This window comes from Pseudomonas avellanae BPIC 631 (assembly GCF_000444135.1).
Lineage (GTDB): Bacteria > Pseudomonadota > Gammaproteobacteria > Pseudomonadales > Pseudomonadaceae > Aquipseudomonas > Aquipseudomonas avellanae.
In genome coordinates this window covers 1-45,049 of sequence record NZ_ATDK01000567.1, presented here as the reverse complement: position 1 = coordinate 45,049, position 45,049 = coordinate 1, and the positions used below count along the sequence as shown (strand labels likewise).

Below are 45,049 nucleotides of genomic sequence, written 5' to 3'. Positions count from 1 at the left end.
ACGGCATTCCCACGCTGGAGCGTGAGGAACGATGACCTCGACTATCGTGCGACGCTCTGTGTCGCATGCCGTTCTGGACGCTCTGCGTCCGGTCTTGCTGGCCCTGCGCGGAAGTGAACGGGTGGTGTGCAGGTGCAATAAAAAAGGGCCGATAAATCGGCCCAAGTAACCCCACGCTTGGTAAATCGAAAATCAGCGGTTTGGCTGTGGCGTCAGTCGCAGGTAGGGCGTGACGGCCTTGTAGCCTTTGGGAAAGCGTTCTTTGATCTCGGCTTCGTCCTTGATCGACGGCACGATCACTACATCATCACCATCCACCCAGTTGGCAGGCGTGGCGACTTTGTAGTTGTCGGTCAGTTGCAGGGAGTCGATGACCCGCAGAATCTCGTGGAAATTGCGTCCGGTGCTGGCCGGATAGGTGATGGTCAGGCGCACTTTCTTGTTCGGGTCGATCACGAACAGCGAGCGCACGGTCAGTGTGTCGTTGGCATTGGCGTGGATCAGGTCATACAGGTCGGAAACCTTGCGGTCGGCATCGGCCAGAATCGGAAAGTTGACCTGGGTGTTTTGCGTGGTGTTGATGTCGTCGATCCACTTGATGTGCGAATCAACCGGGTCAACGGATAGCGCGATGGCCTTGACGCCGCGCTTGGCGAACTCATCTTTCAATTTGGCAGTGAAGCCCAGCTCTGTGGTGCAGACAGGCGTGAAGTCTGCCGGATGAGAAAACAACACACCCCAGCTGTTGCCGAGCCATTCATGGAAACGGATACGACCTTCGCTGGATTCCTGCTCGAAGTCAGGGGCGATGTCGCCAAGTCGCAGTGTCATGGTGTTGCTCCTCGTCATAGTCGGTAGGCATGGGTATAGCCTGACTGTGTGCCCTGCGAAAGGAAACTAAAAAGAATAAATAACGACTTGCATATACCCATAGGGAATATGAAAAAAACAGGTAAAAGAAACCCCGCACTTGGCGGGGTTTCTTCACGCTTCAGTACACTTACATGAAGTTGTAGGTGTAGTTGAAGATCAGGCGGGTTTGATCGGTGTTGGTCGAGTTGTTCAGGTCGCCATCGGCACGGTAGGTACCGTGACGCAGGGTAGTACCGAAGCCTTTCATCGGACCGCTCTGAATCACGTAGTCAACGCGCATGTCGGTTTCCCACTCGGAATAACTGTTATTGCGAGTAGCCGCAGTATTGCCGCGGATGTCATCAGCATTCAGGTAAGCAATTGCTGCTTTCAGGCCTGGAACACCGACCTTGGCGAAGTCATACGAGTACTGACCGAAGGTGGTGTTCTCACCCGCGCGGTTGAAGCCGTTGATCATCGAGTCAGTGAACAGGTAGAAGCTCGAACCGCCGTTGCCTTCAAGGCTCGAACGTGTGGTGCCGTCTTTGGTGACGCTACCCTGGCCCAGGAAAACCATACCGCCGTTGTCGCCCACTTGTTGATGACCAACCATCAACGCATGACCACCCAACGAATAGGTGAACATGGCAGACCAGGTGGAGTTATCCACTTCGCCGGTGTTCTTGGCATAACCGTTGTTGTTGAAACGGTAGCCAGTCGCCGCGTCGCTGTTTTTGCCGTCAGAGCTGCTGTTGAAATAACGCAGGTCAGTCTTGAAGGACTGGTTGTCGCTGATCGGGTAGACGTGAACCAGACCCAGGAAGTGTTGCTTGTAGAAGTCTTCCAGGTTGGCGTAGTAGTACTGCAACGTCAGGTCTTTGGTGACTTTCCAGTCAGCACCGGCGAAGCGGAATTGGTCGCTGGTCTGCGAAGCGCCAGCAACGGACAGATCGGTCCAGTTGCTCGACGCACGGCCGATCGACTTGTTCAGTTGACCAGCAGTGAAAGTTACGGTGTCCAGATCCTTGGAGGTCAGGATGCCGCCCTGGAAAGCCTGAGGAAGAAGACGACCGTCGTTGCTGACCAGAATTGGCAGGTTAGGAGCCAAGGCGTTACCGACTTTCAGCTCGGTCTTCGAGAAGCGTACCTTGCCGTTGGCGCCCAGACGACTCCACTCATTAACAGCAGAACCGTCACTGTCGGTAGGCAGAACGCCGCCGTTCAATGCACCTGAGTGGGCGCCACGGCCGCCGTCAAGGTGAACACCAACCAGACCTTGCAGGTCCAGACCGAAACCGACAGTGCCTTGAGTGAAGCCCGACAGGTAGTCGAATTTCAGGCCAGTGGCCGTCTCACGGCTGTTGTGGGTAGTGCCTTCGCGGTAATCGTTGTCAAAATACAGGGTACGAGAACTGACGGACGCTTTGCTGTCTTCAAGGAAACCAGCTGCACCGGCCTGCTGAGCCAATGCCGCGACGGTTACGGCCAAGGCCAGGGTGGACTTCTTCATTACTACGCTCCTCGTGAATCTAATTTTTTATGTCCCTGGTGCCGAGCTTTGCCCTGACCCAAGGATTTCGCGAAAGGTGACAGTCCCGACCTGGAGGTCAATGGATTCTGTACACCCCGACTTTTGACTAGACCGCGTATGTCGATGGCCGCACGGGAGTGTGTTTTCTTCATGCTCAAAAATAACCATCCCACAGCTATCAAGAACATTCAGTTATATGTCACAACTCGTGTCAACCAGGACGTCACGGAGTGTATCGACCTAATTGTGTAATTCCCAAAATTTATTTTGGGACCATTCGTCAGATCGTTTGGTTTTGTGCACCAGACTGCCCAAATTGAGATTGAACAGTCGCAGCCCCCCACGGCACTGCGTTACTGGCAAGCCAGCAAAAGCCTTGTAAAACGGGCACTTCGAAGAGATTAAGCGGTTAATGTGACAGTTGTCATCACTTTGACGGCAGGCGTTGTGCTATCGCAAAATAATTTCGAAAATCCGCTCCAAACAGGCTTTTTGGGCACTTTTTGCCGTTCAAAACACGTCTTCGACTGTAGTCCAGATGAACAAAAAAGCAATTTCAGTGTCGTGCGCCACTTGCGCGGGCCGATTGGCCGATGCGAAACCTGGCGTTCATGTGCATGCATGCAGCAGAACACCTCATAAGCTAATGCTTAAAAGTTATTTATTTGAGGATTCTTAGATCACTTAGTCTCCATTTCCAGCTTGTCCCCGGCCCGCCTGATTCGGAGCTTCATCATGAAACTGCATTTTTCCCTGCGCTTGCTGACGGCGCTGTCGTTGACTGGCGCAACCTTCCTCGCACAAGCAGCCGATTTTACGGTTGCCTACCAGACCACTGTCGATCCGGCCAAGGTGGCGCAGGCCGACAACGCCTACGAGAAAGCCACTGACTCGAAAATCGCCTGGCGCAAATTCGACAACGGGGCCGACGTCATCACCGCTATCGCGTCGGGCGACGTACAGATCGGGTATCTCGGCTCAAGCCCTTTCACTGCAGCCGCCACGCGCAAACTGCCGGTAGAGACTTTCCTGATCGCCACTCAGATCGGCGCTGCCGAGGCACTGGTTGCGCGCAATGGCTCGGGAATCAATGCCCCCCAGGACCTGATCGGCAAGAAGATTGCCGTGCCGTTCGTTTCCACCGGCCACTACAGCCTGCTCGCGGCACTCAAGCACTGGAACATCGACCCGACCAGGGTCACGATTCTGAACCTCGCGCCGCCGGCCATTGCCGCCGCGTGGAAACGCGGTGACATCGACGCGACCTACGTCTGGGACCCGGCGCTGGGTGTCGCCAAGGAAACCGGCAAGGTGCTGATCACTTCCGGCGAACTGGCCAAAGTTGGCGCGCCGACGTTCGACGCCTGGATCGTGCGCAAGGACTTCGCCAGCAAACACCCGGAAGTTGTCAAAGCGTTCGCCAAAGTAACGCTGGATGCCTACGCCCAGTATCGCCAGGACCCAGCGGCCTGGATCGCCAACCCGGCGAACGTCGACAAGTTGACCCTGCTTTCCGGTGCCAAGGCGTCTGACGTACCAGAACTGCTGCAAGGCAATGTCTATCCGCTGGCCACCGAGCAGAGCGTACTGTTGGGCGCACCGACCATCGAAGCGGTCACCAAAACTGCAGCGTTCCTTAAAGAACAGGGCAAGGTCGATGCGGTGCTATCTGATTACTCGCCGTATGTCAGCAATACATTCATCCCGCAATAAACGCCCTGACTGGCTCGAGGAAATACCCCATGGCTGTGTTGCAACTGGAGGGCATCAGCGCTCACTACCCCGGTGCAGCAGCACCCGTGCTGGAGAACATCAACCTGAGCCTGGGGCCGCAGCAACTGCTGGTGGCGCTCGGGCCGTCCGGCAGCGGCAAGACCTCGCTGCTGAATCTGATTGCCGGTTTCGTCACACCCAGCGGCGGGCGCATCACGCTGGACGGCAGCGCCGTCGAGGGGCCAGGTGCCGAGCGCGGCGTGGTGTTTCAGGACGATGCGCTGTTGCCCTGGCAGGACGTACTGGCCAATGTTGCATTTGGCCTGGAGCTGGCCGGGGTCAGCCGCAGCGACCGCGAAGCCCGTGCGCGGGAGATGCTGGCGCTGGTGGACCTCGTCGGCTTTGAACAGCGGCGTATCTGGCAGCTGTCCGGCGGGCAACGGCAACGCGTCGGTCTGGCCAGGGCGCTGGCGGCAGACCCGCGCATTCTGTTGATGGACGAGCCCTTTGGCGCACTGGACGCTTTCACCCGCGAACAGATGCAGGAATTGTTGCTGCAAGTCTGGCAACGCACCGCCAAACCGGTGTTTCTGATTACTCACGATATAGAAGAAGCGGTTTTTCTCGCCACTGACCTGATTCTGCTGGCACCCAACCCAGGCCGTATCGCCGAGCACCTGCAACTGGACTTCGGCCGCCGCTACAGCGCTGGCGAGTCGGCGCGTGCGATCAAGTCTGACCCACGCTTTATCGAAACCCGCGAACAGGTGCTGGCCAACGTGTTTGCCCAACGTGCCGGAGAACAGCGCGCATGAGCAGCCATGAGCCGATAAGCAGCCATGAACTGACAGGCATCACCAACCTTGCAGATAAACCACCTGTGGCCCGCAGGCCGCGGGTGTATCCGAGCACCCGGACCATCAGCGCTCTGACCCTCGTCACGCTGCTGGCCCTGTGGTGGGCGGTAACGGCCGGAGGCTGGATCGAGCCGCTGTTCCTGCCGCCGCCAGCGGATGTACTCGGCAAAGGCTGGCTGCTGATGACCAAGGGTTACATGGACTCCACGCTCTGGCAGCATCTGGGCGCCAGCCTGCAACGCATCGGCCTGGCCTTGGGCGCAGCGACTCTCACAGCGATTCCGGTCGGCATTGCCATCGGACAGAACCGCATAGCTCGCGGGATTTTCGACCCGCTGATCGAGTTCTACCGCCCCATACCGCCATTGGCCTACCTGCCGCTGATCGTGATCTGGTTCGGCATCGGCGAGTTTTCCAAGGTGCTGTTGATCTACCTGGCGATCTTCGCGCCGATTGCCATCGCTACAGCAACCGGTGTGCGCACCGTAGACCCAACCAGAGTCCGGGCTGCGCAATCGCTGGGGGCCACGCGCTGGCAACTGATTCGTCATATCATTGTGCCCAGCGCGCTCCCGGACATCCTCACCGGCATTCGCATCGGCCTGGGTGTGGGCTGGTCGACACTGGTGGCCGCAGAACTCATCGCCGCGACCAGCGGGCTTGGCTTCATGGTCCAGTCCGCTGCGCAGTTTCTGGTGACTGATGTGGTGGTGCTGGGGATTCTGGTCATAGCCATCATCGCTTTTGCCATGGAACTGGGCCTGCGCGCGCTGCAACACAAACTGGTTCCGTGGCATGGTCAGCATCATTAATGCATCAGTATGGGTGTTTGCCTCGTGACGGTGCGCAAATTGAGTGCATCTGCCGGGGCTGCGCAATCAAGCGAAAGGCACCGCTCAGAATTCGAGAGGCTAAAGTGGCAGGCGTGCCAAGTGTTTTTCAAAAATGTTTCCCCGGCAGCAGAGCAGCAGAATAAACCCATCCTATTCAACGGCTTATGGATTTTAAAGACGCTACAACCAAGCAATATGTAATCCGATATGACTATAAAAATGCGTTCTTTCGGATTAATTCTCAAAACTGGCACGCACTCTGCAATAGGTCTTGTATCACCAGTTTTGGGGACCTTGGTACAGGCAGGCCGGGGATTCCCCTCTTTTATTCCTCCCGGAGACTGACCTCCAGTCTCCAGCGCCCGTCCACCTTCTCAGTGCGCCAGTCGCCATGAAGCGGACGGGCTGCCAGGAGCGTCAGCACCAAGCCTCTCTCCCCTTGCTCCACCTTCCAGCGTGCAATCTTGTTGTCGAACCTCAACTGGCCCGTCCACGGTCGGCCAGACGCATCGACGTTGAGCACTACCGCGCCATCGACCGTTGCCCCCCGATACCTGGGCTCTTCGTTGAACCACAGCGCAAGCCCCGTGGGCAATTCCTCGATCTGCTCGAGTTCGAAGGGGTCTGGCTGCTGCAAGCGACCGATAATCGTGCCCACAGTGAAGCCGACAATCGCCATCGAGCCAAGAACACGTGGCCAGAGCTTCGGTCTCGGGTCCTCTTCAGGGGTAGAATGCATCCCGTCCTTTTGTCCGGAGCCGTGCATGTTTCACGTCATCCTTTTTCAACCAGAAATTCCGCCGAATACCGGCAATGTCATCAGGCTGTGCGCCAACAGTGGCTGCACCCTGCATTTGATCGAGCCGTTGGGTTTCGAGCTGGACGACAAGCGCCTACGCCGTGCCGGTCTCGATTACCATGAGTATGCCACGCTGCAGACGCACGCAGACCTGGCAAGCTGCCTGGAGAAGATCGGCAACCCTCGACTGTTCGCCTTAACAACCAAAGGCGCGCGGCCGTTTCATGATGCGAGCTTTGCGCCGGGCGATGCGTTTCTGTTCGGCCCTGAAAGCCGTGGCCTGCCCGCCGACATTCTCGACTCGCTGAGCAGCGACCAGCGCCTGCGACTGCCCATGCGTGAAGGCTGCCGCAGCCTGAACCTGTCCAACACCGTGGCGGTGGCCGTCTATGAAGCATGGCGCCAGCACGGGTTTGCCTGATAGCGCGCCGCCAGACACAAAAAAGCGCCCCGAAAGGCGCTTTTTTTTATCGCTTTAATAGCCGTAATGCTTACTGCACAGTCGGCATTGGCGTTTCGCCAGCTTCCTGCATGCGTTGCAGCTCTTGCGCGTACAGGGCGTCGAAGTTCACCGGGGCCAGCATCAGCGCAGGGAACGAGCCACGTACGACCAGATTGTCGATGGCTTCGCGAGCGTACGGGAACAGGATGTTAGGGCAGAACGCGCCCAGTGTGTGGCTCATTGCAGCGTCGTCCAGACCCTTGATCAGGAAGATACCGGCCTGTTGCACTTCAACGATGAACGCAACTTCTTCGCCATTGTTGACGGTCACGGACAGGGTCAGCACGACTTCGTAGAAATCACCTTCCAGCGGCTTCTGACGAGTGTTCAGGTCCAGGCTGACGGTCGGCGTCCACTCCTGGCGGAAGATTGCCGGGCTTTTTGGCGCTTCAAACGACAGGTCGCGAACGTAGATACGCTGCAGGGAAAATTGCGGGCCGTTTTCTTCGTTGGCAACAGCGCCGTTGTTCGGTTGATCGGTCATCTCGGATCCTTGTCAGATAGGGCTGAAAGATTAAAGGGAATCAGGCCAGCAGGGCATCAAGCTTGCCGGCACGCTCCAGAGCAAACAGGTCATCGCAGCCGCCCACGTGGGTCGGGCCGATCCAGATCTGCGGTACAGAAGTACGACCGGCCTTCTTGGTCATTTCGGCGCGCAATTGCGGCTTGCCGTCGACCCGGATTTCTTCGAAGGCCACGCTCTTGCTCTGCAACAGCTGCTTGGCCCGTATGCAATACGGGCAGTAGTCGCTGGAATAGACTATGACTTGAGCCATGTTCACTTCACCAGAGGAAGATTATCGCCGCGCCAGCTGGAAATGCCGCCGGACAGCTTGGCCGCCTTGAAGCCGGTTTTGAGCAGCTCGCGGGCGGTAGAGCCCGCATGCTGCCCCATTGCATCGACTATGATCAACGTCTTGTCCTTGTATTTCTGCAGTTCGGCGGTGCGGGTCAGCACCTTGTCCTGCGGAAAATTCAGGGAGCCAACGATGTGGCCGGCGGTGAAGTCCTTTTTCGAGCGCACGTCGATGACCACGCCCTGATCGCTGTTGACCAGTGCGGTCAGCTCGCGAGTGCTCAGGCTGGCGCCGCCCTTGCTCAGTTCGTAAGCGATCAGCAGGCCCAGCAGAATGACGAAGGCACCGGTGATCAAATAGTGGGTAGTGGCGAATTCAAGCAGGTGAGCAACCATCAGTAGGTTCCAGGGCGTTAAAATGTCGGCCAGTATACACAGCAGCCAAGGTCGGCCAAAGTCCGTACGGCAGTGACGCCGTTGGAACTTGTCCCTAAAATGCCGTTCCCTTGTACTTTGTTACTCTCTTTATTCAACCAGCATCGAGTGGGTTCTATGACTGCCACGCCAAAACCTCTGGTCCTTATCATCCTCGATGGCTTCGGACACAGCGAAAGCCACGAAGGCAATGCCATCCTGGCGGCGAAAATGCCCGTCATGGATCGTCTCTACAAAACCATGCCCAACGGCCTGATTTCCGGCTCGGGCATGGACGTCGGTCTGCCGGACGGGCAGATGGGCAACTCCGAAGTCGGGCACATGAACCTGGGTGCCGGTCGTGTGGTGTATCAGGATTTCACCCGGGTGACCAAGGCGATTCGTGACGGCGAGTTTTTCGAGAACCCGACCATCTGCGCCGCTGTGGATAAAGCCGTGAGCGCCGGCAAGGCAGTGCACATCATGGGCCTGCTGTCCGATGGCGGCGTGCACAGCCATCAGGATCACCTGGTGGCCATGGCCGAGCTGGCGGTAAAACGTGGCGCCGATAAAATCTATCTGCATGCGTTTCTCGACGGTCGCGACACACCACCGCGCAGCGCGAAGAAATCCCTCGAGCTGATGGACGAAACCTTCGCCCGCCTGGGCAAGGGCCGCACCGCAACGATCATCGGCCGCTACTTCGCCATGGACCGCGATAACCGCTGGGACCGTGTATCGACGGCCTACAACCTGATCGTCGACAGCAGCGCCGAATTTCACGCAGCTACCGGCGTCGCCGGGCTTGAAGCCGCTTACGCGCGCGACGAGAACGACGAGTTCGTCAAAGCCACGCGCATCGGCGAGCCTGCCAAAGTAGAAGACGGCGACGCCGTGGTGTTCATGAACTTCCGCGCCGACCGCGCCCGTGAACTGACCCGCGTGTTCGTCGAAGACGATTTCAAGGACTTCGAGCGCGCCCGTCAGCCCAAGGTCAATTACGTGATGCTGACCCAGTACGCGGCCAGCATTCCCGCGCCCTCGGCGTTCGCCGCCGGCAGCCTGAAAAACGTGCTGGGCGAATACCTGGCAGACAATGGCAAGACTCAACTGCGCATTGCCGAGACTGAAAAATACGCCCACGTCACTTTCTTCTTCTCGGGCGGTCGTGAAGAACCGTTTCCGGGCGAAGAGCGCATTCTGATCCCGTCGCCGAAAGTCGCGACCTACGACCTGCAGCCGGAAATGAGCGCGCCGGAAGTGACCGACAAGATCGTCGACGCCATCGAGCATCAGCGTTACGACGTCATCATCGTCAACTACGCCAACGGCGACATGGTTGGCCATAGCGGCATCATGGAAGCGGCGATCAAGGCCGTGGAATACCTCGACGTGTGTGTCGGACGGATTACCGAAGCGCTGGAGAAAGTCGGCGGTGAAGCGCTGATCACCGCCGACCACGGCAACGTCGAGCAGATGACCGATGACGCCACAGGCCAGGCGCACACTGCGCACACGTCCGAGCCTGTACCTTTTGTGTACGTCGGCAAACGTCAGTTGAAGGTCCGCGAAGGCGGCGTTCTGGCCGACGTGGCGCCAACCATGCTGCATCTGTTGGGCATGGAAAAACCGCAAGAGATGACCGGCCACTCGATCCTGGTGAAAGAGTAACCGTTGAAAACCGGCCTATAGCCATCAGGCAAGGCCGGGTTTTTATGCTTCAAGCCCTAAAGCAGTGGCTGCGGGGCGTTTTTTTTGCAGCGCATGGCGGGCATACTAGGCCTGACATTTTTCTCACCATTGCCCGGTATCGCCCACCCACATGCTTCGCGCCTTGATCGCCCTTGCTCTGATCTGCCTGCTCAATCCGGCGTTTGCCGAAGACGAGCGTGTGCAAACCCAAAAACAGATAGATGCTGCGCGTCAGGATGTGACGGAGCTGCAAAAGGTCCTGAGCAAACTTCAGGAAGAACGCACAGGCGTCCAGAAGGACCTGCGCACCACTGAAACCGAAATGGGCAAGTTGGAAAAGCAGGTCGAGGTCCTGCAAAAGGAACTAAAAAAGACGGAAGCCGAGCTGCAAAAGCTCGACAGTGAGAAGAAAAAACTCAACAGCGCTCGCGTCGAACAACAGCGTCTGATTGCAATCCAGGCCCGCGCCGCCTATCAGAGTGGCCGCCAGGAGTACCTCAAGCTGTTGCTCAATCAGCAGCACCCCGAGAAGTTCGCCCGCACCCTCACCTATTACGACTACCTGAGCCAGGCGCGCCTGGAGCAGCTACGCAACTTCAATGAAACCCTGCGCCAGTTGGCCAACGTCGGAAAAGACATCGACCTGCAACAGGCACAGCTACTGGTGCAGAAGAGCAACCTGGACAGCCAGAGCGAAGAACTGGCCAAAGTCCGCCAGGAGCGTCAACAGGCGCTGGCCAAGCTGAATCAGGACTACAAGGCTCGCGATCAGAAACTGCAGGCCCGTCAGCAGGATCAGGCTGACCTGGCCAAAGTCCTCAAGACCATCGAAGAAACCCTGGCGCGTCAGGCGCGCGAAGCCGAAGAGGCCCGCCAGAAAGCGCTGGTCGCCGCCCGCGAGGCCGAAGAGAAACGTCAGCGCGAAGCTGAGGCCCTCGCTCGTAACAACAGCACAAGCAGCAGTAAAAGCGCTGATGAACCCGCACCGCATCGCCCGGTCAAAGCCCCCGGCACAGTCGTTTCCAGTGCCGGCGTGTCCTACGGTGGACCTTTTGCAGAGGCCAGGGGAAAACTTCCATGGCCAATCGATGGTCGACTGCTTGCACGTTTTGGTGAAGCACGCGGTGATGACGAGCGGACCAAGTGGGACGGCGTCATGATCAGCGCCACAGCCGGCAGCCAGGTCCATGCCGTACATGGCGGACGAGTGGTGTTTGCCGACTGGTTGCGCGGTGCGGGGCTTCTGGTCATTCTGGACCACGGCAACGGCTATTTGACCCTGTATGGGCACAACCAGAGCCTGCTCAAGTCGGCAGGTGACATTGTAAAAGCCGGTGAAGCGATTTCCACGGTCGGCAATAGTGGTGGTCAGGACACGGCAGCGTTGTACTTTGCTATTCGTCAGCAGGGTCGCCCCAGCGATCCGGCCCAATGGTGCCGCACTCAAGGATAAGTCGGCGTCAATATCTGTAGGAGTTCGTTAGACATGCTGCATTTGTCCCGCCTCACCTCGCTGGCCCTGGCAATTGCCATCGTTATCGGCGCGCCCCTGGCGCAAGCTGCCGAAAAAACCGCGCCAGCCACGCCTGCAGCAGTCGCACCCGCCAAACCCAATGCCAACGCCAGGCCGCCGCTGCCGCTTGACGAGTTGCGGACCTTTGCCGAGGTCATGGATCGGGTCAAAGCGGCCTACGTCGAGCCGGTGGACGACAAAACGCTGCTGGAAAACGCGATCAAGGGCATGCTCAGCAACCTTGATCCGCACTCGGCCTACCTCGGCCCGGAAGATTTCCAGGCGTTGCAGGAAAGCACCAGCGGCGAATTCGGTGGTCTGGGCATCGAAGTGGGCGTCGAAGACGGCCTGGTCAAGGTGGTTTCGCCCATCGACGACACTCCCGCCTCCAAGGCTGGCATTGAGGCAGGCGACCTGATCGTGAAGATCAATGGCACGCCGACCCAGGGCCAGAACATGCAGGAAGCGGTCGACAAGATGCACGGCAAGATCGGCGAGAAAATAACGCTGACATTGGTGCGCGATGGCGGCACGCCGTTTGACGTAACGTTGGCGCGGGCGACCATTCAGGTCAAGAGCGTCAAGGCGCAGATGCTGGAAAACGGCTACGGCTATATCCGCATCACCCAGTTCCAGGTCAAGACCGGTGACGAGGTCGGCAAGGCGCTGGCCAAATTCCGCAAGGATAACGGCAAGAAGATGAGCGGCCTGATTCTCGACCTGCGCAACAACCCGGGCGGCGTGCTGCAAGCGGCTGTGCAAGTGGCGGATCACTTCCTCACCAAGGGCCTGATCGTCTACACCAAAGGCCGCATCGCCAACTCTGAACTGCGCTTCTCGGCCGACCCGGCAGACGCCAGCGAAGGCGTGCCACTGGTGGTGCTGATCAACGGCGGCAGCGCCTCTGCGTCGGAAATCGTCGCCGGTGCCCTGCAAGACCAGAAACGCGGCATCCTGATGGGTAACGATACCTTCGGCAAAGGCTCGGTGCAAACCGTTCTGCCGCTGAACAACGATCGCGCACTGAAGATCACCACGGCGCTGTATTACACGCCGAACGGTCGCTCTATTCAGGCGCAGGGTATCAACCCGGACATCGTGGTACGTCGGGCCAAGGTCACCAGCGAAGCAGACGGCGAGAACTACAAGGAAGCCGACCTGATGGGTCACTTGGGCAACGGCAATGGCGGCGCGGACAAACCGACCGTCAAAGGCAGTGCAGCGGCCAAGGCGCGTCCGCAGGATGACGACTTCCAGCTCAGCCAGGCGCTTAGCCTGCTGAAGGGGCTGAGTATAACCCGCGGTAACTGACGGATGCGCGTTCTCGGCTCGCTTCTGTTGGCACTCTCGATCACTGGCGCTGCGCATGCAGCGCCGGTCGATCACGCTGAAAAACCTTCGAAAGCCTACCTCACCCTGATCATCGACGATCTGGGTCAGAACCCGGTGCGCGACAGCCGTACCCTGGCGCTCCCAGGCCCGGTCACGCTGGCGATCATGCCGGACACGCCACACGCCACCGAGTTTGCCCGCGAGGCTCACCGCGCCGGTAAAACGGTGATTCTGCACATGCCAATGGACCCCGCGACCGGTCCTTACGCCTGGCACCCCGAACTGCCCCTGCCGGAACTGGAAAGCCGTCTGAATGCCGCGCTGCTGAAAGTGCCGTATGCCGCCGGTATCAATAACCACATGGGCAGCCGCATGACCGCCGAGCCGGTCGCCATGACCTGGCTGATGGCCGAACTGCAGCGACGCCATCTGTTTTTCGTCGACAGCCGCACCAGCGCAAAAACCGTGGCCGCCGCCGAGGCGCAGCGCATCGGTCTGGCCAGCGTTTCGCGCGATGTGTTTCTGGACGACGAGCGCACCGCCGAGGCCATCACCCGCCAGCTACAAACGGCTATCAAGCTGGCCCAAAAGCAGGGTTCGGCGGTGGTTATCGGTCACCCCTACCCGGTCACGCTGGACGTGCTGGAGCGCGAGCTGCCCAAACTCAAGGCTCAGGGCGTTGAGTGGATCGACCTGCGCAGCATGATCAGCGAACGCGGTAATCAGGCGAGCGCGGCGCATGGAAGGGATGGGGTGTATCGCTGATTCTGCAAACGACGAAACGCACCTATCAGTTCTGCTAGTAATCTTCTGCCAAGAGCCGACTCATACTGCGTTGAACTGGTTTGGACATGGCGGTAACAGCGCGGTAGGCAGCATACTGTTGCACCCGTCACTCACCCTTGCTGTACCAGACGATTGTAGGCGCGAGCGCACGGTGTCTCACCCGCGATGCTTACCCTACCCGACTGTTTCTCCTGGATACAACGTATTCGGGCAGCAAGAGGTAATGATTCGATGGACGACTTTACGACAGTCAATGCAGGAGCAAAGGGTGCGCAAGAATTTATCTGCGGCACCGACACTTCATACTCTGAAGAACAATCAACGCGTATAATTTCAATTGCCGCAACCAGCATAGCGGCCATTTCAGATGATCGGGTCGAGGTTATCGTCGGCGTCAGAGGAGCAGCGCCTGGGGCGACAGTTGAGGCGTTCAGAGCGGACGGCAGCTGGGCCTCTATCGGCTCGGTGGTCGGGCCTCAGCTGTCCAACCCGGATGTACCTTCAAGCTATCTTATGGACGCTGAGCGCATTAGTCTACGTATAGCCGGCTTTCCAGGCACTCAGGTTACGTATTACGTCCATCCGATACTGACCCGCTTGTCATCACACAAAAACAACGATGGCAGTATCTCGGTGACCGGATCTACCACGATGCGGTCAGGGTTTGTGGATGCGTTTTCCAACAACGCCTGGAAAGGCATCGGTGTTGTCACCGAAGGCGTCTTCTCCAACACGGCAGTCCCGTCTGCCTATCTGTATAACGCTAATACAATGCGGGTTCGCGTGCGTTACAACGATGGAGTTGTAGCCTCCGGCGCGCTTGATTCAACGCTTGAGTTCCCTCATCCACGGTCGGTGCTTATTCAACCGCTGCAATCTGCTGCTGCAGAGCAGGCGGCGATGTCCTGGCGATTAAGGTGGGCCGATTATCAGCCGACAGGATATTTTGCGCCGGCGGGAACAGACGTTGAACTATGGGTATCGGGCAATACTGAGAACTTGACCGTGCTGGTCGGCACACAAGGCATGGCGGACCGAAACAACCCGCTCAGGCAATCCGAAAACATGCGGGAGACACCGCTATTCAAAGGAAAGAACATTATCCGAGATCCCTTGGGAGGCGCGGTTCACATCCGTAAATTAATCGGAAACACGTCCGGCGCAGCTCGGATTGTGTTTATGCGTGGGGCGATACCGATGCCCTACTATGTCAGTGGTGCCACTGCCCAACTACAATGGCTATTAATGCTGCTGCTGACAGAAGCGCCCGAAGTGGAGTTGGTGGGTGCACGCATAGTCGTTGCGGCGCTTAAAGAGACGGCGCTCAAGTTCTCGAATGTCGACGCTCAAGCGGTGATGCACTCTCATGAAGAAGTGATGCGACTGGAAGCAGAGGTCAGCGGGCTGGATGGCTCTGCGCCTATTCATACCAGGCCTGCTTTGTTGATCTATGCAGTGGAAGGTTCAGGCACTGCAAGCCCCCATGCATCCACAGGTTACATCGCCCTGCCCCACACGGACCATATCAGCCAGTATAACGAGGCCCTACTTGGGGGGCTGGCAGCCGAGCGATGGGTTACATTGCACGAATATGGCCATCATTATCAGACCTCTTACAACTCGTACGGTCCTTTTGGCGAAATCACCGTCAATTTATATGCCCTTGCAGTCAGTCTGCACTACATAAACGAATACACATACGTCTTCCCTGATCGCTGGTCTGGCACTGTGAATTGGCTGGCATTACCACGCACTGCGAAAACCTACGGGGCGCCCGAATCTGACCCGCAGGCAATACTTGAACAACTGCGCAAGGGGCTGGGTGCGGGTTTTATGCCCGCATGGCACCGTTACATCAGAGAAAACCCAGTCGAGGCGCCAGGCCTAAAATACTTTGTGCTGTCGGCGTGCATTGCGGCTAAACGTAACCTCACTGAGTTTTTCGCTGATTGGGGCTTGCTCAAAGTCACAGACACCGAAGTGTGGATCGCTGTAAGCGCACTTGGCTTTCCCTACCCGTCACAGCAACTGAGCGCGATCAGGCCTTATAGGGATTAAGCAGCGTTCGGTTGCGGCTGGTTGTAGACCGACACTTGTCACACAGCGCGAACCAACGGACACACTCCCCAGGTTCGCGTCAGCACTTTCTAAAAGCGGAGTAGGCCAAATCTGTATTCCTTGCACACCACCTTTTCAGCCTTGATAACGGTGTCAATTCCGACTTAAAGGAAGGTGTCTCCATGACGGAGGCCAAGACACTGCTATCAAGGATGATGATGAAATTACCAACGATTACGGGTGCGTGCTGTATCGCCGCATTGCTGCCCTTCTCCACTCATGCTGCGACCACCGACCTGGGCGAAGGAATGCTTTCCCTTGCCCCGTCCAGAGTTTTGCTTAACGCCGACGGCTCACGCGACCACTGGAACGGCATCGGTCGTATCAAAAGCAGGGGCGGGTCGAGCTGCACTGCTACGCTGATCGACACCCGAGGCCCGGACAGCCCGCCTGACGCCCCGGCCTATGTAGTCACCAGCGGCCACTGCATCAGCCGACAGAACGGCGTGATCATCACCGACCGTGAGGTCGAAGGCAGTATCCAGTTCAACTTCTTCACTGACAGCACGGCGCGCAGCTATCCGCTGAAACGCATCAACTGGAGCAGCATGCAGGGTGTGGACCTCGCCGTTGTCGAGTTGCAGCCAACGCTCAAGTCGCTGATCGACGACGGCATACAGCCGCTTGCACTGGCCAGCGAGATGCCGGAGCAGGACCGCGAAATTCTTTGGGTAGGCGCCCCGCTCACTAAAGACACTGGCCATTTGCGCCTGGCAGCATGCGCTCACAAGGCATCGCAGGAGATCATGGAGCAGCCATGGGTCTGGCGTCACACCGTTAGCAATCAATGCAGGGATGTGGATGTCGGCGCATCCGGCAGCCCTCTGCTGATCCGTGACAACAGCGAAATCTACGCAGTCCTGAACCTCACCAACCAGCCCGAATCGGAAGACGCGACCGAAGACTTCAATAATGAAATACCCGGCTTCCCGCCCATGGCACCTGACAGCAACTATGGCAGCCCGTTCACGGCGCTGAACAGGTGCTTTGTCAGCGGCACCTTCAGTACAGACCCAGCAGTCTGCGAGCTCTTCCCGACGTTTTCGGTCAATTTCGACACCCTTGGCAGACAACCCGGGCAACGTGCGAGGGTGCAACTGGATGCCGAAGGTAACGATGTCTATCCCGCATGGGACCTGCTGTTTCAGGTGGACACGCCCTTCTACCGCTACAGGAAGGTCACATCGGCCATGCAATGTGAAGACCCGGTGGATTACAGCCAGGCTTACGCCTCGCAGGCCGCAGCCATCAATGAACCTGTCGACGGGCACATTGGCATTAACTGGCTATGCATCATCGGCGTTTCATCCGCCGACGAGCAGCCCAGCATCGGCCTGATGCGCAATGCACTGACTTTAGCCATGGAACTGCAAGCGGCAGGGCTAACACCTGAGCCGCAGGTGAAGATCGGCAAAAACCGCTTTGGCGCATCATCGGTCAGTTGGTCCTATGAGCATCGCTTGATAGACCACTACACGGTCAAGATGGGTCCACCGGACACTACTGACTGTTCGGAGCCTGAAGGTTTCAAAACCCAGTTCCGCGACCTGACATTGCGCGCGAAGTCGCTGCCGTTGAAGATCTGCACCTACGCCCACGATATCAATGGGCAGCCTTCCGCCTTACGCGAAGACATCGTTGCCGCGGCAGGTTGAACGGTTATTGATAGCGCGCCTTGACAGCGTCAACCCAGCCTTCAGCGCGCATCTGATCAAGCGCTTCTTGCAAGCGGCTGACGATCTCGTCAGGCGTGCTTTTGTTGACGGCCAAGTACAACTCGGCGCTGTTGAAACGCAGCGCTGTCTTGAACCCGCTGACACCTTCAAGCTTCGCCAGATAGCGGCCTACAGGATCGCCCACCGCCCACAAGTCGATCTGACCGTTGGCCAGCTTTTTAACGTTGTCCCGATCACGCAGCATCAGGATTGGATTGAGCCCCATGGCGTTCAGGCGCTCGCCGATGGCATCGCCTTTATAGGCACCAATCCGGTAATCCTTGGCCTGTTCCAGCGATGTTAACGTGATGGGGCTGTCACCGCGGGTGAGCATGATCCAGTCATAGGAACCCACCGGGCCAACCCACTTGAACAGCTTCTCCCGCTCGGGCAGTCGGGTGGTGGAAAACACGCCATAGCCAGGTTTGTCGAGGGCAAGCTTGTAAACGCGATCCCACGGAAAGCGCAGGGTCATGCTGTAGCCGATGTTCGCGCGCTTGAACATCTCGCGCACCACTTCAGCGGCAACGCCGTCGATGTTGTTTTCCTGAGCGAAGTTCTTGCCATCGACCGCCATGTTGAACGGCGGGAAATTCTCGGTCAGCAAGACCATGGAATAAGGCGGTGACTCACCGGCCTGGGCGCTTTCGCTCAACAGGATGCCGACCCCGATCAGGGCAAGGAAAAAACGTTTGAACATGTTCCGGCACTCGATCGTGAACGACGCATGCAGAGTGCCGTGAACCCGGTGTACTGTCTAGCCCGGTACTCTGCGATGTCGCTTACAGACAACTTTAAAATAAACGCTGCCCGCGCCTCACCGTGAATACCATCAGGCTCACTAACTATTTACCTCACGCAGCCTGGCAGCATCCCGTTTAATGACGGGCACCCACACCACTTATCAAGGAATGATGATGGATATCAAGAAACAGGTTTTGCTAGCGCTGTTTGCAACCTCGATGGCAACCGCCGCGTCAGCACAGCAGCACGACTATGGTGAAGGCATGCCGCCCTTCACCCCCTCGCTGTTGCTGGAAAACAAGGATGGCAGGTTCGATCACTGGAATGGCATAGGCCGTATGGAAAGTCGCGGTAACCGAATGTGCACTGCGGTGCTCATCGACCCTCGTACCAATCCTCAGGTCGACAGCCCTGACGTACCGGCCTACATATTGAGCAGCGGCCATTGTGCTTACACCCAGTCAGGCCAGCTGGGTGTCGATCTGGAAATAGAAGGGCAGGTCGAATTCAATTACTTCAAGGACCTCTCCAGGAATCGCAAAAGCTACGCGCTGAAGAGAATCAAGTGGAGCAGCCTGCGCGGCACGGACCTCGCTTTACTGGAACTGGACACCACCTTGTCCAGCCTGCTCAAGGACGGCATAAAGCCGATGGCACTGGCGCAAGACATGCCCGACATAGGCATGGACATACTGTCTGTCAGCGCCCCGATGACAGCCACCGGCTACACACTGCGCGTGTCCGCCTGCAAACTGGAGTCGGTGGTGAACATTGTCGAACATCCTTACTCATGGAACGCCAACCAGAGCAATCGCTGCGAAGATGTATTGCCGGGAAGCTCGGGCAGTCCCCTCGTAGACCGCTATACAAACAGGATCATCGGCATCATGGGCACCACCACCCGAGGTGCTACGGAGCAAAGCCGTTGCTTCACCGACTCGCCCTGCGAGGTCAATGACGGGCAGGCCTCATGGCATGCTGATACCAACTACGCGAGCCCTGTAGACGCGCTGCCTGCCTGCTTTGTCGACGGCGTTTTCGACATCGCCCGCCCTGCGTGCACGCTACAGTCTGCGGCGCAACTGACACTGGCAAATCCGGATTATCGCAAGCATTACATCAGGCTGGAACGCGACAAAAACGGGGACGTGATTGCCCCGCGCTGGAACATGGCGTTCACCGTCAACACCTCGATGTTCAAGTTCAAGGCCACGCGAAATCCCGCTGAGTGCCGCGACCCGGACGGTTACAAAAGCTCCAGAGATGCCCGTACCGCGCATATCAATGCTGTGATTGGTACGGAGCCCGGTATTTATTCGCTGTGTATTGCCGGTCACAATGGTAATCAGGGGTCAGCACCGGGGGTCAGGGAAAACGCATTCATCCACACCGTCGAGCTCGTAGAAGCAAGTGAGACGCCGGCGCCTGATGTGGCCATTGAACGACTGGAAAACGGCAAGCATCAGGTGGTCTTTACCCCAAGGCTGCCAGACCGTGCCAGTCATGCCTATAAATTCGGCGCTCCCGAACTCACCGATTGTGATGCCGCCGAGGGTTACAAAACGGTTTATTACAATTTCAACATCAGCCCGAAACTGCTCCCGGTCAAGCTCTGTACGCTAGTAAAAGACGCCGCGGGCCATCCGTCAGAACCCCGTACGGATGTGCTGCTGGAACCCGAATCGGCAGGCTGAAACAACGCGAGCGCAGCCCTCGTGAAAGGCTGCGCTCGCGTCTCGGGACAATGTCACTCAGCGCACCACAATACCGCGGCTGGCCATGTACGCCTTGGCCTCGGGAACGGTGTATTCGCCAAAGTGGAAAATACTCGCCGCCAGCACTGCACTGGCGTGGCCTTCAATCACACCCGCCGCCAGATGCTCAAGGTTACCGACGCCGCCTGAAGCGATGACCGGGATGCCTAGCGCATCGCTGATGGCGCGAGTGACGCCCAGGTCGAAGCCGTTTTTCATGCCGTCCTGATCCATGCTGGTCAGCAGGATCTCGCCAGCGCCCAGATCTTCCATCTTCCTCGCCCAGAGCACCGCATCCAGCCCGGTAGGCTTGCGCCCACCATGGGTGAAGATTTCCCAGCGCGGGGTTTCGCCCGGGCCGGAGACCTTCTTGGCGTCGATGGCGACCACGATGCACTGCGAACCGAAACGGGCGGCGGCTTCACCGACAAATTCCGGGTTGAAGACTGCGGCGGTGTTGATCGAGACCTTGTCGGCGCCTGCGTTGAGCAGGTTGCGGATATCCTGCACGGTGCGCACGCCGCCGCCGACAGTCAGCGGAATGAACACCTGACTGGCCATGCGCTCGACGGTATGCAGCGTGGTGTCACGGCCATCGACGCTGGCGGTGATGTCGAGAAAGGTGATTTCGTCGGCACCCTGCTCATCGTAACGACGTGCGATTTCCACCGGGTCGCCAGCATCACGGATGTTCTCGAACTTGACGCCCTTGACCACTCGACCGTTGTCGACGTCCAGGCAAGGAATGATGCGTTTGGCTAGGGCCACAGGGTCAGTCTCCAGCTATTCAGCGTTGTTCGCGGTCGCAGAGCGCCTGCGCTTCAGCCACATCCAGCGTGCCTTCGTAGATCGCACGACCGGTGATTGCGCCGATGATTCCCGGAGCCTTGGCATTCAACAGCGCCTGAATGTCGCCCAGGTTGTGAATGCCGCCCGAAGCGATCACCGGGATCCGCGTGGCGGCGGCCAATGCTGCGGTGAACGGGATGTTGCAGCCCTGCATCATGCCGTCTTTGGCGATGTCGGTGTACACGATGGCGGACACGCCGTCGGCTTCAAAGCGCTTGGCCAGATCAATGACCTGCACAGTGCTGACTTCAGCCCAGCCGTCGGTGGCGACAAAACCGTCCTTGGCATCCAGGCCGACGATCACCTTGCCGGGGAACGCACGGCACGCTTGCGCCACGAACTCCGGTTCTTTGACAGCCTTGGTGCCGATGATGACGTAGCTCACACCGGCCTTGATGTAGTGCTCGATGGTTTCCAGCGAGCGGATGCCGCCGCCAATCTGGATCGGCAGGTTCGGGTAGCGCTTGGCGATGGCCGTGACCACATCACCGTTGACCGGCTGACCTTCGAACGCGCCGTTCAGGTCGACCAGATGCAGACGGCGGCAGCCACCGTCGACCCACTTGGCAGCCATGGCCACCGGGTCGTCGGAGAACACCGTGGAATCTTCCATCCGGCCCTGACGCAGACGGACGCAGGCGCCGTCCTTGAGGTCGATAGCGGGGATAATCAGCATGCTTATTCCTTCGTCAAAAGAGCGGCAAGCTGCAAGCGATTAGCTGCAAGTATGCGTACTCACCAATTCTTGCAGCTTGAAGCTCAACGCTTGAAGCTGCTTTATCTAGTTCTTTTCGAGTGACCAGAGATCACTTTCGATGCTCTCGAAGCGCTCTTTGAGGTGCTGCTGAACATCGAAAATAGCGCGATTGTAGTAATGCGGTGCGATCTCGCGAGTGAACAGCTCAAGCACCTCTGCCACCTCAAACGACCCCAGGTCCAGCTCGAAACGGTCGGCGAACAGACGCTTGAGCTTGTCGATCGCCTGCTGCTCATGCTCGGGCGAGAGGGTCAGAATGGGCGGCTTGCCCTTGGCTTTGCTCATGCGCTTACCAGCGACCATCCCAGGCGGCGAAGTTCTGCAGCAATTGCAGGCCGTGGGTGTGGCTCTTCTCCGGGTGGAACTGCACGGCGAAACGCGAACCATCGGCCAGTGCTGCGGCAAAATCGAGGCCGTAATGACCACGCCCGACCACCTGACGCTGGTTGGCGGCATCGATGTAGAAGCTGTGCACGAAGTAGAAGCGCGCCAGGTCCGGAATATCGTGCCACAGCGGGTGATCCACCGACTGAGTTACCTGATTCCAGCCCATGTGCGGCACTTTCAGGTGCTCGCCTTCTTCATGCAGGTTCTTGCCGAAGAACTTCACCTGGCCGGGGAACAAACCAATGCAGTCCACGCCACCGCTCTCTTCACTTCTGTCGAGCAACGCCTGCATGCCGACGCAGATGCCCAGAAACGGACGATCCTGGCTCACTTCCCTGACCAGCGAATCAAAACCCAGACGGCGGATCTCGGCCATGCAGTCGCGAATCGCGCCCACACCCGGGAACACCACACGGTCGGCTTCGCGAATCACCTTGGCGTCACTGGTAATCAGAACACGGCCTGCGCCCACATGTTCCAGCGCCTTGGCGACCGAGTGCAGGTTGCCCATGCCGTAATCGATGACCGCAACCGTCTGCATCAGAGCACACCCTTGGTGGATGGCATTTGCCCGGCCATGCGCTCATCCAGCTCGACCGCCATGCGCAGTGCACGACCGAAAGCCTTGAACACAGTTTCGATCTGGTGGTGAGTGTTGGTGCCACGCAGGTTGTCGATGTGCAGCGTCACGTTCGCGTGATTGACGAAGCCCTGAAAGAACTCCTGAAACAGGTCCACATCAAAGCCGCCAACCGTGGCGCGGGTGTACGGCACATGCATCTGCAGGCCCGGACGACCCGAAAAGTCGATGACCACACGCGACAGCGCTTCGTCGAGCGGCACATAGGCGTGGCCGTAACGACGAATGCCCTTCTTGTCGCCGATGGCCTGGCTGAACGCCTGGCCGACGGTGATCCCGACGTCTTCTACCGTATGGTGGTCGTCGATTGCCAGGTCGCCCTTGCATTCGATGTCCAGGTCGATCAGCCCGTGCCGGGCGATCTGGTCGAGCATGTGCTCAAGGAAAGGCACGCCGATATCGAATCGGGCCTTTCCGGTGCCATCCAGGTTGATCGAGGCTTTGATCTGGGTTTCCAGAGTATTGCGCTCGACGTACGCCTTACGTTCGGCCATCACCAGCTCCGCAAAATCATTGGGCGAAAAAAGGCGAGCATTATAGGCTCAGAAGCGCTCGCCATGAAGCAAACAGACGACCAGCAGGGCATTTAGTGGGCAAAGAGGCTCGCAATCGCGTCACACACCTTGTCTATATTCCCTTCATTCAAGCCCGCCATGCACACCCGGCCACTGCGCAGCATGTAGATACCGTGAACATCTTTCAGCTCGTCAACCTGCTGCGGCGTTAGTCCGGTGTAGCTGAACATGCCGCTTTGCCTGAGGATAAAGCTGAAATCGCGCCCGGCAACTTTCTGCGCCAGCACCGAAACCAGACGGCTGCGCATGTCGATGATACGCAGGCGCATGGCTTCGACTTCGCTCAGCCACTGGTCACGCAATGGCGGTGTGTTGAGCACTTTGGACACCAGAAACGCGCCATGCGCAGGCGGGCTGGAATAGTTGCGGCGCACCGTGGCCTTGAGCTGGCCAAATACGTTGGCGGCCGATGCGGTGTCTTCGCAGACTACCGAGAGCCCGCCGACCCGCTCGCCATACAGCGAGAAGATTTTCGAGAACGAGTTGCTGACCAGCGTGGTGATGCCCGCGTCGGCCATCGCACGGATGGCGTAGGCGTCTTCGTCGATGCCTTTGCCGAAGCCCTGATAGGCGATATCCAGAAACGCGATGAGCTGGCGATCCTTGATCACTTCGATCAACCGGTCCCACTGCTCGACGGACAAATCGGTGCCGGTCGGGTTATGGCAGCACGGGTGCAGCAAAAGGATGCTTTGCGCCGGCAGACCCTGCACGGTGTCGAGCATGGCATCGAACCTGACGCCGCCAGTCTGGGCATCGAAGTAAGGGTAAGTATTGACCTTGAAGCCCGCCCCGCCGAACAGCGCAAGGTGGTTTTCCCAGGTCGGATCACTGACCCACACTTGAGAATCAGGGAATGCATATTTGAGGAAGTCGGCCCCCACTTTGAGCGCGCCCGAGCCACCCACGGTCTGGATAGTCGCCACGCGACCGGCCTGCACCAGCGGATGGTCGGCCCCGAACAACAGGGTTTGCACCGCCTGCCGGTAAGCCGCCAAGCCCTCCATCGGCAAATAGACAGAGGCTGCCTGCTCACCTTCGGCCAATTGTTGTTGCGCTGTTGCCACGCATGCCAACTGCGGGATACGACCCTGCGCGTCGTAATACAAACCGATGCTCAGATTGACCTTGTCTGCGCGTGGATCCTTGCCAAAGGCTTCCATCAGCGAAAGGATCGGATCACCGGCGTATGACTCCACGTGGGCTAGCATGCAAACAACTCCTTCAGGCAATAAAAACAGGGGCTGCTAATGTAGCAGCGTCTGCGGGGGAACGGGCAGTGCATCGAGTACATCGGGTCAACTGAATATCGCTATCGCGACGAACACAGTGGTCATCGTTCCCATGCTCCGCATTGGCACGATAGTCAAAAGCGCAGCGCACCAAAAACCCAGGCAAAAAAAAGCGCCGGCACCGAGGTGCAAGCGCTTTTAGTTACCTACAGGCTTTTAGTGAAACAGCACTGCAGTCTTTTGCAGGGTAATCCAGACGCCCCATGCCAGCGGGATGCCGACCGCCAGCCAGGCAGCGATCACCAGCGGCTTGCTGCCGTCGGATGCTTTCCACTCCAGCGAAGTAGCAGCGCTAGCGCCCTTGTCGCGACCGATGGCCTGCTCAGCAGCCAGTTCGGCGTCGGTCATGAAGTACTTGTCGGCAACCGGACGAATCAGCAGGTTGCAGATAAAGCCCAGCACCAGCAGCCCGGCGAGGATGTACAGGGTGATGTTGTAGGCATCGGCACGTGCAACACCGTGGCTGAGTTGATACTCGCGCAGGTAGTTGACCAATACCGGGCCCAGAACACCTGCCGCAGCCCATGCAGTCAGCAGACGACCGTGGATCGCACCCACCATCTGCGTACCGAACAAGTCAGCCAGATAAACCGGAACCGTCGCGAAACCGCCACCGTACATCGACAGCACCACACAGAAAGCCGCCACGAACAGCGCAATGCTGCCCATATGGCCCAGTGTCGGAACCGACGCGTAAAGCAGGAAGCCCAGCGCGAAGAACACAAAGTAAGTCGCTTTACGGCCAATGTAATCCGAGCACGACGCCCAGAAGAAACGACCGCCAATGTTGAACAGGCTCAACAGACCGGTGAAGCCGGCTGCAATGGCAGCAATGGCCTTCAGTTGATCAGCATTGAGTTCGCTGAATGTCAGACCGTTGCCCAGCAGTTTGCCGGCGAACACTTCCTGCAACAGTGGCGAAGCCATGCCCAGGATGCCGATACCGGCCGATACGTTAAGGCACAGCACCAGCCAGACCAGACGGAACTGCGGTGTTTTCCAGGCCACGCTGACGTGCACGTGACGGTTGGTGATCATCGAGTTCTTGGCCTTGGCAGCCGGAGCAGTCCAGCCCTCAGGTTTCCAGCCAGTTGGCGGAACGCGATAGCCCAGCGCGCCGCCGATCATGAAGATGAAGTAAATCACCGCCATCACCACAAAGCTCTGCCAGACGCCCACGCCTTCAGCCGAAGCGAAGTGGCCCATCAACGCAGTGGCCAGGGGTGCACCAACCATCGCGCCGCCACCAAAGCCCATGATCGCCATGCCGGTCGCCATGCCGCGTTTGTCCGGGAACCACTTGATCAGGGTCGATACCGGGGAGATATAGCCCAACCCCAGACCGATACCGCCGATCACGCCCGAGCCCAGCCACATCAGCCAGATCTGGTGCGTGTAGATACCCAGCGCGGAAATCAGCAGACCGCCACACCAGCACAGTGCTGAAACAACACCCGCCTTGCGTGGACCTGCGTGCTCCAGCCAGCCACCCCAGATGGCAGCCGAGCAACCCAGGAAGATGAAGAACAGCGTGTAGATCCAGCCCAGCATGGAGATCTGCCAGTCACAGGTCGACGCGAACATCTGTGCGAAGAAACCCATGTCCGGAGTGCAAGCAACAGGTGCAGTTACACCGACTGCCTTCGACAGTGGCAACCAGAACACCGAGAAGCCATAAGCCATACCGATGCAAAGATGGATTGCCAATGCTGCAGGTGGAACAAGCCAACGGTTGAAACCGGGCTTGGCGATAATGCGCTCTTTGGACAAGAACGCAGGCTGAGCGGCTTCGCCGCCCAAGGCTGTACTTGTGCTCATTATAATTACCCCAATGTGTGAAGCTCGCAGATGGTCCGCTGGTCCGCCACAGACTCCATGCCGTGCGGCCATGTCTGTTTTATCGGCAGGTGATCCGGATACGTGACAAAAAGACGCACCCTACCCCAGCAAAAACGGAGACTATCACTGTCTGATGGCAAATAAGCATCTTGTTGCAGGCTTTTTATTATCAATATCAAAAGGTTAATCCGCGCCATCTATGAGCCCATAGATGTACTCAATTAAGTAATAAAAAAATCCCTGTTTTGCTCTGGGTCGGGCTACTAACTTTCGGGTCTGCTTAACCCCTGGAAGATGCTTGAAAGAGAGTGCGGGACGTCCCGCTCCCCCTCGTTTTTTTTCGTCCTTTCCCGACCTGAATCGAGGACGGCAACCGGTTCAAGCTGAACATCCATGAGCAATGACGGCATCCGCAGCCCGGTCCGTGCGTCAGAGCGGTATACTCGTGGGCTATTTTTGAACATCGACACAAGGACTCGCCCATGAAAGCGTTCGGCAAAATCCTGGGGCTGTTTATTCTCGGGTTGTTGCTGATCATCGTGGCTCTGGGCTTCGCCCTGACCCACCTGTTTGATCCCAACGACTACAAAGACGAGATTCGACAGCTGGCACGCGACAAGGCAAACGTCGAGCTGACGCTTGACGGCGATATCGGCTGGAGCCTGTTCCCTTGGCTCGGCCTGGAATTGCACGAGGCCCGTGTCGCCACCCTGACCGCACCCGATCAGCCGTTTGCCGATGTGCAGATGCTTGGCCTGTCCGTTCGTGTTCTGCCACTGCTGCGCCGCCAGGTACAGATGAGCGACATCCGTGTCGAAGGTCTGAACCTGACGCTGCACCGCGATGAAAATGGCCATGGCAACTGGGAAGACATCGGCAAGCCTGCTGTCGCAACCACCGGCACACCCGGCGAAGCGACCCCTGCGCCAGCGCCGGACGCGGCAAAACCCGACCGCCCTTCTCAGCCCATCCGGCTGGACATCGACAGCCTGACCGTCAATAACGCTCGCGTTGATTACAGCGACGCCCGAAAGGGCCGAACCTTCACGGCTGAGAGCATCCAGTTGAGCACCGGGCCGATTCGTGAAGCGTCCGATATCCCGATCAAACTGACAGCGTTCCTGAGCACCAACCAGCCGGTGGTGCGCACCAAGACCGAATTGGTCGGCCAGTTGCGCATGGATCGCGTGCTCAAGCGCTATCAATTCGAAGACATGCGCCTGTCCGGCGAAGTCGCAGGCGAGCCGCTGCAAGGCAAGCTTGTGACGTTCTCGGCCCAGGGCCAACTGCTGGTGGACCTCACCGCGAACATCGCCGAATGGAACAGCCTCAAAATCTCGGCCAACCAATTGCGCGCGCTGGGCGAATTGCGTGCTCGCGACCTGGACAAAACCCCGCAGATCAGCGGCGGCCTGTCCATAGCCCCGCTTGATCTACGCGCATTCTTCGAGAATATCGGTCAGCCGCTGCCAGCAATGGCAGAAGGTGCGCTGAGCAAGGTTGAAATGGTCACGCGCCTCAGCGGCACGCCCACCAGCCTTGCGCTGGAAAACCTCAACCTGAAAGTCGATGACAGCACCTTCACCGGCCGCATTGCCGTAGACGACTTCGCCAGACAGGCGCTGCGCGTCCAGCTCAAGGCTGACACCTTCGACGCCGACCGCTATCGCCCGGCTGAAAGCGAAGAAAGCAAAGGCGCCAAGGCTGCGCGTAAATCCGAAGTGCAATCGGGCGAAGCCGCCGCCGTTGCAGGTGACTCGCCGCTGCCCGAGCAACCGACCAAGGCGGCCTGGAGCAGCGCAAAGCTGCTGCCACTGGAGCGTCTGCGCACGCTGGATGTCATAGCAGACCTGAGTTTCGGCAAGCTGACCCTGAACAAGCTGCCCATCGGCAACGCTGCGCTCAGAACACAGGCCAGCGGTGGCGTGATCAAGCTCGACACTTTGAGTGGCGATCTCTACAACGGCAACTTCGAGGTCAAGGGTGATCTGGATGCACGTCCGGATGTGCCGATTGCGAGCGTACAAACGCGCATTGCCAAGGTGCCTATCGAGCGCGTTCTCGAAAGCCAGGGCCAGACACCTCCCGTACGCGGCCTGCTGACCCTCGACAGCAGCATGACCGGCAAGGGCAACAGCGAAAAAGCCCTGATCGACGGCCTCAATGGCACCGCCAGCTTCGTGCTCAACAACGGCGTGCTGGTCAATGCCAACCTGGAACAGCAACTGTGCAGAGGCATTTCGATCCTCAACCGTAAAACCCTCAGCGGCGAACCGCGCGCCAAGGACACACCGTTCCAGCAACTCAACGGCACGCTGGTCATGCGCAACGGCGTCGCCAGCAACCCCGACCTGAAAATGCGCATTCCGGGCATGACCGTCAACGGCAACGGTGACGTAGACCTGCGTGTGCTGGGCATGAACTACCGCGTCGGCATCATCGTCGAAGGCGACAAGAGCGACATGCCGGACCCGGCCTGCGAGATCAACCCGCGCTTTGTCGGTATCGAATGGCCGGTGCAGTGCCGTGGCCCGCTGGAACTGGGTGCCAAGGCCTGCCGTCTGGACAAGGAAGGCGTTGGCCAGATCGCCGCGAAGCTGGCCGGCGACCGAATCAGCGAGAAGCTTGAGGACAAGCTGAACGAGAAACTGGGCGACAAGGTCAGCCCTGAACTCAAGGACGCGCTCAAGGGATTGTTCAAGCGCTGAAGCGCAGCACAGGAGCGCCATTCTTTGGCGCTCCTGCACTGGCAAAAAACTTTTCACATCCCGACTATGAGAGCCCACCCGGCCATGCAACCCGAACAATTCTCCAGCGCCGTGCTGGACTGGTACGACCGTCATGGCCGGCATGACCTGCCCTGGCAACAAGGCATTACGCCTTACCGGGTCTGGGTATCGGAAATCATGCTGCAACAGACCCAGGTCAGCACCGTCCTGAATTACTTCGACCGTTTCATGGAGGCCCTGCCGACCGTGCAGGCGCTGGCTGAGGCACCCGAAGACGAAGTGCTGCACCTGTGGACCGGGCTGGGTTACTACACCCGCGCCCGCAACCTGCAGAAGACCGCCAAAATCGTGGTCGCCGATCACGATGGCGAGTTTCCCCGCGACGTCGAAAAACTGATTTTGCTGCCGGGCATCGGCCTGTCCACCGCCGGCGCGATTGCCAGCCTGAGCATGGGCCTTCGCGCGCCGATCCTCGACGGCAACGTCAAACGCGTGCTGGCGCGCTTTACCGCGCAAGAAGGCTACCCCGGCGAACCCAGGGTCGCCAAACAGCTATGGGCCACTGCCGAGCGCTTCACGCCGCACAGCCGGGTCAACAACTACACCCAGGCGATGATGGACCTCGGCGCCACGCTCTGCACCCGCAGCAAACCCAGTTGCCTGCTCTGCCCGCTGGAACGAGCCTGCCAGGCGCACATGCTGGGCCTGGAAACCCGCTACCCGATCCCCAAGCCGCGCAAGACCGTGCCACAGAAACGCACACTCATGCCCATGCTTGCCAACGAAGACGGCGCGATTCTGCTTTATCGTCGCCCCTCCAGCGGCCTGTGGGGTGGTTTGTGGAGCCTGCCGGAGCTGGATGACTTCGATGACCTGCAGCACCTGGCCACGCAGCACGCGCTGCAACTGGGCGAGCATCACGAACTGCCGGGGCTGGTCCACACCTTCAGCCACTTTCAGTTGAGCATCGAACCCTGGCTGGTCAAAGTCCAGGAGTCCGCCGATCACGTGGCCGAGGCCGACTGGCTCTGGTATAACCTCGCCACCCCGCCACGCCTGGGCCTTGCGGCCCCGGTGAAAAAGCTGCTCAAACGCGCAGCTGACGTATTGAACGCAGGAGAGTCGTCATGACCCGCACCGTAATGTGCCGCAAATACAAAGAAGAACTGCCCGGCCTGGAACGCGCCCCGTACCCTGGCGCCAAGGGCGAAGACATCTTCAACCACGTCTCGCAGAAAGCCTGGGCCGACTGGCAGAAACACCAGACCCTGCTGATCAACGAACGTCGCCTGAACATGATGAACGCCGAAGACCGCAAATTCCTCCAGACCGAGATGGACAAGTTCCTCTCCGGCGAAGAATACGCCCAGGCCGAAGGCTACGTTCCCCCCGAAAAATAAAGCGTTTCACGCAGTGAAGGTCGTAAGCGTCGGTAATAATTCAATTTTTTTAAAAAACACGCTTGACGACCTCCTGAAAAACACGTTTAATGCGCCCCGTTGCCCAGATAGCTCAGTCGGTAGAGCAGGGGATTGAAAATCCCCGTGTCGGCGGTTCGATTCCGTCTCTGGGCACCACCTTTCGTTTTCAGGTGATGCCAAGCACACCTGAAAGCACACAAGAAGCCCGCCTCGTGCGGGCTTTTTGTTGTCTGGAGCTAAGCCCTGCACTCTTCTTTGGCGCGACCGGCCCCAGTCGATAAATCCATCGCCTTCGGATGTAACGCCCTTTACTTAGTCCACCCACTGGACCAAGATAGGGCCTTACGTAAACGGGAGGCTATACCATGCAAACCCACAACATCCACGCAGCCAAAACCCACTTCTCGCAGCTGGTCGACGCAGCGGCGGGCGGCGAAACGATTATTATCGCCAAAGCAGGCATACCGGTTGCCAAGCTGGTGCCCATTTCTGCACCCAAGCGCAGAGGAATGTTGAGCCACGTGACGTTTGACGCAGAAGCCTCGGATGCCATGGACGCAGAAATTACAGAGCTTTTTGAGGGCAAGGAATGAAGCTGCTGCTCGATACGCACATTCTATTATGGGCTGCAACCGGCGATACCAAGCTCCCCGCGGCGGCAGCCCAACTAATTGACGATGAGGCCAACACCTTATATTTCAGTGCCGCGAGCATATGGGAACTGACAATAAAAGGTGCAGAGCGCACAGGCGTGAACCCCGCACTGCTGCGCAAGGAACTGATAGACGCAGGTTATCTGGAGCTACCCATCACCTCGACTCACGGACTGGCCGTTGCCAGCCTGCCAAACCATCATCGCGATCCATTTGACCGAATTATGGTTGCTCAGGCACTTGCAGAGGGTATAACTCTGGTCACGCATGACAGCGCCATGCACGCCTACCCTCACACCATCATCGTTTGAATCCACTGCTTTCCGAACAGCCATTGGGCCTCTGATCGAGACTAAATTCGGCATCAAGACGCGCCATCCAGAGCTGTGAACACCCCATCCCATTGAACTAATTTTCCCCGCCCGCCCTCGAAGCCATACATTTGCTTCCACAAGGAAAATTCCGTGCTCAAGTTTACTGCCTCCGCCCTCCTCATCGTCGCCACTCTGGGTCTGGCTGCCTGCGACAGCAAGTCCGAACAGAAAGCACAGGATGCTCAGGCTCATCAGGAAAAATCCCAGGAGAAGATGGAATCGGCTCAGGACAAGGTGAACGAGGCTGCCAAAGAAAACACCGAAGCGGCCAAGGACAAGGCTGCGTCCAGGGAAGCCGCTGCTGAAGAGTCGAAAACCTTCGTGCCGACCTCCGAAGTGACCAAAACCATTCAGCCGGAAAAAAAGTGAAAACAGTGAAAACCCTTCACAAACTTTTCACAGCCGACAGGGCATTGTAGAGCTGCTCCCAAGTGTGAATCCTTAAGCCCGCTCCCCCATCGCGGGCTTTTCTTTGTCCGGAATTTGGCGGGCAGACCGCTTTTTTCAGATATCTGTGCACCTATAGTCAGCGTATTTTTTTATAAAAAACTGCACTTTTTTGACGCCAGAAAATCTCTTGATTTATCCAGCCAATTGTTGCAATGACCCGTTCATGCCGCAGCTTTTCGAGCCGATACTCTAATCACAGCAAGTCCACAAATACACCAAGGGGCAGGTTATGTTCGGAAACAAGAACAAAGCTGAACTAACAGTCATGAAGGCCGAGGTAGATGGACTCAAAGGACTGACAAGCGCGCTGGAAAAATCAATGGCTGTGGTCGAGCTTGGTCTCGACGGCAAGATCCTTCGGGCCAACGATAACTTTCTCGCCACGATGGGCTACCGGGCCGATGAGCTGGCCAACAAGACGCACCGCGACTTCTGCGAACCGGAAGTACTTCGCAGCCGCGAGTACGCGGATCTGTGGGCATCCCTCAAGGCCGGCAAGTTCATCTCCGGGACATTCAAGCGCATCAACAAGAACGGCCAGAGTGTCTGGCTTGAAGCCAGCTACAACCCGGTGACCGACACTCAGGGCAAAGTCGTCAAGGTGGTCAAGTACGCACTGGACGTCACCCGGCGCGTGATGCTGGAGAACGAGACCAACAGCAAGCTCGCTGCAGTAGACCGGGCCATGGCGGTCTGCGAATTCGAGCCCAACGGCAATGTGATCACCGCCAACGCCAACTTCCTGCACGTCATGGGTTATGCGCTGGCCGAGATCAAAGGCAAGCACCACAGGTCGTTCTGCGAGCCGTCACTGGTCAACAGCCCGGAGTATTCCGAGTTCTGGCGCAAGCTGAACAATGGCGAGTTCATTGGCGATCAGTTCAAGCGCCTTGGCAAGCATGGCCGGGTCGTCTGGCTTGAAGCCACCTACAACCCGGTCTTCGATGTCGACGGCAAGCTCTACAAGATCGTCAAGTTTGCCAGCGACATTACCGCTCGGGTCGAAAAGCAGGAAGCCGACGCGCACGGCGCCTCACGCGCTTACCATATCTCGGCAGAAACCGAGAAAGTGGCCGAACAAGGCACGCTGGTCATTCAGGAAACCGCGCGGGAAATGCGTCAGATCGCTGAAAACATCGGCGCGTCGGCGAAGCTGGTCGGGCAACTCGGGGATCGCTCCGAGCAGATCACTGCCATCGTCAACACCATCCGCGGCATCGCCGACCAGACCAACCTGCTGGCGCTTAACGCCGCCATCGAAGCAGCGCGTGCCGGTGATCAGGGTCGCGGGTTTGCCGTGGTAGCAGACGAAGTGCGACAACTGGCGGGCCGTACCAGCGGCTCTACCACCGAGATTGCCGAGATGATCGGCAAGATCCTCGCCGAAACACGCGAAGCCGTGGCCAGCATGGATGCCACGCAGGAAGGTGCCATTCGTGGTGTGATACTGGCCGATCAAGCCGGACAGGTCATCGTGCAGATCCGTGACGGCGCGAGCGACGCGGTAGAGGCCGTCAACATGTTCGCCACGCGCATAGACGAAGCTGAAGCGTTTGCAAAACCGGGCAAGCGATGACGGCCTGGTAACACCCGCAAATCAAAACCCGCGCCCTGCGGGTTTTTTATTGGCCGCAGATTACCACCAAGCCTTGGTTATCGAGCCGGTCTGCGCTTCAATAGCGGCCATCGCACTTCACGCCAGCCAAAGGACCGCCCATGGCCTCGCCAGACAAGCAGCAAAAACGCGCCAAGCGCGCAAAGATCAAGGCTAAACAGAACCGCTCGGGCAAGGGTACAACCAGCCTCGTGCACCCGGTGTTTGCCTCGGCGCTGGTCAATCTGCCGTTTGATGACGTCGAACTTGACCTCAACACGTTCGACTTCAACGACATCGTCGAGAACGGCTTCGACCCGGCTGACTATGACGACCTGTTCTTGGCCATGAAAGCCGCCGAAAACATCAGTCAGCTCGCGCTGTGCGTCGTGTTCCTGCAGTACCCGGTGCTGGCACTGGTGGTTTCCGAAGAAGACGAAGACCCGGCCACGGACTTCATGATGGGCTTGCTGATCGTGTACCGCGCCATGCACCACGATGAAGACGAGGACACCGCTATCGAATGGATAGAGAGCCCTGCGTTCCAGAAGGATTACACGCTGGCGTCGGATCTGCTGACCAGAAGAGACAGCAAGACGCTGCGTTGATCGATAACGTGCTGACGCAGAGCGTCAGCACGTTATCCGGTGGCTAATCAGCCCAGCGCAGCAGCGCCTAAGCGTCCGGCCTTGCGACGACGCGAGACGATAAGGCCGGCGCCGATCACCAGCAGGCTGAGCACGCCGGTGGCGATGATTTCGACGCGGTGCTCTTCCTGAATCAACATGATGGTCAGTACGGCAACGATGAACGCAATCGCCGCCCAGGTGAGCCATGGGAACAGCCACATCTTGAAGTCGATAGTCTCGCCTGCAGCAATGCGCTTCTGGCGCATCCGCAGTTGCGACACGGCAATCACCAGGTACACCAACAGGGCAATGGCGCCGGAGCTGGCGAGCAGGAAGTCAAACACGGCAGCGGGTGCGACGTAGTTGGCGAATACGGTCAGGAACGCCGCCGCAGTCGACATGATCACCGCCCAGTATGGCGTGCCGCCCTTGCTGGTGCGCTTGGACAACGCTGGTGCATCGCCGCGCTTGCCGAGCGAGAACAGCATGCGCGAAGCGGTATACAGCGCCGAGTTCAGGCAACTGGTCACGGCAACCAACACCACCAGATCGACAATCAGCTTGGCGTTAGGAATACCCATCGCATCGAGCACGGTCTGATACGAACCCACCTCGGCCAGGCGCGGATCGTTCCACGGCACCAGCGACACGACGATGAAGATCGAAACCAGATAGAACAGGAAGATCCGCCAGATCACTGAATTGGTGGCCTTGGTGATCTGCTTGCCGGGGTTCCTGGACTCTGCTGCCGCAATGGTCACGATCTCGGTGCCCATGAACGAGAACATCGTAGTCAGCATCGCCGCCAGCACCGCGCCCATGCCGTTAGGCAGGAAACCACCTGTGTCGAACAGATGACTGACGCCACTCACGCTACTGGTCGGCAGCAAACCAAAGATGGCCGCAACACCCAGCACCACGAAGGCGATGATCGCCACAACCTTGATCAAGGCGAACCAGAACTCGAACTCACCGTAGTTCTTCACGCTGAACAGGTTGGTCGCGGTCAGCAGCAATGTGATGACCAGGGTGAACATCCATATGGCGATGTCGGGGAACCAGGCGTGCAGAATGGTCGCAGCGGCGTTGGCTTCCAGCGGAATCACCAACACCCAGAACCACCAGTACAGCCAGCCGATGGTAAAACCGGCCCAATGCCCGATGGCCCGGTCGGCGTAGGTCGAAAACGAGCCGGTATCCGGCGAGGCAACGGCCATTTCGGCCAGCATACGCATGACCAGCACCACCAGCGTACCCGCTGCGGCGTAGGCCAACAGCACGGCTGGCCCGGCCTCGGCGATCGCGTGGCCGGAGCCGACGAACAGACCCGCGCCGATGACGCCAGCAATCGACAGCATCGTGATGTGTCGAGGTTTGAGCCCTTGTTCGAGCTCGGAAGAGTTAGCGGTACTGCTCATAAAACCACCTGTGCAAGACGAGCGAGGCACACCGAAGCGTTACGTAAAAAGAAAGCTACGGTGCCGTTCTTTATTATTGACGCAAGAATTACGCCAAAATATTTCAAAAACGACGTCGCTCAGAGATTACAAGGCGTGTGGCGTAGTCCGCGAGGCATGCAGGACGTTGAAACGTTTACGCCGTCTGTAGGATTTGTTACCGAATGCCTCAGAATCGTCTACATGCGCGCACCAAAAAAGCCCCGCGCCCGGCGAAAGGCGCAAAAACAGTGCAAGCTCTTGGTCGCCAGTCGCTAAAAGCTGCTTCCAACACCCGTTCAAAGCTGGCAACATCGCGCCTTTTTCGCGCACGCTCGCCTGAAACAGGCATCATGCTTGCCTTCCAGCGACAGTCTGCTGCCGCGATGCGACAACCCGGCGAACGCTGTCACATTGAGCGTTCAACGCTGATGGTTGTCCTTTAAACGCTGTGCTAGCTTGGCGTTCGCCAGCAGCACGAGCGAACACTTTTATGAGGACCCCACATGGCTGAGGCCACGCCCGCCCTGGAAATCCGTAACCTGCACAAGCGCTACGATCAGCTTGAGGTGCTCAAAGGCATCTCGCTGACCGCGCGCGATGGCGACGTCATTTCGATCCTCGGCTCTTCCGGCTCTGGCAAGTCCACCTTGCTGCGCTGCATCAACCTGCTGGAAAACCCGCATCAGGGTCAGATCCTGGTGGCCGGTGAAGAACTGAAACTCAAGGCGGCGCGCAACGGCGACCTGATTGCCGCCGATAATCGGCAGATCAACCGCCTGCGCAGCCAGATCGGCTTTGTATTCCAGAACTTCAACCTTTGGCCGCACATGAGCGTGCTCGATAACATCATAGAAGCCCCGCGTCGTGTGCTTGGCCAGAGCAAGGCCGAAGCCATTGAGGTGGCCGAAGCGCTGCTGGCCAAGGTCGGCATCGCTGACAAGCGTCACGCGTACCCCGCCCAGCTTTCCGGTGGCCAACAGCAACGTGCCGCCATTGCGCGTACGCTGGCCATGCAGCCGAAGGTCATTCTGTTCGACGAGCCGACCTCGGCGCTCGACCCGGAGATGGTTCAGGAAGTACTCGGGGTCATTCGCGCCCTGGCCGAAGAAGGCCGGACCATGCTGCTGGTGACCCACGAAATGAATTTTGCACGTCAGGTATCAAGTGAAGTGGTGTTTTTGCATAAAGGAATGGTCGAAGAACAGGGCACACCACAGCAAGTGTTCGAAAACCCGCTGTCGGCAAGGTGCAAACAATTCATGTCGAGTCACCGCTAACGGAGCAACACCCCATGAAGACGTATAAGAAGATCTTGCTGGTTGCGGCGGCCACGCTGGCGTTCAGCAGCGGTGCCTTTGCCGAAAAGCTGAAAATGGGTATTGAAGGGGCTTATCCGCCGTTCAATAACAAGGATGCGAGCGGCCAGGTGGTCGGCTTCGACTATGAAATCGGTCAAGCCCTGTGCGCCAAAATGAAAGTCGAATGCGAAGTGGTGACCTCCGACTGGGACGGCATCATCCCGGCGCTCAACGCGCAGAAGTTCGACTTCCTGATCTCGTCGCTGTCGATCACCGAAGAGCGCAAGCAGGTGGTTGATTTCACCGACCCGTACTACTCGAACAAGCTGCAGTTTCTGGCGCCGAAGACATCCTCCATTGATGTTTCGTCCATTGAAAAAGCCAAGGAAAGCCTGACCGGCAAATCAGTGGGCGCACAGCGCTCGACACTGGCCGCCACCTGGCTGGAAGACAAACTGGAGATCATGGACGCCAAGCTCTACGACACTCAGGAAAACGCTTTTCTTGATCTGCTCTCCGGTCGCGTTGACGCCATGCTGGCCGACAAATACGTCAGCTACGAGTGGCTGAAAAGCGAGGCCGGGCAAAACTTCGAGTTCAAGGGCGAGCCTGTTGTGCAAAACGACAAGATCGGTATCGCCGTGCGCAAAGGCGACGACCCGTTGCGCGAGCGTCTGAACGTTGCCCTGAAAGAAGTCATCGCTGACGGCACCTATAAAAAGATCAACGACAAGTATTTCCCTTTCAGCATTCTCTGATTCACCCGACCACGTCGCCGCTGCCTTGAACCCAGGCGCGGCGACCGGTCCTGACAAAGCCTGCCCATGAACATTGATCTCCACGGATTCGGCCCGGCCCTTGCGGCTGGCGCGCTGATGACGGTCCAGCTTGCACTCTCGGCCCTGTGCCTGGGGCTGGTGCTCGGACTGCTCGGCGCCTTGGCCAAGACCTCGCCCTACAAGCCGCTACAATGGCTGGGCGGCACCTACTCGACGCTGGTACGCGGCATTCCCGAACTGCTCTGGGTGCTGCTGATCTACTTCGGCACCGTCAACGGCATGCGCGCTTTGGGCGAACTGCTCGGCATTCCCAACCTGGCCCTGAGCGCTTTCGCTGCTGGGGTTATCGCCTTGGGGTTGTGCTTTGGCGCCTACGCCACCGAGGTGTTTCGCGGCGCAATCCTCGCCATTCCCAAAGGCCATCGTGAAGCCGGACTGGCGCTGGGCATGTCGCGGTCGCGCATCCTCTTCAAGCTGGTGCTGCCGCAGATGTGGCGCATCGCCCTGCTCGGCCTGGGCAACCTGTTCATGATTTTGATGAAAGACACCGCGCTGGTCTCGGTGATCGGCCTGGAAGAAATCATGCGCCACGCGCAGATCGCCGTGGGCTTCACCAAAGAGGCGTTCACGTTCTATATGGTCGCGGCCATCATGTACCTGGGCCTGACCGTGCTGGCCATGATCGGCATGTACTTCCTTGAAAAACGTGCCGGTCGCGGCTTTCTGAGGAGCGCGTCATGAACTGGGAAGTCATCATCAAATGGTTGCCGCGACTGGCGCAGGGCGCGACCCTGACCCTGGAGCTGGTGGCCATTGCCGTCATCGCCGGTCTGATCCTCGCCATCCCGATGGGCATCGCTCGCGCCTCGCGGCACTGGCCAGTGCGTGCCCTGCCTTATGCCTACATCTTTTTCTTCCGTGGCACGCCGCTGCTGGTGCAGTTGTTTCTGGTCTATTACGGCCTGGCGCAGTTCGATGCCGTGCGTCAGGGGCCGCTGTGGCCGTACCTGCGCGACCCGTTCTGGTGTGCGGTCGTCACCATGACCCTGCACACCGCCGCCTATATCGCGGAAATCCTGCGGGGCGCAATTCAGGCCGTGCCGGTCGGCGAAGTCGAGGCTGCGCGTGCGCTGGGCATGTCGAAATGGAAGGCGCTGTTCTACATCGTCCTGCCCCGCGCGGCACGCATCGGCCTGCCCGCCTACAGCAACGAAGTGATCCTGATGCTCAAGGCCAGCGCGCTGGCCAGCACTGTCACCCTGCTGGAACTGACCGGCATGGCGCGCACGATCATCGCCCGCACTTACTTGCCGGTGGAGATCTTCTTTGCCGCCGGCATGTTCTACCTGGTGATGACATTCGTGCTGGTGCAAGGCTTCCGCCTGCTGGAAAAGCTGCTGCGTGTAGACGCAAGTCAGGGGCGCTGATATGAAGGGTGCTGGCGTCGATCCAGCCAGCACCCTGTCACGCGAGGCCGTCGATATGCCCTCTGAACCCTGCTTGCAGGACGAACACCTAAGCAGCCACTTTCGTGCTCTGGACAGCTTCCTGTTCGCGCATCAGGCCTTGTGGCGGCCCAAGCCGTTCACCCACCTGCACCTGCCATGGGAAGGCACATACCCGGAGCTGTCGCACTGGCTACGGCACCGCACGCTGGCGCAGGCCGAAGCGGCGCACAATCACCCGGAACACCTCGACGCACCCTTCCCCTTTACCCAACTGGCTGCCGAAGCCGTCGCACTAAGCCACGTTGCCGAACTGCCCGCCTTCCCTCCGACGCCCGTCGATGCGCGCATGAGCGTCGATGTGCCGGGGCGTAAATGGCAGCAGATCGAAGCCTTTGCGGCGCATCTGGACATGCGCGACAGCACCACTCACTGGCTGGACTGGTGCGCAGGCAAAGGCCATCTGGGCCGTCGTCTGACGGCGCGTGGCCAAAGCCTGACTTGCCTGGAACACGACCCGGCGCTGATCGAGGCGGGCCTGACCCTCAGCGCCCGGCAAAGCATCGAGGCGCGGCATGTGCAGCAGGACGTGATGGCCGATGATGCCTGGCGCTGCCTGCAGGAACAGCACACGCCCGTGGCGCTGCATGCGTGCGGCGATCTGCACATTCAGTTGATGGAGCTGGCCAGCCAGACCGGCTGCCAGCACATGGCCGTTGCGCCGTGCTGTTACAACCGCACCCGTCACGACAACTACCAGCCGTTGTCCAGCGAAGGCAAGGCATCCGGCTTGAAGCTCTCACGGGACGAACTCGGGCTGCCGCTGAGCGAAACCGTCACCGCAGGCGCTCGTGTGCGCCGGCAGCGCGATACGTCGATGGCCCGTCGCCTTGGCTTCGATCTGTTACAGCGCAATCTGCGCGGCATTGACGATTACTTGCCCACGCCATCGCTGCCGACGTCCTGGCTGGACGCGCCCTACGCTGACTATTGCTGTCATCTGGCGAAACTGAAGAGTCTTCCTGCACCGGGCAAGCAGGACTGGCCAGCACTCGAAGCCGCTGGCTGGGAAAGACTGGCGCACGTACGCAATCTGGAACTGGTGCGCAACCTGTTTCGTCGCGCACTGGAAGTATGGCTGGTGCTCGACCGGGCGATGTACGTGCAAGAGCAGGGTTACAGCGTCAGCGTCGGGACGTTCTGCGAGAGCCAGCTTACACCGCGCAACCTGCTGATTCTGGCCCGAAAATCGTGACGCAAACAGTAGAGCAACCTGTGGATAAGTCTGTTGATGAAAATGTGGATGAGTGCGTTAAAGCTTGGCGCGCCAGTTAATGAAGCCCCTGATTTTTTCTCGCCAGACGTCCTTAAACCCTTAAAAACAGTGCTTTGCGGCACAATGCGCCTGACTGCACATATTTGGTTACCCGGGCAATTCTTTATTCCGAAATTGTGCATAAAGATTTGGTAAAGGCTCTGGCACAATCCTTTTACACGCCTTGATCGTGCACACGCAGTTGCCTGTGCACGACCTGTCTGATGCGCGTTTTCAGACCTCTTCGACACACTCCACCGAGCGCTCGATCATCACTTTGGCCATCTCCACCATGTGCATGGAGGCGAAGGCCAGGTCGCGTTGTGAGCCGGTCAACTCATCGCCGAGTTCGTAAGCGGTGGCCGATGCGCAACGCAGGAAATCCAGCGCATGCACCAACGTCGCTTCCAGGCTGATGAAGTCGAACTTGCTGTCGTGGGGTTCTCTGGGGGATCGAGGAACTGGCAGGTAACACGCCATGGCGCGCTTGACGACAGCCTTGTCGAAGATCGGGGCGGTGTTGGGTGGATCGGGGGTTACTTTGACCATGTTTTAGCTCTCTCCTCAATGGAAACTGCCACTTGATCGCGACTAAACGATTGAGGTGGCAGCTGTACGAAGGTTAGTCGACCGGGAGCTAAGACCGGCGCACCCGAGGGTGCCCTTACGCATAGCCGCCATAGAATGCAGGAAGAAAACCTGCATATGACAGCGACGCGATACGCCTTAACTCAAACCCAGGCGACTAAACCCGATCGCTGATGGGCAGCGACGGGCGGAGAGTAGGAGCACAAATCGAGAGGCGCAAGCGGTCGGGGATTCTCTCGGAAATGTCCTTCAAAAGAAAGAGACCATGCCTGCAAAAACCGGCCTGAAAGCGTTGCAAAAGATGATCTCTACGCACGCAGCTCTTGATGCTGACCAAAGGCCGTGGGAGATGATATCGGCACACACGATGCCTGGGATTCTGGCCGAAGGCCGTGGGAGTGGACTTGTCCACGATCTGTCGGGAACCGACAGCAAAATAGGAGCACCGTGACTCTGCGTCAGATTCCGGCCATCAGACCACAAACAGAAAATGCCCTCTAAAACTGATCATCCTTCAACCGCGTAAACGGCACACTTCGATTCTGCAGCTTACGCAACGTCAGCTTGTAAGCACTCGACTTGATCTGACTGCCCATCGGCGTTTCCTCCAGCAAAATACGCCCCGACGCAAAGGCGCAGCCGGTATTGAGCATCTTGTACTTGAGCAGATACAGCCCCGGGTCCATCTTGGCAAAACTGAACACCGCCCCGGCCGGCACGAACGCATGCCGAAACGCCCTGCGCCCCACCGCATCGGTGACCTTGGCATACACCGCCGACTCACCCGCCGAGTTATCCACAGTGATCTGCGACCAGCCGTTGTCCTTGAGCAACGGCATGTCCTTCACATACCCCGCCTTGTCCGACCAAGGCGCGCCCATCGGGTCCAGCGCAGGCACCTCACACTCCGACGCCACCGCCTCAACAGGTTTTGCCTGGCTGACCACAGGCTCTTCAACCGGTGCGGCGGGTGCAGCCTTGGCCCACGTCTGCGCCAAAGGTACTGGCTCAGCCGGCACAAACGCCTTGCCCGCCTCCGGGTCATACCCCATCCACGCCCCGCCTGCGCAGAACACCACAAATACCAGCGCCCAGCGCCACGCATGGCGACGACGCTTGTCACTGTAAGGTGAAGCCTTGGGAGCCGGGCCTGCTCGAGCCGCCCGAGCGGGCGTCACAGTCGCAGCGGCAGAGGTTGCAGCATAAACATGAACCGCCTGCCCTTTCGCCGCATGCGCCTGCTTGCGACGCTGCGCCTCGATACGGGCCTTGTGCTCATCGGCAGCCAGCTGCGCGTCATAAGCCGCCCGCCGTCCGGGGTCGGCCAGCACATCATGAGACGCGTTGACCACGCCCATCATGTCCGAGGCATAAGGATCGGGATTCCTGTCCGGGTGCAGCTTCTGCGCCAGCTTGCGATAAGCCTTCTTGATCTGCTCAGGAGAGGCATCGCGAGCAACACTCAGCAGCTCGTAATGCGTGGGCGTTCTCTGCATTGCACTTGCTGTCCATGGCCGACTGCCATTTTTGATACAGCTATATCGGCCAAAAAGCCCATAGCTCCAGTGCAAATGCCACGCAACAAGAACCAGCCCACAAGAAAATGCCCGAATCCAGAGGATCCGGGCATTTCTTGAAACATCGATGAAACCTTCGCGACCATCCAGACGCACATTCATGCGATTCAGACAGCAATCCTCGGCCCCACCTTGCGCAAGACCCAACAGGCCAGACGCAATGACACCTATTCTTCAACAACTCCTCAGCGAATGACCAGCCTGCGGCACACAACACCCCCAAGCCCGGTTACGATCCATCGCATCACTCACCAGACAGTCCTTTGTCTGCATGGCTGAAAAGCTAACGGCCTGTGCTGCTGACTCAGTAGCCTGGGCCGTTGAGAACAAGCCTATGCAAAGCCCACCCGCCCTGCAACACCCCCAAAACCACCAGCCCCGCTCAGCGCCTTTTCATGCGCCAGATAGCCATCAACGCTACAGCCGTCGGTTTGCAAGGCCAGGTTAAAAATCCAGCCCTCCTTGACGCTCAAGCCGCCCGCAGCAGAAGCAAAATCAGCGTTCAAAAGCGCAGTGCTCACACACATCAACCAGACCAATCGCTGCAAACCAAAGGAAACGTCCTGCACCACCACCCGCCCACATCCCACCTGGAGCACCAACGGTCAATTTTTTTCAACTGAATCAGACAGCTAGGGTTTACAAGCGCATCAGAAGCTATATACTCGCAGCCCATTACGCCGGTATAGCTCAGTTGGTAGAGCAACTGACTTGTAATCAGTAGGTCCCGGGTTCGACTCCTGGTGCCGGCACCATACAAATCAAGGGCTTGCAGCGATGCAGGCCCTTTTTTTTCTGTAGTACGTACAATTCAACGTACAAATCCTTGCCCGAAACCGATTACGAAGCCTGGATCTGGTCAGCCATAGCGAAGGGGTGGATCGAAAACACCAAGCGTTTTTCGCAGTTGAACGTTGAAAAAAAGCCGATGCAATGGGACACCGGGTTCACCATTCGCTTGGCCGGGATTTCGGAGAATCTAGCTGTGTACGTACTCCAAGTATTAGCATATAAATTTTCCAACACCACCGAACTCTTAACAGGTCAGCTACGAAGAGATGGCCTCGGAAGCAATAATGAGTAGCGCCCATTGCAATCGTTGCGCGAGCTGGACAATGCACGACGAGGTCAGGCAATACGCGGTCAGCGTTACAAATACAGATCGTAATCCCTGGGAGGAGTGGGGAACAATATACAGAATATGGTCGTGCTGTGGATGCCAGAGCGTTTTATTCAAAGTAGAGCATTGGCACTCAGACTACGATATGAGTGCAGAGACTGAGTACTTTCCACCTAGGATATCCAGAAAGAGTCCACCCTGGGTTTCAAAGCTTCCAGATGAATGGCAGTCTCTTCTCAGAGAGATCTACACAGCCTTACACGCAGACAGCCGTAGGCTGACCATTATGGGCGTGAGGGCGCTCATAGATATTTACATCAACGCTACAATTGGTGATGTCGGCGGCTTTGCAAAAAAGCTCGCAGCACTCGTTCGCGGTGGACATTTGAGCTCTGTAGATCAAGAGATACTCGAAGTTGCTCTTGATGCTGGCCATGCTGCCGCTCATAGAGGATATGTTCTTCAATCGGATGACGTAACACTTGTAATGGACATAGTCGAAAACCTCTTACATCGGCATTCAATGAGAGCATCAGCCGTTGAATTAGGAAAATCGATCCCGTCGCGCTCGAAAAGAAATTAAAGATAAACTACAGTATTTGTAACTCATTAGCGCCACGCTTGGTCTCACTCCATTATTCTATGCTAAAGCGAAGTGTATTTTTGAAGCACACGCCCCTTTACCAATTCAGCTCGTTGAGCTTGGAGGCAGCAAGCAGCCAAAGCATCCACTTGCATCGCTCATAGCATGCAGGTGACGAGCTCTCACCGGCCTGAAGAATTATCAACGAATCGGAGGACGATGAATGCAACCCATCGAGATTCAGCAAATTGCGCACCTGCCCTCACAGGTTCTTGCCTTGGAGGAGGAGGCGGTTGCAGAGGGCTTCAGATTTTTGACACGCCTGATTTCAGAATGGCACTCCGGAGCAAATCGCTTTGATGCGCCTGGCGAATGTCTTATGGCAGCTTATTCGCAGCAGCAACTCATAGGCATCGGGGGGCTATCGGTCGATCCGTATATCAAAACTGATACCGCAAGGCTAAGGCGTGTGTACGTGACACCTACTGTAAGGAGGCAACATGTAGGTCAGGCGCTGGTAAAAGCATTGATTGCGCAGGCCGCGCTTCGTTTTCAGTGCGTGCGTCTTTCCACTGACACCTCTGAAGGCGATGCGTTTTACCTGCGTTGCGGCTTCATGCAGACAGAAGATATCCATGCCACACACATCATGCTGTTGACCAAAGCCTGATTGGGCAGCTATTTAGAGACTGTTTCACTACCTAAGTTTATACAAGCCCTCGGCTATTATTTTGCTATCATGGACCTGCTTCGTCTGCTTGCTGG

The 45,049-nt window shown here is 58.1% G+C and carries 45 protein-coding genes, 2 tRNA genes and 1 pseudogene; 30 read left to right on the top strand and 18 right to left on the bottom strand.

What is annotated here, in order from left to right; genetic code table 11:
- Positions 1–192 precede the first annotated feature (192 nt).
- Together DW49_RS0126155 and DW49_RS0126150 are read right to left on the bottom strand one after the other, a co-directional pair.
- Positions 193–831, bottom strand: coding sequence for a peroxiredoxin (locus tag DW49_RS0126155; RefSeq protein ID WP_005621571.1), 639 nt, complete (start codon positions 829–831; stop codon positions 193–195).
- Between the two features lie 169 nt (positions 832–1,000).
- Positions 1,001–2,362, bottom strand: coding sequence for an OprD family porin (locus DW49_RS0126150; protein WP_005621573.1), 1,362 nt, complete (start codon positions 2,360–2,362; stop codon positions 1,001–1,003).
- A 756-nt stretch (positions 2,363–3,118) separates the two neighbouring features.
- Here DW49_RS0126150 and tauA point away from each other — a divergent pair.
- Genes tauA through tauC form a run of 3 tightly spaced genes read left to right on the top strand, consistent with a single transcriptional unit; the run spans position 3,119 to position 5,765 of the window.
- A complete protein-coding gene (tauA, locus tag DW49_RS0126140) occupies positions 3,119–4,096 on the top strand; it encodes a taurine ABC transporter substrate-binding protein (protein WP_005621575.1) in 978 nt (325 codons plus the stop codon).
- 29 nt (positions 4,097–4,125) lie between these two features.
- Positions 4,126–4,911 carry a taurine ABC transporter ATP-binding subunit gene (tauB, locus tag DW49_RS0126135; RefSeq protein ID WP_024419643.1) on the top strand — a complete coding sequence of 262 codons (786 nt, stop codon included), beginning with the start codon at positions 4,126–4,128 and terminating at the stop codon, positions 4,909–4,911.
- A gap of 14 nt (positions 4,912–4,925) precedes the next feature.
- Positions 4,926–5,765, top strand: a complete 840-nt coding sequence (tauC, locus tag DW49_RS0126130; RefSeq protein WP_462498482.1) for a taurine ABC transporter permease TauC — start codon at positions 4,926–4,928, stop codon at positions 5,763–5,765.
- A 346-nt stretch (positions 5,766–6,111) separates the two neighbouring features.
- On the opposite strand, the gene DW49_RS0126125 is transcribed toward tauC, so the two are convergent.
- On the bottom strand, positions 6,112–6,552 hold the full coding sequence (locus DW49_RS0126125; protein ID WP_005621579.1) for a hypothetical protein: 441 nt from the start codon (positions 6,550–6,552) through the stop codon (positions 6,112–6,114).
- Here DW49_RS0126125 and trmL point away from each other — a divergent pair.
- Positions 6,551–7,006 carry a tRNA (uridine(34)/cytosine(34)/5-carboxymethylaminomethyluridine(34)-2'-O)-methyltransferase TrmL gene (gene trmL, locus DW49_RS0126120; protein WP_005621580.1) on the top strand — a complete coding sequence of 152 codons (456 nt, stop codon included), beginning with the start codon at positions 6,551–6,553 and terminating at the stop codon, positions 7,004–7,006. The genes DW49_RS0126125 and trmL overlap by 2 nt on opposite strands.
- 70 nt (positions 7,007–7,076) lie before the next feature.
- On the opposite strand, the gene secB is transcribed toward trmL, so the two are convergent.
- The 3 genes from secB to DW49_RS0126105 are packed head-to-tail and all read right to left on the bottom strand — an operon-like array spanning position 7,077 to position 8,279.
- Positions 7,077–7,571 (bottom strand): protein-export chaperone SecB, encoded by a 495-nt coding sequence (gene secB / locus DW49_RS0126115; protein ID WP_005621582.1) that lies wholly within the window; start codon positions 7,569–7,571, stop codon positions 7,077–7,079.
- Positions 7,572–7,611: 40 nt separating this feature from the next.
- Positions 7,612–7,863, bottom strand: coding sequence for a glutaredoxin 3 (gene grxC, locus DW49_RS0126110; protein ID WP_005621585.1), 252 nt, complete (start codon positions 7,861–7,863; stop codon positions 7,612–7,614).
- A 2-nt stretch (positions 7,864–7,865) separates the two neighbouring features.
- Positions 7,866–8,279: a rhodanese-like domain-containing protein gene (locus DW49_RS0126105; protein WP_004397172.1), complete on the bottom strand. Its 414-nt coding sequence runs from the start codon at positions 8,277–8,279 to the stop codon at positions 7,866–7,868.
- Positions 8,280–8,435: 156 nt separating this feature from the next.
- Between DW49_RS0126105 and gpmI the strand changes: the two genes are divergently transcribed.
- From gpmI to DW49_RS0126075, 6 genes are all read left to right on the top strand, one after another.
- On the top strand, positions 8,436–9,968 hold the full coding sequence (gene gpmI, locus DW49_RS0126100) for a 2,3-bisphosphoglycerate-independent phosphoglycerate mutase (RefSeq protein ID WP_005621588.1): 1,533 nt from the start codon (positions 8,436–8,438) through the stop codon (positions 9,966–9,968).
- 151 nt (positions 9,969–10,119) lie between these two features.
- A complete protein-coding gene (locus DW49_RS0126095) occupies positions 10,120–11,442 on the top strand; it encodes a murein hydrolase activator EnvC family protein (protein WP_005621590.1) in 1,323 nt (440 codons plus the stop codon).
- 33 nt (positions 11,443–11,475) lie between these two features.
- On the top strand, positions 11,476–12,813 hold the full coding sequence (locus tag DW49_RS0126090) for a S41 family peptidase (protein ID WP_005621592.1): 1,338 nt from the start codon (positions 11,476–11,478) through the stop codon (positions 12,811–12,813).
- A 3-nt stretch (positions 12,814–12,816) separates the two neighbouring features.
- Positions 12,817–13,599, top strand: coding sequence for a divergent polysaccharide deacetylase family protein (locus DW49_RS0126085; RefSeq protein ID WP_005621594.1), 783 nt, complete (start codon positions 12,817–12,819; stop codon positions 13,597–13,599).
- 252 nt (positions 13,600–13,851) lie between these two features.
- On the top strand, positions 13,852–15,678 hold the full coding sequence (locus tag DW49_RS0126080) for a M60 family metallopeptidase (RefSeq protein ID WP_024419644.1): 1,827 nt from the start codon (positions 13,852–13,854) through the stop codon (positions 15,676–15,678).
- A 218-nt stretch (positions 15,679–15,896) separates the two neighbouring features.
- The gene (locus DW49_RS0126075; protein ID WP_005621599.1) at positions 15,897–17,393 is read left to right on the top strand and encodes a trypsin-like peptidase domain-containing protein; all 1,497 of its coding nucleotides are present in this window, start codon (positions 15,897–15,899) and stop codon (positions 17,391–17,393) included.
- A gap of 4 nt (positions 17,394–17,397) precedes the next feature.
- On the opposite strand, the gene DW49_RS0126070 is transcribed toward DW49_RS0126075, so the two are convergent.
- Positions 17,398–18,153 (bottom strand): substrate-binding periplasmic protein, encoded by a 756-nt coding sequence (locus tag DW49_RS0126070; protein ID WP_005621602.1) that lies wholly within the window; start codon positions 18,151–18,153, stop codon positions 17,398–17,400.
- Between the two features lie 217 nt (positions 18,154–18,370).
- Here DW49_RS0126070 and DW49_RS0126065 point away from each other — a divergent pair, with 217 nt between their 5' ends.
- Entirely contained in the window at positions 18,371–19,891 is a 1,521-nt protein-coding gene (locus DW49_RS0126065; protein WP_005621604.1) for a trypsin-like serine peptidase, read from the top strand.
- 57 nt (positions 19,892–19,948) lie between these two features.
- Here DW49_RS0126065 and hisF read toward each other — a convergent pair whose 3' ends face one another.
- From hisF to DW49_RS0126030, 7 genes are all read right to left on the bottom strand, one after another.
- On the bottom strand, positions 19,949–20,719 hold the full coding sequence (hisF, locus tag DW49_RS0126060; RefSeq protein ID WP_005621606.1) for an imidazole glycerol phosphate synthase subunit HisF: 771 nt from the start codon (positions 20,717–20,719) through the stop codon (positions 19,949–19,951).
- Positions 20,720–20,738: 19 nt separating this feature from the next.
- The gene (gene hisA / locus DW49_RS0126055) at positions 20,739–21,476 is read right to left on the bottom strand and encodes a 1-(5-phosphoribosyl)-5-[(5-phosphoribosylamino)methylideneamino]imidazole-4-carboxamide isomerase (RefSeq protein WP_007252699.1); all 738 of its coding nucleotides are present in this window, start codon (positions 21,474–21,476) and stop codon (positions 20,739–20,741) included.
- Positions 21,477–21,581: 105 nt separating this feature from the next.
- Complete coding sequence (locus DW49_RS0126050; protein ID WP_004397145.1) at positions 21,582–21,842, bottom strand: DUF2164 domain-containing protein; 261 nt, start codon at positions 21,840–21,842, stop codon at positions 21,582–21,584.
- 4 nt (positions 21,843–21,846) lie between these two features.
- Positions 21,847–22,485, bottom strand: a complete 639-nt coding sequence (gene hisH / locus DW49_RS0126045) for an imidazole glycerol phosphate synthase subunit HisH (protein WP_005621610.1) — start codon at positions 22,483–22,485, stop codon at positions 21,847–21,849.
- On the bottom strand, positions 22,485–23,078 hold the full coding sequence (hisB, locus tag DW49_RS0126040; RefSeq protein ID WP_002551454.1) for an imidazoleglycerol-phosphate dehydratase HisB: 594 nt from the start codon (positions 23,076–23,078) through the stop codon (positions 22,485–22,487). Before hisB ends, hisH begins: the two co-directional genes overlap by 1 nt.
- A gap of 92 nt (positions 23,079–23,170) precedes the next feature.
- Positions 23,171–24,370 carry an amino acid aminotransferase gene (locus DW49_RS0126035; RefSeq protein ID WP_024419646.1) on the bottom strand — a complete coding sequence of 400 codons (1,200 nt, stop codon included), beginning with the start codon at positions 24,368–24,370 and terminating at the stop codon, positions 23,171–23,173.
- 237 nt (positions 24,371–24,607) lie between these two features.
- Complete coding sequence (locus DW49_RS0126030; RefSeq protein ID WP_029768435.1) at positions 24,608–26,269, bottom strand: OFA family MFS transporter; 1,662 nt, start codon at positions 26,267–26,269, stop codon at positions 24,608–24,610.
- A gap of 503 nt (positions 26,270–26,772) precedes the next feature.
- Here DW49_RS0126030 and DW49_RS0126025 point away from each other — a divergent pair.
- The 10 genes and pseudogenes from DW49_RS0126025 to DW49_RS0125985 all read left to right on the top strand — a co-directional run bounded on the left by DW49_RS0126025 (position 26,773) and on the right by DW49_RS0125985 (position 34,119).
- Positions 26,773–28,998, top strand: coding sequence for an AsmA family protein (locus tag DW49_RS0126025; protein WP_005621616.1), 2,226 nt, complete (start codon positions 26,773–26,775; stop codon positions 28,996–28,998).
- An 84-nt stretch (positions 28,999–29,082) separates the two neighbouring features.
- A complete protein-coding gene (gene mutY / locus DW49_RS0126020; RefSeq protein WP_005621618.1) occupies positions 29,083–30,150 on the top strand; it encodes an A/G-specific adenine glycosylase in 1,068 nt (355 codons plus the stop codon).
- Entirely contained in the window at positions 30,147–30,419 is a 273-nt protein-coding gene (locus DW49_RS0126015; RefSeq protein WP_002555777.1) for an oxidative damage protection protein, read from the top strand. The genes mutY and DW49_RS0126015 overlap by 4 nt, the downstream gene beginning before the upstream one ends.
- Positions 30,420–30,520: 101 nt before the next feature.
- Positions 30,521–30,596 (top strand) — tRNA-Phe (locus tag DW49_RS0126010).
- 209 nt (positions 30,597–30,805) lie between these two features.
- A complete protein-coding gene (locus tag DW49_RS0126005; protein ID WP_005621620.1) occupies positions 30,806–31,033 on the top strand; it encodes a type II toxin-antitoxin system Phd/YefM family antitoxin in 228 nt (75 codons plus the stop codon).
- Positions 31,030–31,404, top strand: a complete 375-nt coding sequence (locus tag DW49_RS0126000) for a type II toxin-antitoxin system VapC family toxin (protein WP_005621622.1) — start codon at positions 31,030–31,032, stop codon at positions 31,402–31,404. Before DW49_RS0126005 ends, DW49_RS0126000 begins: the two co-directional genes overlap by 4 nt.
- Positions 31,405–31,557: 153 nt before the next feature.
- A complete protein-coding gene (locus tag DW49_RS0125995) occupies positions 31,558–31,836 on the top strand; it encodes a hypothetical protein (protein ID WP_005621623.1) in 279 nt (92 codons plus the stop codon).
- A 310-nt stretch (positions 31,837–32,146) separates the two neighbouring features.
- Positions 32,147–32,923, top strand: a pseudogene (locus DW49_RS1000000134445) (PAS domain-containing protein); the annotation flags it as partial.
- 63 nt (positions 32,924–32,986) lie between these two features.
- The gene (locus DW49_RS1000000134440) at positions 32,987–33,493 is read left to right on the top strand and encodes a methyl-accepting chemotaxis protein (RefSeq protein ID WP_229687528.1); all 507 of its coding nucleotides are present in this window, start codon (positions 32,987–32,989) and stop codon (positions 33,491–33,493) included.
- A gap of 140 nt (positions 33,494–33,633) precedes the next feature.
- Positions 33,634–34,119, top strand: coding sequence for a hypothetical protein (locus tag DW49_RS0125985; RefSeq protein ID WP_005621627.1), 486 nt, complete (start codon positions 33,634–33,636; stop codon positions 34,117–34,119).
- Between the two features lie 47 nt (positions 34,120–34,166).
- Here DW49_RS0125985 and gabP read toward each other — a convergent pair whose 3' ends face one another.
- Complete coding sequence (gene gabP / locus DW49_RS0125980; RefSeq protein WP_005621629.1) at positions 34,167–35,558, bottom strand: GABA permease; 1,392 nt, start codon at positions 35,556–35,558, stop codon at positions 34,167–34,169.
- A 203-nt stretch (positions 35,559–35,761) separates the two neighbouring features.
- On the opposite strand from gabP, the gene DW49_RS1000000131315 reads away from it, so the two are divergent.
- The 6 genes from DW49_RS1000000131315 (at position 35,762) to DW49_RS0125955 (ending at position 40,356) form a co-directional block, all read left to right on the top strand.
- Positions 35,762–36,022, top strand: a complete 261-nt coding sequence (locus DW49_RS1000000131315; protein ID WP_080543384.1) for a hypothetical protein — start codon at positions 35,762–35,764, stop codon at positions 36,020–36,022.
- A 60-nt stretch (positions 36,023–36,082) separates the two neighbouring features.
- Entirely contained in the window at positions 36,083–36,856 is a 774-nt protein-coding gene (locus tag DW49_RS0125975) for an ABC transporter ATP-binding protein (RefSeq protein ID WP_005621633.1), read from the top strand.
- A gap of 14 nt (positions 36,857–36,870) precedes the next feature.
- A complete protein-coding gene (locus tag DW49_RS0125970; protein ID WP_005621635.1) occupies positions 36,871–37,635 on the top strand; it encodes an ABC transporter substrate-binding protein in 765 nt (254 codons plus the stop codon).
- Between the two features lie 66 nt (positions 37,636–37,701).
- A complete protein-coding gene (locus tag DW49_RS0125965; protein WP_024419647.1) occupies positions 37,702–38,397 on the top strand; it encodes an ABC transporter permease in 696 nt (231 codons plus the stop codon).
- Entirely contained in the window at positions 38,394–39,083 is a 690-nt protein-coding gene (locus DW49_RS0125960) for an ABC transporter permease (protein ID WP_003383265.1), read from the top strand. Before DW49_RS0125965 ends, DW49_RS0125960 begins: the two co-directional genes overlap by 4 nt.
- 1 nt (position 39,084) lies before the next feature.
- The gene (locus DW49_RS0125955) at positions 39,085–40,356 is read left to right on the top strand and encodes a methyltransferase (protein WP_005621639.1); all 1,272 of its coding nucleotides are present in this window, start codon (positions 39,085–39,087) and stop codon (positions 40,354–40,356) included.
- 294 nt (positions 40,357–40,650) lie between these two features.
- On the opposite strand, the gene DW49_RS0125950 is transcribed toward DW49_RS0125955, so the two are convergent.
- From DW49_RS0125950 to DW49_RS1000000132980, 3 genes are all read right to left on the bottom strand, one after another.
- A complete protein-coding gene (locus DW49_RS0125950) occupies positions 40,651–40,965 on the bottom strand; it encodes a DUF6124 family protein (protein WP_003383260.1) in 315 nt (104 codons plus the stop codon).
- A 536-nt stretch (positions 40,966–41,501) separates the two neighbouring features.
- Entirely contained in the window at positions 41,502–42,500 is a 999-nt protein-coding gene (locus DW49_RS0125940; RefSeq protein WP_005621641.1) for a J domain-containing protein, read from the bottom strand.
- A gap of 413 nt (positions 42,501–42,913) precedes the next feature.
- A complete protein-coding gene (locus DW49_RS1000000132980; protein WP_024419650.1) occupies positions 42,914–43,156 on the bottom strand; it encodes a hypothetical protein in 243 nt (80 codons plus the stop codon).
- Positions 43,157–43,260: 104 nt separating this feature from the next.
- Here DW49_RS1000000132980 and DW49_RS0125930 point away from each other — a divergent pair.
- From DW49_RS0125930 to DW49_RS0125915, 3 genes are all read left to right on the top strand, one after another.
- Positions 43,261–43,336 (top strand) — tRNA-Thr (locus DW49_RS0125930).
- A 360-nt stretch (positions 43,337–43,696) separates the two neighbouring features.
- Complete coding sequence (locus DW49_RS1000000131305) at positions 43,697–44,284, top strand: DUF4145 domain-containing protein (RefSeq protein WP_229687527.1); 588 nt, start codon at positions 43,697–43,699, stop codon at positions 44,282–44,284.
- 223 nt (positions 44,285–44,507) lie between these two features.
- Positions 44,508–44,954, top strand: coding sequence for a GNAT family N-acetyltransferase (locus DW49_RS0125915; RefSeq protein ID WP_005621643.1), 447 nt, complete (start codon positions 44,508–44,510; stop codon positions 44,952–44,954).
- Positions 44,955–45,049: the final 95 nt, after the last annotated feature.

What these genes read in the sequence shown, in the direction of transcription:
- DW49_RS0126155 (WP_005621571.1), bottom strand. Translation starts at nt 831, where the DNA reads ATGACACTGCGACTTGGCGACATCGCCCCTGACTTCGAGCAGGAATCC.
- DW49_RS0126150 (WP_005621573.1), bottom strand. Translation starts at nt 2,362, where the DNA reads ATGAAGAAGTCCACCCTGGCCTTGGCCGTAACCGTCGCGGCATTGGCT.
- tauA (WP_005621575.1), top strand. Translation starts at nt 3,119, where the DNA reads ATGAAACTGCATTTTTCCCTGCGCTTGCTGACGGCGCTGTCGTTGACT.
- tauB (WP_024419643.1), top strand. Translation starts at nt 4,126, where the DNA reads ATGGCTGTGTTGCAACTGGAGGGCATCAGCGCTCACTACCCCGGTGCA.
- trmL (WP_005621580.1), top strand. Translation starts at nt 6,551, where the DNA reads ATGTTTCACGTCATCCTTTTTCAACCAGAAATTCCGCCGAATACCGGC.
- DW49_RS0126125 (WP_005621579.1), bottom strand. Translation starts at nt 6,552, where the DNA reads ATGCACGGCTCCGGACAAAAGGACGGGATGCATTCTACCCCTGAAGAG.
- secB (WP_005621582.1), bottom strand. Translation starts at nt 7,571, where the DNA reads ATGACCGATCAACCGAACAACGGCGCTGTTGCCAACGAAGAAAACGGC.
- grxC (WP_005621585.1), bottom strand. Translation starts at nt 7,863, where the DNA reads ATGGCTCAAGTCATAGTCTATTCCAGCGACTACTGCCCGTATTGCATA.
- DW49_RS0126105 (WP_004397172.1), bottom strand. Translation starts at nt 8,279, where the DNA reads ATGGTTGCTCACCTGCTTGAATTCGCCACTACCCACTATTTGATCACC.
- gpmI (WP_005621588.1), top strand. Translation starts at nt 8,436, where the DNA reads ATGACTGCCACGCCAAAACCTCTGGTCCTTATCATCCTCGATGGCTTC.
- DW49_RS0126095 (WP_005621590.1), top strand. Translation starts at nt 10,120, where the DNA reads ATGCTTCGCGCCTTGATCGCCCTTGCTCTGATCTGCCTGCTCAATCCG.
- DW49_RS0126090 (WP_005621592.1), top strand. Translation starts at nt 11,476, where the DNA reads ATGCTGCATTTGTCCCGCCTCACCTCGCTGGCCCTGGCAATTGCCATC.
- DW49_RS0126085 (WP_005621594.1), top strand. Translation starts at nt 12,817, where the DNA reads ATGCGCGTTCTCGGCTCGCTTCTGTTGGCACTCTCGATCACTGGCGCT.
- DW49_RS0126080 (WP_024419644.1), top strand. Translation starts at nt 13,852, where the DNA reads ATGGACGACTTTACGACAGTCAATGCAGGAGCAAAGGGTGCGCAAGAA.
- DW49_RS0126075 (WP_005621599.1), top strand. Translation starts at nt 15,897, where the DNA reads ATGAAATTACCAACGATTACGGGTGCGTGCTGTATCGCCGCATTGCTG.
- DW49_RS0126070 (WP_005621602.1), bottom strand. Translation starts at nt 18,153, where the DNA reads ATGTTCAAACGTTTTTTCCTTGCCCTGATCGGGGTCGGCATCCTGTTG.
- DW49_RS0126065 (WP_005621604.1), top strand. Translation starts at nt 18,371, where the DNA reads ATGGATATCAAGAAACAGGTTTTGCTAGCGCTGTTTGCAACCTCGATG.
- hisA (WP_007252699.1), bottom strand. Translation starts at nt 21,476, where the DNA reads ATGCTGATTATCCCCGCTATCGACCTCAAGGACGGCGCCTGCGTCCGT.
- DW49_RS0126050 (WP_004397145.1), bottom strand. Translation starts at nt 21,842, where the DNA reads ATGAGCAAAGCCAAGGGCAAGCCGCCCATTCTGACCCTCTCGCCCGAG.
- hisH (WP_005621610.1), bottom strand. Translation starts at nt 22,485, where the DNA reads ATGCAGACGGTTGCGGTCATCGATTACGGCATGGGCAACCTGCACTCG.
- hisB (WP_002551454.1), bottom strand. Translation starts at nt 23,078, where the DNA reads ATGGCCGAACGTAAGGCGTACGTCGAGCGCAATACTCTGGAAACCCAG.
- DW49_RS0126035 (WP_024419646.1), bottom strand. Translation starts at nt 24,370, where the DNA reads ATGCTAGCCCACGTGGAGTCATACGCCGGTGATCCGATCCTTTCGCTG.
- DW49_RS0126030 (WP_029768435.1), bottom strand. Translation starts at nt 26,269, where the DNA reads ATGAGCACAAGTACAGCCTTGGGCGGCGAAGCCGCTCAGCCTGCGTTC.
- DW49_RS0126025 (WP_005621616.1), top strand. Translation starts at nt 26,773, where the DNA reads ATGAAAGCGTTCGGCAAAATCCTGGGGCTGTTTATTCTCGGGTTGTTG.
- mutY (WP_005621618.1), top strand. Translation starts at nt 29,083, where the DNA reads ATGCAACCCGAACAATTCTCCAGCGCCGTGCTGGACTGGTACGACCGT.
- DW49_RS0126015 (WP_002555777.1), top strand. Translation starts at nt 30,147, where the DNA reads ATGACCCGCACCGTAATGTGCCGCAAATACAAAGAAGAACTGCCCGGC.
- DW49_RS0126005 (WP_005621620.1), top strand. Translation starts at nt 30,806, where the DNA reads ATGCAAACCCACAACATCCACGCAGCCAAAACCCACTTCTCGCAGCTG.
- DW49_RS0126000 (WP_005621622.1), top strand. Translation starts at nt 31,030, where the DNA reads ATGAAGCTGCTGCTCGATACGCACATTCTATTATGGGCTGCAACCGGC.
- DW49_RS0125985 (WP_005621627.1), top strand. Translation starts at nt 33,634, where the DNA reads ATGGCCTCGCCAGACAAGCAGCAAAAACGCGCCAAGCGCGCAAAGATC.
- gabP (WP_005621629.1), bottom strand. Translation starts at nt 35,558, where the DNA reads ATGAGCAGTACCGCTAACTCTTCCGAGCTCGAACAAGGGCTCAAACCT.
- DW49_RS1000000131315 (WP_080543384.1), top strand. Translation starts at nt 35,762, where the DNA reads ATGCCTCAGAATCGTCTACATGCGCGCACCAAAAAAGCCCCGCGCCCG.
- DW49_RS0125975 (WP_005621633.1), top strand. Translation starts at nt 36,083, where the DNA reads ATGGCTGAGGCCACGCCCGCCCTGGAAATCCGTAACCTGCACAAGCGC.
- DW49_RS0125970 (WP_005621635.1), top strand. Translation starts at nt 36,871, where the DNA reads ATGAAGACGTATAAGAAGATCTTGCTGGTTGCGGCGGCCACGCTGGCG.
- DW49_RS0125965 (WP_024419647.1), top strand. Translation starts at nt 37,702, where the DNA reads ATGAACATTGATCTCCACGGATTCGGCCCGGCCCTTGCGGCTGGCGCG.
- DW49_RS0125960 (WP_003383265.1), top strand. Translation starts at nt 38,394, where the DNA reads ATGAACTGGGAAGTCATCATCAAATGGTTGCCGCGACTGGCGCAGGGC.
- DW49_RS0125955 (WP_005621639.1), top strand. Translation starts at nt 39,085, where the DNA reads ATGAAGGGTGCTGGCGTCGATCCAGCCAGCACCCTGTCACGCGAGGCC.
- DW49_RS0125950 (WP_003383260.1), bottom strand. Translation starts at nt 40,965, where the DNA reads ATGGTCAAAGTAACCCCCGATCCACCCAACACCGCCCCGATCTTCGAC.
- DW49_RS0125940 (WP_005621641.1), bottom strand. Translation starts at nt 42,500, where the DNA reads ATGCAGAGAACGCCCACGCATTACGAGCTGCTGAGTGTTGCTCGCGAT.
- DW49_RS1000000131305 (WP_229687527.1), top strand. Translation starts at nt 43,697, where the DNA reads ATGCACGACGAGGTCAGGCAATACGCGGTCAGCGTTACAAATACAGAT.
- DW49_RS0125915 (WP_005621643.1), top strand. Translation starts at nt 44,508, where the DNA reads ATGCAACCCATCGAGATTCAGCAAATTGCGCACCTGCCCTCACAGGTT.